The sequence below is a fragment of the Neisseria sp. genome (assembly GCF_030527965.1).
Classification (GTDB): domain Bacteria; phylum Pseudomonadota; class Gammaproteobacteria; order Burkholderiales; family Neisseriaceae; genus Neisseria.
The window spans coordinates 1-57671 of the sequence record NZ_JAUMZU010000006.1; the positions used below are offsets into that span (position 1 = coordinate 1).

Genomic DNA, 57671 nt, shown 5'->3' on the forward strand with positions numbered 1-57671 from the left:
AGCAACAGAACCAGCCGCAATACGCGCAAACCGCCCCTGCATTGGGTCTTTCTGATATGCCTGAAAAGGCACGGCAGCTTTGCCGAGAGTGTAAGGCGCATTTGGTTGATTTCTATAAAAAACATGATATCGCTTATAACGAAGCCGATGCGGATAAAACGGCGGCAGCAATCGGTGTTGCCGCTTATCGGGAACGCGTTCCTCATGTGCAATCGCTCCATATCAGGGAAGACGGTCTGCTTTCCGTAGGGCATTTAACACCTCAAGGTGTTTTGAGCTATGCTTCTTTAGATTCCGCCCAAGCGGCTGCAACGCCCATAGAAGAAAGTGTTGCTCAGTCGCGGCAGGCAGAGCAGGAATTGGCACAGAAGGCGCAGCAACGTGAAATGGCGCTGGCCGCATCACAATCGCACGGGAGAAGTATTTCTTAGATTGATGGAAAGCGTTGAAAAAGCCTGTCTGAATATTTTCAGACAGGCTTTTTGCTATTTGTAGCACGTTACAGCCCAATCAATGAGCTGATTTGCGGCCAGTAAAACAAACATGCGATGGCGCATACGGCTACGACAATGCCCGCTGCGTTGATGGCGCTGATTTTTTCTTTAAAGGCTACGGCACCGGTTAGGGTGCCTAATACAATCACGCCGATATTCATGCCGGCGTAAACCAGCGTCGGGCTGTCTTTCATGATCTGATGCGCACGAACATAGGTAAAAATATTGGCGAAATTGAGGCAGCCGAGTATCAAGCCGCCGAGAATGCCGGCCGCCGACCACTTGGTGCCTTTGGCAAACAGATAGCCGAACATCAGAATGCCGGCTAAACAAAACGCCACCAGCAGGTTGCCGGAAAACGCCGTGCCGCTTTTGGCGACTTCTTTAAACAGAATATCGATGACGCCGTAGCCCGCCCACACGCCGAGCGGCAAGCCGGCATTGCCTAATAGATTGCCGGATTTTTTGCCGCCGTCGGATTTCCACAGCAGGCAGAACAGGGCGGTAAATGCCAGTGCAATGCCGATGATGCGGTTTTGTGTCAGTTCTTCGTGGAAAATCAGGAACGCGGCGGTAATCGGCAGAAACAGTGAAAGCCGTTGCGCGGCATCGGATTTAACGATGCCGGCACGCTCCACCGAGCGCCCCATGATGAGGAATACCGAGGGCAGCAATACGCCTAAGGCAGCAAACAGCCACCAGGTCGGCAGAAAATGGCGCCATTGTGTTAGATCGGGTTGCAGGAAAATCATGCACAAGGCAATGGCAACCAGATAATTGACGGCTATTGCTTGAGCGATATCGATTTTTTTTGACCGTGCCATTTTGAGTAAAACGGATACGGCAACGCTGCAAAGGATGCTGCTGATAAGAAAGATCATAATATTTTGATTTTTTGATGAATAATATTAAACGCGTCGCCTTCTCGTGCAATATCTGTTTGGGAAACGGCGTTTGGGATGTGTATGGTCAAGCAGTATTTCAAAAGTATGAATTAAGCAAAGGCCGAGCCGATTTTGCTTATTCTATCACTCCAAGCATGTAAACCGGCTTTCTCTTTATCAGGGAAAGCCGGGCAAAAGCGGGTTATGAAATTCAGAACCAGCCTTCTGTGGGCACAGGCTTTTTCTCGTTGAATTTGATAAAGCCAACCACGATGCGATAGATAGACCAGATGTAGGCTGCCGCGAGGATGAGCCAGCCGATGAGGATAAATATGGTAATTGTGCCGATAATAGAACCGATAAGGGCAACCCAGAAGGTTTTAATCAAATATTGCAAATGGCTGTGATAGAAGGTGCCTGCAAAGTCGTCGCGTTTCGTGTAGGCGATAATCACGCCGACCAAACCGGTTACACCTATAAAAACCGATAAGGCATACAGTATATAAACGGCCAAGGTGTAGTTATACGCATTATCCGGCTCAACGACGGTTTGGGCACCGCCGGTTTCGTGTACTGCGTTTTGCTCCGGAAGTGCATCTGGTTCGTTCTCATGATTCGGTTGATTGATGTTTTCCATTATGAGTCTCCTTTAATGACTGCTGACAATGAATCGGGTTGAATCAATCATCGGTTGCAACGCGGACGGTGGCAGGTTTGAGGCTCTTCAAAGCATCGGGCGCAACCACCACCAGAAAGCCGCGTTTGCCGCCGTTGATATAGATTTCCGGCAAATCCCAGATGCTTTCTTCCACATAAACCGGAAGGGCGGTTTTGGTGCCGAAAGGGCTGGTGCCGCCAACTAAAAAGCCCGTCCACTTGTTGGCTTGCTTCGGATCGGCAGGTTCGATGTGTTTCATGCCGAGCAGGCGCGCCAGATTGCGGGTGGAGATGTGTTTGTCGCCATGCATCAATACAATCAGCCCTTGCTTGGCTTCGTTTTGCAATACGATGGTTTTGATTACCGCATGTTCGGCTACGCCGAGGCAGGCAGCCGAATGAGCGGTTCCTCCATGTTCGACATAATCGTAGAGCTTAGGTTCAAAAGTGATTTTGTGCTCGCGCAGAAATCGGATGGCGGGCGTAACGGGATAATCTGTTTTGGCCATGGTTGTCTGATTGCTGAAATATTTTCTAGGCATATGTTAACATATCCATCCGTTTAAAACCTGCTCTTGGAGAATGAAGATGACCGTTAAATATTTTGGCCAAACCGCGCGCCTGTCAGAAGCAACCGTAGCCAACGGTTTCGTGTTTTTAGCGGGCATGGTGCCCGAAAATACCGATGCCGGCGTTACCGAGCAAACCCGAAACGTGCTCGCGCAAATCGACCATTGGCTGGCTCAATGCGGTTCGGATAAAAATCATATTCTGGAAGCAACCATTTTTCTGCCGGATTTGGCTGATTATGATGCGATGAACGTGGCTTGGGATGCGTGGGTGAATCCTGAGCGTGCGCCTGCTCGTGCGTGTGTGCAGGCTAATTTGGCCAAGCCCGAATGGAAAGTGGAAATCAAGGTTTCGGCCGTTCAGATTCAAAGCTGAAACAGTGTCTGACATAAATAATGCCTGTCTGAAAGCTTTCAGACAGGCATTTCTGTTATTAAACAATTTGCCGTTACGGGATGATAACGGTAAAGATGTAAGCCGCAAGGTTGACCAGCAAAACAATGCCGTAAAGCATATTGGTGCGGCCTTGGTTGAGTGAAATCATCACGATAAACGTTGAGAGTGCCAACAGCAGCATCGATTTCAAATCCAAGCCAAGCAGTAAGTCGATGTTGTAAATCAGGCAAACGATAATCACGGCCGGTATGGTAAGACCGATACTGGCCAAAGCTGAACCCAATGCCAGATTGATGCTGGTTTGCAGGCGGTTGCGGCGGGCGGCGGTAACGGCAGCCAAGCCTTCGGGGAGCAGCACGACCGCTGCGATGATGACGCCGACCAGTGTTTCCGGTGCGCCCGCCGCGGCTACCAATCCTTCGATAACCGGAGACAACGCCTTTGCCAGTAACACCACAATGCCCAAGCAGATAATCAGAAAGGTTAAGCTGATGAGCGCCACTTTGGTTGAAGGCGGCTCGGCGTGTTGATGTTGGTCGTCGTCATCGGCGAGAAAATAATCGCGATGGCGTACCGTTTGCATCATGATAAACGAGCCGTAAAGCACCAGTGAGGCGATGGCAACAAACATCATCTGCGCGGGGTTGTAAGTCGGGCCGTCGGTACTGGAGGTGAAATTAGGCAGCACCAATGTGAGTGCCAGAATCGATATCAGCGTAACCAGAGCCGTGCTGACTGATTTTTTACCGAAAAACTGCTCGTGATGCTTCATGCCGCCAATCATCAGGCATAAGCCAAGAATGCCGTTTAGAATCAGCATGATTGCGGCAAAAACCGTATCGCGTGCCAACGAGGCTGCGTTGTCGCCGCCCGCAACCATCAGCGAAACAATCAGCGCCACTTCGATGATCGTAATCGCCAAAGCCAGAATAATCGTACCGAAAGGCTCGCCCACTTTATGCGCCACCACTTCCGCATGGTGTACCGCGGAGAGCACGCTGCCGATCAGCAATGCACCGCCGCCGATTTCCAGCCAAACATTGCCTTTAATGCCAATAAAATAAAGCCCCCATGCCAACAGCGGTAAGGCCATCGACCATAAGGGAAGGGGAGAGTGAGAATGTTGCGCCATAAAGTCAGTATCCGTTTGGGTTCCGGTTTGTCAAAGGGCTATGATTATATAAAATTTCTTATAAAAATCAATATTCTCATGAAAAAATATTCATGATGCCTGTCTGAAAGGGAAGTGTTTTCAGACAGGCATGTTTATTTTAGTGATATATTGCTTGTTTAATCTTTTCCCGAAATCAGAAAGCCCGCATCATGCAACCCGTATTAGCTGTTACTTCCGGCGAACCGGCCGGTATCGGCCCCGATATCTGCCTTGATCTTGCATCCGCCCGCCTGCCTTGCCCTGTGGTGGTTCTGGGCGACATCAATTTGTTGCAACAACGTGCTGCCGAGCTTGGGAAATCGGTTGTTCTGCGCCATTACGATCCTGCAACACCGCCCGAAAACGGTGTGCTGGATATGGTGCATATCCCTCTGAAAACCCCGTGCGAAACTGGAAAATTGAACGCGGCCAATTCGCCTTATGTGCTGGATTTACTCGATTATGCTTATGACGGCATACAAAGCGGCCACTATGCTGCTATGGTTACCGCCCCTTTGCACAAAGGCATTATCAATGATGCAGGCGGCCCGTTTTTCAGCGGGCACACTGAATATCTCGCCGATAAATCCGGCACGGAAAAAGTCGTTATGATGTTGGCGGGCGGCGGTTTGCGCGTTGCTTTGGCCACCACGCATTTGCCGTTGAAAGATGTTGCCGCCGCCATGAGCGTGCCGCTGATTCAAAGTATCGCCCGCATTCTGCATCATGATTTGCAGCAAAAATTCGGCATTACCGCGCCGCGCATTCTGGTGGCGGGGCTTAACCCCCATGCGGGAGAGGGTGGCCATTTGGGGTACGAAGAAATCGACATTATCATTCCCGCCTTGCAGATGCTGCAAAAAGAAGGCATAGACGTACGCGGCCCTTATCCTGCCGATACTCTGTTTCAGCCTTTCATGCTGGAAAACGCCGATGCCGTGCTTGCTATGTATCATGACCAAGGGTTGCCGGTCTTGAAATATGCGGGTTTCGGCAACAGCGTGAACATCACTCTGGGTTTGCCTTTTATCCGCACTTCTGTCGACCACGGTACGGCGCTTGAGCTGGCGGGCACAGGCAAAGCCCGTTCCGGCAGCTTGCTGGCTGCGGTGCAAACCGCTTATGAAATGGCGACCAGCAAACCGATGCATGGTTGACGAGCGGCTATGATGTTTAACAAGAAAATGCCTGTCTGAAAATCTTTTCAGACAGGCATTTCGTTTCAAACGATAGATTGGCTACACAGGCCGCTTTATTGAATAGGCGCGGGCGCCGCATCCATACCGCCGCCGTCAACCGGTGCGGCAGGCGCCGTACCGTCGATAACAGGCGCAGCAGGTGGCGCAGCAGGCGGAACCGCAGCACCGTTATCCGGCATGCCGCCGGCGGGCGGAACAGCAGAACCATTGTCCGGCATGGCGCCGTTTTGTGGCGCATTGCCTTCCGGTGCAGCCGGAATACCGGCATTTTCAGGGTGAAACTCGAATTTTACACTGTCGTCGCTTTTCGAGCTGCGAGGCATGTTGTCAGGTTGTGTTGCCTGCAGACCGGGGATGTCGGTTGGCGCGTTTTCTGCCGCAGGCGGTTCGGCAGAAGCCACTGTGCTGCCTAAAATGGCTACTGAAGCCAAAGTCATTAATACGCTTTTTTTCATAGTATTCCTTCCTATTCAAGATTTACACCTCCCGCCGCAAATTTACAGCGGGAGGCAAACCCCGATTCTCTCTGCTTGATTTCGGTTTTGTTTCGATTTGCCAATCACAAACAAAGCGGCTGCGGATTTGCGGCACGCTTTAAAACCATTTCGCATATAAAAAATAACAAACCTTCTTGAAAAATATTTTTCAGACAGGCTTTTGTTCGAGCCCGCGAGCGGATTTAAGTTTTTCAAGAATATTTAAACAATATAATTTTGCCGCAGCAAAGCGTTAGTGAGCGGCATTTCGTTTTGAGTTTTTTTACAAAACCGGCCAAATGATGATTGATTCGGAAATTATTTTAATTAGGCAACTATAAATATAATGATTGGGTAAATAAGTGATAAGAAAGGTTTTGCCGGTTTGTTGAGATTGAGTTTTATTTATCTATTTGAAATAAAAGAATAAAAATTCTATTTTTACATCTAAAAAAATAAAAACTATTTGCATTTGTAATGGAAGAGGAACATAATTCAGCATAATCTTAAAATACAGCTTAGAAATACCCCTATGTTAATTGCGTTACTTATCATGCTGCGCGAAGGCATTGAAGCGGCCTTAATCGTCGGCATCGTGGCTGGATTTTTAAAGCAATCCGGTTACAGTCATCTAATGCCTAAAGTCTGGATAGGCGTGATATTGGCTTCTTTACTCTGCTTGGCAACAGGCATTGCGATTCACAAAACCACCGGCGAAATTCCCCAAAAGCAGCAGGAGTTTGTGGTCGGCCTTATCGGGTTGATTGCAGTCGGGTTGCTTACCTATATGATTCTCTGGATGCAGAAAGCATCCCGCTCTATTAAACAACAATTGCAAAGTTCGGTGCAGTCGGCACTCAACCGGGGCGGTAATCAAGGCTGGGCCTTGGTTCTCATGGCTTTTCTGGCGGTTGTTCGCGAAGGCTTGGAGAGTGTGTTTTTCCTGATTGCCGTTTTCCAGCAAAGCCCGTCGCCCAATATGCCGATTGGTGCGGTGCTCGGTCTGTTGATTGCCATAGTAATCGGTTGGCTGATTTACCAAGGCGGCGTTCGGATTAATCTAGCCAAATTTTTCCGCTGGACCGGTATTTTCCTTATTTTTGTGGCCGCCGGGCTGTTTTCCGGCGCCTTCCGCGCTCTGCATGAAGCGGGCATATGGAATATCGGGCAGACTGTGGTTGCCGATTTCTCACATATATTGCATGAAGACAGCGTGCTCGGCGTTTTGCTAGGCGGTTTCTTCGGCTATACCGACCATCCGGTAACCAGCGATATAGTACTTTATTTCGTTTATTTGATTCCCGTTTTATTTGTATTTTTAAAAGGCAGCAAACCGGCTGCAAAACCATAATTGGAGGAAGAATGAAAAAATTGAATTTAACCGCCTTGTCCGTGTTGTTGGCCTTGGGCTTGAGCGCCTGCCAACCGCCTGAAGCAGAAAAACCTGCTGCTCCTGCCGCCGCTTCCAGTGCGTCGGGTGCATCCGGAGCATCGGCTGCTGCCGGTGCTAATGGTTCGGTAAACATCGGTGTGAGCGACACGGCTTGCGACCCGATGACTTTAACCGTGCCGAGCGGTCAAGTGGTGTTTAATATCAAAAACAACAGCAGCCGCAAGCTGGAATGGGAAATTCTTAAAGGCGTGATGGTGGTTGACGAACGCGAAAACATCGCTCCGGGCTTGGGCGATAAAATGACTGTTACCCTACTGCCCGGCGAATATGAAATGACTTGCGGCCTGCTGAACAATCCGCGCGGCAAGCTGACTGTAACCGACAGCGGCTTCAAACAAGCGGGCGGCGAAGCCGATATGGAAAAACTGGCTAAGCCGTTGGCCGATTACAAAGCTTATGTTCAGAAAGAAGCGAATGAGTTGGTTACCAAAACCACCGCATTCGTTGCTGCTGTAAAAGCGGGCGAAATAGACAAAGCCAAAGCGATGTTCGCCGATACCCGCACCCATTACGAACGTATCGAGCCGATTGCCGAACTTTTCAATGAGCTTGATCCTGCTATCGACTCGCGCGAAGATGACTTTAAAGCAGGGCCGAAAGACCAAGGCTTTATGGGCTTCCACCGTATTGAGCACGCTCTGTGGATTGATAAAACCACCAAAGGTTTGGAGCCTGTGGCCGACAAGCTGGAAAAAGACGTTAAATTACTCAAGCAAGAAATCGACGTTCTGACCTTCCCGCCGAGCAAAGTGGTTGGCGGCGCGGCGGCTCTGATTGAAGAAGTGGCCGGCAGCAAAATCAGCGGCGAAGAAGACCGTTACAGTCATACCGATTTGAGTGATTTCCAAGCCAACGTTGACGGCGCACAGAAAATCATCGAGCTGTTCCGCCCGATGATTGCAGAGAAAAACAAAGAGTTGCTGGATAAAACCGATGCCAACTTCAAGCAAGTCAACGATATTTTGGCAAAATATAAAAACGACAAAGGCTTTGAAACTTACGACAAACTTTCTGACGCCGACCGTAAAACCTTGCAAGCCCCGATTAATGCTTTGGCTGAAGATTTGGCCAAATTGCGCGGCATTCTTGGTTTGAACTAATGCCTGTCTGAAAAGGCGGCAAAGAGCAACGCGGGTTTTACCCGCGTTGCTTAGTTTAGTAGGTGTAAATAATTAAACCGGCTGATAATTCAGCACCGGAAATGAATGAATCATGATTACCCGTGGGTTTAATCATTGAAAATAAAAATACAAGAAATATCAGACAATCTAAACACACAGACAATAGCCTATCTGAAAACAGGAGTGTACTATGTCAGACCAAAACCAAATTCCGAGTCAAAGCAAACGCAATTTATTCAAAGCCGCTGCCGTAGCGGGTGCCGGTGTTGTTGTGGGCGGTTTGGGTGGTTTTAACCTAGGCAAAAAAGAAGAAAAAGCCGAAGTGGCCCACCACAGCAGCTTGCATTACGATTGTTATGGCACGCACCAGGCGGGCATCACCACACCGCATCAGAATTTCGGCATTATGTGTGCCTTCGATATCACCGCCACCACCCCTTCCCAACTGATTAATTTTTTCCGCACCCTGACCGCGCGCATCGAATTTTTAACGCAAGGCGGTGAGCTGCAAGACGATGATGACAAACTGCCTCCTTCGGGCAGCGGCATTCTGGGTAAAAAAGTGCCGCCCGACGGCCTGACCGTTACCGTGTCGGTGGGCAATAGCTTGTTTGACGACCGTTTCGGATTGAGTGAAAAAAAACCGAAACATCTGAAGGAAATGGAAGGCTTTCATAATGATAAGCTGGTTGCCGAGTGGTGCGATGGCGATATAAGCATTCAGATTTGCGCCTTGAGCCCTGAAACTTGTCAAAATGCCTTGCGCGATATTTTGAAAAATACCGCCCAATTTGCCGTGATTCGTTGGAGCGTAGACGGCTTCTTGCCGAAAACCGAGCCCGGTTCGGCTGCTCGCAATTTGCTTGGCTTTCACGACGGTACCGCCAATCCCAACGTGGCAGACGCTAAAACAGCCGATGCCGTTTTATGGACAGGTGTGGCGGAAAACAGCTTGGATGAGCCGGCATGGGCTAAAAACGGCAGCTATCAGGCGGTGCGGTTGATTCGCCATTTCGTCGAGTTTTGGGATAGAACGCCTTTGCAGGAGCAACAAACCATTTTCGGGCGGGAAAAATACAGCGGCGCACCTTTGGGTATGAAGAAAGAGCACGATACGCCGGATTACGCTAAAGACCCCGATGGAAAAATTATTCCTAAAGACAGCCATATGAGGGTGGCTGATCCGCGAACGCCCGATTTTATGAAAAAGCACCTGCTATATCGCCGCCCTTACGATTATTCGCGCGGCTTATCCAAAGCAGGGCAGCTTGATGTGGGCTTGATTTTTATTTGCTATCAAGCCAATCTGGACGACGGCTTTATCTTTGTGCAAAAACTGTTGGATTTTGAGCCCTTGGAGGAATACATCAGCCCGTTTGGCGGCGGTTATTTTTTCACGCTTCCCGGTGTTAAAAAAGGCGAATTCATCGGTCAAAGTTTGATGGCCGGTTAATTTTCAGTTCGATATGAAAAGCAGAATAGCGCGAGTTGGCATTGTTAATGCTGATTCGCGTTGTTTTTTGAATTCCGCAAGCCGAATCGGGTGTATATGGTATTTTACGGCTGGCAGCAGATAATCAATTTTAAAAACGGAAGATTATCCATACTACTTTAGTATTAGTAAAAGAAGCGGGTAAGCGCTGTATCGGCCTTATGCTATAACCGCGCAGCATTTGCAAAATGATAATCTGAAAGGATGCAGCATGAAATACCAAAAAATACTGACCGCATTGTTCCTTTCCGCCGCTATTCCTGCATCATTTGCGGCGGAAATCACCGTATCGGCGGCAGCCAGTTTGAGCGATGCGTTTAAAGACATTGCCGCACAATATGAAAAACAATATCCTGATGCCAAAGTTAAATTGAATACGGCTGCTTCCGGCGTATTGCTGCAGCAAGCTGCTAAGGGTGCACCGGTAGATGTTTTGGCTTTTGCCGACCAAAAAACCATGGATATGGCGGCGCAACAGGATTTGATTGTTCCGGCCAGCCATAAGAATTTTGCTTTGAATACACTGGTGGTGGTGGCGCCTATCGATAGTAAATTGTCGGTTAAAAGTTTGAAGGATTTGCAGCAGCCGGATATTAAACGCATTGCATCCGGCAATCCGGACAGCGTGCCGGCCGGTCGCTATGCGCAGAATGCTATGGAAAAAGCCGGCGTGTGGGCTCAGATTTCGCCGAAAATCGTCCGCACTCAAAATGTGCGTCAGTCATTGGATTATGTGGCTCGCAGCGAAGTTGAGGCCGGTTTCGTTTATAATACCGACGCTAAATTGCAAAAAGATAAAGTTAAAGTTTTATGGACCGTGCCGTTAGCGCAGCCGGTTACTTATCCGATTGCGGTGGCGAAAGACAGCCGGTCTCAGGTTGAGGCGAAGCGTTTTGCCGATTATGTGTTGTCGGGTAAAGGGCAGCAGGTGTTACAACGTTACGGTTTCAGCAAGCCCTAACGGGTGATGTTTTCAGACAGGCTTTTATGTTGATTGATGAAGAGAAGCCTGTCTGAAAAAAGGCGGCTCTGCGCAAAAGAGGTTTTGCTTCTGTAGATTTGCCGAACTCCGTCTTGCTATGCTGATTGACTTTCTCCTTGCCTGCTGCTCCGAATCGGACATTCTCTTATTTTCTCTATGCCTGTCTGAAAATCCTTGCTAATGACGGAATCTTTATTCACCATCCTCTACCTTTCTTTGAAAGTTGCCGGGCTAGCTACTTTTCTTAATGTGGTGTTAGGTACGGCGGCGGGATTCGCGTTGGCTCGTTTGAGGTTTTTCGGGCGTGATTTTCTGGATACGGTGTTAACGCTGCCGATGGTCATGCCGCCGACCGTGCTGGGCTATTATCTGCTGGTGCTGCTCGGTAGGAAAGGGCCGTTGGGCGGTTGGTTGCAGGCTCATTTCGGCATAACGTTGATTTTTACTTGGCAAGGCGCCGTGATTGCCGCGATGGTGGTGACGTTTCCACTGGTTTTCAAACCCGCGCGTGCGGCGTTTGAAAGTGTGGATTTGCAGTTTGAGCAGGCGGCTCGTACGCTTGGGTTAAGCGCAACGGCGGTGTTTTTTCGCGTCAGCCTGCCTTTGGCTTGGCGCGGCATTCTGGCCGGCGTGCTACTGGCATTTGCGCGTGCTTTGGGCGAATTCGGTGCCACGCTGATGGTGGCCGGCAGTATTCCGAATGAGACGCAGACTTTGTCGATTGCAGTATATGAAGCGGTGCAGGCAGGCAATGATACGCTGGCCAATAGCTTGGTCTTGCTGATTTCCGCAGTGTGCGTGTTGATTTTACTGGTGGTCGGCCGTTTAGGCGGGAATCGGAACGGGAAAATGTGATGCTGTTTGATTTTTCTTTGCAAAAACAGTTATCAGGTTTTAAGCTGGATGTGACATTGGCATCTCAGGCGCAGCGTATTGCCGTGGTGGGGCGTTCCGGTTCGGGTAAAACGCTGATGATGTCTATTCTGGCCGGTTTGCTGAGGGCGGATGCCGGGTATATCAAAATCCGAAACCAAGTCTGGTTGGATTCGACACATTACTTGCCGGCACAAAAGCGCCGTATCGGGCTGATGTTTCAAGATTATGCGTTGTTTCCGCATTTGACGGTGGCACAGAATATTGCCTTCGGATTAAACGGCGGGTTGCTGAATCCAAAGCAAAAACGGGCGCAAGCGCAGGTTGGCGAATGGCTGGAAAAAATGCAGCTTGTTGATGTTGCCGCCTATTATCCTGTGCAGATTTCCGGCGGGCAGAAACAGCGTACTGCTTTGGCTCGGGCGCTGGCCATTCGGCCGCAGCTTTTGCTGCTTGACGAGCCGTTTTCCGCGTTAGATACCGATTTGCGCGGCATAATGCGGCGTGAGGTGGCTGATTTGGTTCGGCAAGAAGGAGTTCCGCTTATGGTGATTACGCATGATGCGCCGGATGCGGAAGCTTTGGCCGATGAAATTTGGCGGATGGAAAACGGCATTTTGAGGCGCGACGGAGAATAAAAATGCCTGTCTGAATAGGTTTTAGACAGGCATTTTTGCGTTAAGCAAATGTTTTGCTTGGTTTACATACGGTTGCAGGAAGTGCTGACTGCGTTGCCGTAAGGATCTTTGAAGTCGAAGTGGCTTTCGCCACCTTTTTGGTGCCACTCAGCACCGGAACCGAACAGGCCGTTGCTGCCGGTATAAAGTTCGCCGGAAGCAGCGCGGGCACGTTTCAATACTGCGCGTTTGTTATCAAGCGAAAGTTCGATTTTGTCGTCGCCCAAGTTGCGCACTCGTACAGACAGGCCGTTTTCACAACTAAAGCGCTCTGCCGAACCGCCACGGTTGCCACGGTCGCCGGCATCATCCGGGCGGCTAGATTCTTGATGTTCATGTTCATGATGTGGAGGCATGTCCGGTGCGGCACAGGCGCCCAGAATCAGAAAAGCGGGGATAAGAAACAAAGTTTTGATTTTCATTTAAGTTCTCCAAAATACTTCCTCGTAGCGGGAAGAGTGGTGCTTATGCTATTGAGGTCTGCTTAGATAAGCAAGAGGGTTTAACGGAATTTACGCCAAATAGGCTTTTATTGTTGCTTAAACGGAAGTAAAGCAGGGTGGCATATAAAGCTTTTGTGTAAAAACGGTGTTCAGACAAGCGTTTCCGTATAATGCCTGTCTGAAAACAGAATGTACGGCCGAAAACCAGTGGTGGTTTTAGGGGATGTGGGTAAATATGCGGAAAAATCAAAAAGATTGGCTTGGCTCCGGCTGGATGGTGGTTGCGGCGGCTTTGTTTACGCTGATGAATTTGTGGGTTAAGCAAGCGGGGCTGCGGTATGGTTTCGGCACGGGCGAGTTGGTTTTCTGGCGTATGCTGTTTGCTGTGGTTGCGTTAGGGGTTTGGGGCGCGATACGTAGGAAAACGTTTGCAACGCCATACATCAAGGCGCATCTGAACCGCAGCATATCCGGCACGTTGGGCATGTTTTTTATTTTTTATGCCGTTGTAAACCTGCCGTTGGCAACCGGGGTTACTTTAAGTTATACCTCTTCGATTTTTTTGGCTCTACTGTCTTTTCTGGTTTTGAAGGAAAAAATTCCGGCTTATACGCAAATGATGTTGGTGCTGGGGTTTGTGGGCGTGGTAGTGTTGCTGAACCCTTCGTTTGCAAGCGGGCAGGCGTTTGCTGCGGTGGTCGGATTGCTTGGCGGGTTATTGGCAGGATGGGCTTATTTGCAGGTGCGCGAGCTTTCTTTGTTGGGCGAACCGTCGTGGCGGGTGGTGTTTTATCTTTCGCTGACCGGCACGGTAATGGGTGCGATATGGTCTGGTTTGACGGGTTGGCATCTACCTTCGGGCGAGGCTTGGTGGCATTTGTTGGGCATCGGTGCTTCGGCTATGGGCGCTCAATTGGCGATGACGCATGCTTATAAGGTCGGCCGAAAATTTACTGTGGCAGCATTGGCTTATTTGACCGTGGTGTTTTCCACCTTGGCGGGTATTTTTCTGTTGGGCGATAAAATCGGCTGGCAAGAATGGCTGGGTATGGTTATCATTGTGTCGAGCGGCTTGTTGAGTGTATTGAAAAAATAAGTTGTTTTGGGCAAAGCGATATTTCTTGCTTAAGATTAAAGAAAACCGGCTTGATAGGCATTGAAAAATATTCATAAAATCAAATTATGTATATCTGCTAATTCAATGTTTTTCATTGGAATTTTAATTTTCAGACAGGCATTCTGGTTTTATCACGATAAACAAGGAGAATATGATGATTTCAATCCATGAGCAAGATTACGGCTTGGATATTGCGCTTTTCAATGAGTTTACTTTGGAAGACTTTCGGAATTTTGAAGAGGCGGCGCTGGATATTGCGCAACGTGTGCACCGCCCTGATTTACTGTTGGATTTATCAATGCTGAAAGATTTTACGATTGATATGGCAGTGGAGCAGCTCAAATTTCTGCGCGGGCATGAGAATGAATTCGGGCGTATCGCCATTGTGGTGGACGATGTATGGATTAAACTGGGTGCGCATATTTCTAGCCTGCTAACCCGGCAACATCCGAAATATTTTGATGATGTTGCTTCGGCGCAAGCCTGGTTGAACGCGCGCGTTTGATAATTGGCACATAAACCATGCCTGCCTGAAACTGTTCAGACAGGCATGGTTGTTTTTTAGGCTGTTGCGAGATATTTGATAAAGCTTTTAATTGCTTCTGTGCTTTTGAATCTCAATGGCGCGGCCAACGCTGACGCCATAACCGTAAGTAGGATTTTTCTCTGTGCTGGGCAGGCGTTGGTTTATCTCGACTTGGGTCAGATAGTCGGCCAGGTTTTCCCGATCTTCCATACTGAGCGTGCTCAGAGCACCGGCATGTTTTTGAATGTCTTCTTTACAGTGAAGAACAATCTCTTTCGGATTGGTTTTCGTGAATAAAGCAAATAATTTACGCATTTTGTTTTCCGTATTTTTATTGGTTTGGTTAAGTTTATAGTGGATAAGCAGAGAATATTTATTCGTTTTAAATAAAAAGAGCTTTCCTAAATGTTTTTTAGTTATAAAGTAAGTTATAAAGATTATATAGATAATCGGTATTAAAAATCAACCAAACGGTGTTTTTGCTGTGATTGGTGTTGCAAAATGTTACGGCGTGCACATTTATGGATTGCGTTAACAAGGGAATGAAACAGAAAGAAAAGCGCTTACAATGACGTTGCCAAAAGATGTGGCCGGTGGCTGCGAAATAAGAGAACCTTTTATTTAAAACATGTAAAACCGACTAAAGCCTGTCTGAAATTTTTCAGACAGGCTTTATTACAGAGGTTTATGGTTAAACGCGATTAAACAACGATATTGACCAAGCGGCCGGGTACCACAATGATTTTTTTCGGCTCTTTGCCTTCCATAAATTTTTGTGCGCCGGCAGTTGCGACAGCAGCCGCTTCAACAGCGGCTTTGTCGGCATCGGCGGCAACGGTAATTTTGTCGCGCAGTTTGCCGTTGACTTGCACCATGATTTCCATTTCCGATTTAACCAACGCCGCTTCGTCTACTTTCGGCCAAGCTGCCTGCCATAAAGCGGTATCGGAGCGCAATTCGTTCCATAATGCTTCGCAGATATGCGGCACAATCGGCCACAATAATCTGATGACGGCTTCGAGCACTTCTTGCGCAACCGCATGACCTTTTTCATTGGCAATGTCGGTTTTATCATATTGGTTTAATAATTCCATTACGGCGGCAATGGCGGTGTTGAATTGCTGGCGGCGGCCGTAATCGTCGCTCACTTTGGCGATGGTGGTATGCAGTTTTCGACGCAGGTCTTGCAATTCTTTATTCAATTCGGCCGTATCGCCGCTGAAAGCAGCGGTTGTACCGTTTTTGCCCAAATAATCGTAAACCGTGCGCCACAGGCGGCGCAGAAAACGGTGGGCGCCTTCCACGCCGGCATCGCTCCATTCCAATGACTGTTCAAGTGGCGAGGCAAACATCATAAATAGGCGGGCGGTATCCGCACCATAAGTTTCAATCAATTCCTGCGGATCGACGCCGTTGTTTTTCGATTTCGACATTTTTTCCACGCCGCCGATGACAACGGGCTGGCCGTCGGCACGGAGCAGGGCGGCTGTCGGGCGGCCTTTGTCGTCGGTTTCCACATCCACTTCGGTGGGGTTGAACCAGTGCTTTTTGCCGTCATCCGATTCGCGATAGTAAGTGGATTGTAAAACCATGCCCTGAGTCAGCAGATTCCGGAAGGGCTCTTTCACGGCAACGATGCCTTCTTCGTGCATCAGCTTGGTAAAGAAGCGGGCGTACAGAAGATGCAAAATGGCGTGTTCGATGCCGCCGATGTATTGGTCGGCCGACTGCCAGTATTGCGCTGCTTTCGGTTCGACCATGCCTTTTTCGTATTGGGGCGACATATAACGGAACTGGTACCAGCTTGATTCCATGAAGGTATCCATGGTATCGGTTTCACGCTTGGCGGGTTTGCCGCAGTTGGGGCAAACGGTTTCGTAGAATTCGGGCATGCGGGCCAAGGGCGAACCTGCACCGTCGGGCACCACGTTTTCAGGTAGTACGACGGGTAAGTCTTGCTCCGGCACGGCGACGTCGCCGCAGCTCTCACAATGAATGACCGGAATCGGGCAGCCCCAGTAGCGTTGGCGTGAAATACCCCAGTCGCGCAGGCGGTATTGAGTGGTCGGCCCGCCGGCATCTAAGGCCTGCAGTTTGGCGGCGATGGCGTCGAAGGCTGTCTGAAAATCCATGCCGTCGAATTCGCCGCTGTTGATTAAACGGCCGTGCTCTTTATCGGCATACCAATCTTGCCATTTTTGCGCGTCGAATGTGTTATCGCTAACGCTGATGACTTGTTTTACCGGCAGCCGGTATTTGTTGGCAAATTCAAAATCGCGTTCGTCATGCGCGGGCACGGCCATCACGGCGCCGTCGCCATAGCCCCACAAAACATAGTTGGCAATCCATACTTCCAAGCGTTCGCCGTTCAGCGGGTTGACCACATAACGGCCTGTCGGCACGCCTTTTTTCTCCATCGTCGCCATATCGGCTTCCGCTACGCTGCCGGCTTTGCACTCGGCGATGAAGGCTTGCAGCTCGGGTTTGTTTTCCGCCGCGGCGGTAGCCAGCGGGTGCTCGGCGGCAACGGCAACGTAAGTGGCGCCCATCAGGGTATCGGGGCGGGTGGTGTAGACTTGAAGGTATTCGGCATCGTTGCCGGCAAGGCCTTGTTTGCTGCCTTCTGCCAAGGCGAAGCGCACTTGCATGCCGCGCGATTTGCCTATCCAGTTGCGCTGCATGGTTTTGACTTGTTCCGGCCAGGCCAGATCTTCCAAATCGTCGAGGAGCTGTTCGGCATAGTCGGTGATTTTGAAGTAATACATCGGAATTTCGCGTTTTTCAACCAATGCGCCGGAACGCCAGCCGCGCCCGTCGATGACTTGCTCGTTGGCAAGCACGGTTTGATCGACAGGATCCCAGTTGACCGTGCCGTTTTTGCGGTAAATCACACCTTTTTGGAAGAGTTTGGTAAAGAAGAGCTGCTCCCAGCGGTAGTATTCGGGAGTGCAGGTGGCCAATTCCCGTTCCCAGTCAAGGGCAAAGCCGAGCCTTTTGAGCTGCTGGCGCATGTAGGCGATGTTTTCGTAAGTCCATTTTGCCGGAGCGACTTTGCGGTCGATGGCGGCGTTTTCAGCGGGCATGCCGAAGGCGTCCCAGCCCATGGGCTGCAAAACGTTGAAGCCGTTGAGCAGTTTGAAACGGCTGCGCACGTCGCCGATGGTGTAATTGCGAACGTGCCCCATGTGCAGTTTGCCGCTGGGATAAGGGAACATGGAAAGGCAATAGTATTTTGGTTTGCTGGTGTCTTCGGATACGTTGAAAAGACGGTTTTCTTCCCACTTGGCTTGCGCCGCGGGCTCGATAAGGGAGGGATTGTAATGTTCTTGCATGGTTTTGTTCGGTATTCGGATGCAGGTAAAAATAGCTTGTGATTATACCCTTATTCCGGGCGGGCGTTGGGAAAACATGCCTGCTTGCAAATGGTTTGGCGCTGCTGCCCCAAATCGGGAAATTTGTGGCATAATCCGCCTGTATTTTCAGACAGGTATCCGCAGCAGGAATGCCTGTCTGGAAATATGGAAGCCGTTTGTCAGTATGTATGAGAGGCTTCCGCTATGTTTAACCCCATGCCGTATGCCTGTCTGAAACCCTAACCATATGCTTTGCGCTTGAAAAGCAGCGTATATGGTTAGTGTTTTAGCGGCTGCGGCGTTTTATAAGGAAAAACGATGTTTAACAAACATGTAAAATCTTTCCAATACGGTAATCAGACCGTTACCTTGGAAACCGGTGAAGTTGCCCGTCAAGCGGCGGCCGCAGTAAAAGTATCGATGGGCGATACCGTGGTGTTGGTTGCGGTTACCGCCAACAAAGAAGTGAAAGCAGGCCAAGACTTTTTCCCGCTGACCGTTGATTATCTCGAGCGCACTTACGCCGCAGGTAAAATTCCCGGCGGCTTCTTCAAGCGCGAAGGCAAACAGAGCGAAAAAGAAATTCTGACCAGCCGTTTGATAGACCGCCCCATCCGGCCTTTGTTCCCCGAAGGTTTCTATCATGACATCCAGATTGTTGCGATGGTGGTGTCGTTGGATCCGGAAATCGATTCCGATATTCCAGCCATGATCGGTGCGTCGGCTGCCTTGGTATTGAGCGGCGTGCCGTTTGCCGGGCCGATTGGTGCGGCGCGTGTGGGTTATGCCGACGGTCAATATCTGTTGAACCCGACCAAAACCCAGCTTGAAACTTCACTGATGGATTTGGTGGTGGCCGGCACGTCGAAAGCCGTGTTGATGGTGGAATCCGAAGCACAGGTTTTGCCGGAAGACGTAATGTTGGGCGCGGTTGTGTACGGTCATGAGCAAATGCAGGCCGTTATTACTGCGATTAACGAGTTTGCCGATGAAGTGAATCCAGAAATGTGGGATTGGCAGGCGCCGGCGGCCGATACCGAATTGGTGGCGAAAATCCGCGGCATTGCCGGAGGCACCATCGGCGAAGCGTTCAAAATCCGTCAGAAACAAGCGCGTACGGCCAAATTGGACGAAGCGTGGAGCGCCGTAAAAGAAGCCTTGATTACCGAAGAAACCGACACTTTGGCCGCCAACCAGATCAAAGGTATTTTCAAACAACTGGAAGCAGACGTGGTGCGCAGCCAGATTCTGGACGGGCAGCCCCGTATCGACGGCCGCGATACCCGCACCGTACGCCCCATCAATATTCAGACAGGCGTATTGCCACGCACCCACGGTTCGGCGCTGTTTACCCGCGGCGAAACTCAAGCGCTGGCAGTGGCAACACTGGGTACTTCGCGTGACGAGCAGATTATCGACGCGCTTTCCGGCGAATATACCGACCGCTTTATGCTGCACTACAATTTCCCGCCGTATTCCACCGGCGAAGTCGGCCGCATGGGTGCGCCCAAGCGCCGCGAAATCGGGCACGGCCGTTTGGCTAAACGCGCATTAATCGCCGTATTGCCCAAGCCGGAAGACTTCAGCTACACCATGCGCGTGGTTTCCGAGATTACCGAATCTAACGGTTCTTCTTCTATGGCTTCCGTTTGCGGCGGCTGCCTGAGCCTGCTTTCGGCCGGCGTGCCTTTGAAAGCACACGTTGCCGGTATTGCGATGGGCTTGATTCTGGAAGGCAATAAATTTGCCGTGCTGACCGATATTCTGGGTGATGAAGACCATCTGGGCGATATGGACTTTAAAGTAGCCGGTACCACAGACGGCGTTACCGCGCTGCAAATGGACATCAAAATCCAAGGCATCACTAAAGAAATCATGCAAATTGCGCTGGCTCAGGCCAAAGAAGCGCGTATGCATATTCTGGCGCAAATGAAAGAAGCGGTGGAAGGCCCGCAGGAGCTGTCGCAACACGCGCCGCGCCTGTTTACGATGAAAATCAATCCCGATAAAATCCGCGACATTATCGGCAAAGGCGGCGAAACTATTCGCGCCATTACTGCCGAAACCGGCACTGAAATCAATATCGAAGACGACGGAACCGTAACCATCGCCGCCGTTGACGGTGAAGCGGGCGAAGCAGCCAAACGCCGCATCGAAGAGATTACCGCCGAAGTGGAAGTGGGTAAAGTGTACGGCGGTACCGTTTTGAAAATCTTGGAAAACAATGTCGGCGCCATCGTATCGGTTATGCCCGGTAAAGACGGTTTGGTACACATCAGCCAGATTGCCCACGAGCGCGTGAATAACGTGACGGATTACTTGAAAGTGGGTCAGCAAGTTAATGTGAAAGCATTGGAAGTTGATGATCGCGGCCGGGTTCGCCTCTCAATCAAAGCCCTGCTGGAAGCGCCTCCCCGCGGCGAGCCGAGCGAGCCGAAAAACTAATATCTGCCGCCATGATGGTCGTTCGGCTTCGATATAACCGAGTCTGTTACCTTCAACATGTAGAATGCTGAAGGTAACAATATAAAGGGTTAATCCGAACGGCTACGGCTGGTTGATAAGCGCAATATTTGGGATTTAACTGAAAATGCCTGTCTGAAATGTTTCAGACAGGCATTTTTTTATTTTGCTTTGAGATAAGACTTTAAATCGCGCCAGATACCGGGCTCGAGTTTGCACAGGTAATACAAGATGCCGAGATTGCCGAGCGCAACCAGAAAATAGAGCAGGTTGATGCTATCGAAAAGCGCCAGTAAAACGGCGCTGGCAACGGCGGCTATGACCATAAACAGCCCGTTTAGGATATTGTTTGCAGCAATGGCGTGGGCGCGGAAATCGTCGCTGCTGGCGGTTTGCAGCCAAGTATACAGCGGAACGGAGAAAAAGCCGCCGAAAAAGCCGATGGCAGTCATGCAGCCCATAATGGGGAAAGAATTGTTTTGCGCGAGGAAATGGAAGATGCCGTTGAATTCGGTGTGGTGCGTGCCGTGGGTAAGCCAAACCAGAATCAGGCCGAATAGCGTCAAGCCGAGTGTTCCAAGCGCCACAAGGCCGAGATGCAGCCGCTCATGGCTGATGCGGGCGCACAATACGGAGCCGGCCGCAATACCGATGGAGAAAAGCGTGAGCATCAGGTTGAAAACGTTGTCGTTGCCGCCCAAATGAATTTGCGTAAAGGTCGGCAGTTGCGTTGTGTAAACGGCGCCGATCAACCAGAACCATGAGATGCCGATGATGGCGGTGTAGAGTTCACGCTGGGCGAAAGTGGTTTTGATCAGGTTTTTGGTGCTGCGGGCGATATTGGGGTCGATGCGGGCGGCGGGCTGTTTGGCCGGCACCGGCGGCATGAATGCGCTGGTTAAGGCGCCGGATACGGCAACCAGAATAATCAAAAACGAAACCACATAATGGTTGGTGCCTGCTACCAGCGTGCCAAGAATCTGGCCGAATAAAATGGCCAGGAAGGTGCCCGATTCGACCAAGCTGTTGCCCATAATCAGCTCTTTGTCGTTCAGATAGTCGGGCAATATGGCGTATTTGAGCGGGCCGAACAGGGTGGAGTGGGTGCCCATCAGAAACAGGCAGAAAAAAAGCAGAGGGGCGGATTGGATGAGAAAGCCGTAGGCGGCGCCAAGCATAATCGCGATTTCGAGTATTTTAATGATTTGGGCCAGCCGGGCTTTGTCGTATTTCGTGCTCAGCTCTCCTGAGAGGGAGGAAAACAGAAAGTAAGGCAGGATAAACAATAAGGCGCCGAGGTTTAGCATCTGGCTTGACGGGAGCCAATCGTTATGGCCCAAACCGTAGAAACTGATGGAAACAAATAAGGCGGTTTTAAATAAGTTGTCGTTGAAAGCACCGAAAAATTGCGTGCCGAACAAGGGCGCGAAGCGGCGCCCGGTGGCAAAATTAAGATGGTCTTTGATCATGTTGTTTTTCTTTTGAGTCTGTTGCGGTGGGCGCCTGTTTGGCGGATTCGTTGTCGGGATGGTAGGCGTCGTCGTCCATGATGATGCGGTGGGCGGGGCCTTCTAGGTCGTCGAACTGCCCGTTTTTGCCCGACCACCAGAAGAAATAGCCGATTAAAAATGCCAGCATAATACTGAGCGGTATGAGAATATAGAGGCTTTCCATAATTACATTGTTCCTGTCATGTCGCCTAATATCAGGGTTTGGCTGCCGACGGTTAGAAATTCGTTGCGAAGGCCGCCGACTCTTTCTGAATCGTGATACAGGCTGATGCGGTCTTTTTCTGTTTTCCAGTAGAAGGTTTGTGCTAAATCTTCAAACGGGCGAAGTGTTTTGAAGGCGGTTTGGTCTTGCGGCGGGGTTTCGCTTTGCAGCTTGATGATGAAGCGCCCGCTTTGAGGTTGGTTTGCTCCTTCTTCGTCGGGCAGCATAATCAGGAAACCCAAGTGTTCGCCTTGTTGGTTGTGAATGCTGAAATAGTGCATAAAATAAACAGATGCCTGTCTGAAAGCGATTGAAAACGAGAATGTAAACCTGTTTGTGCGAAGCTGCAAGGAGCGCTCAACATGAGCCGGCTGATAAGAGGCTTTGCGCTGATATGGAGCTGGTAAAAATTCTTATGTAAAATGTTTCTGTTCATTATCTCTTTTGTTATTAATTTGCTTGCATTCCGCTCGGAATCTGACAATGAAGGAAGACTATGTATTTTGTTCCGCTATCCAACCGCAGCGGTATGCTGCAAGTGTCTGACATTCATCAAATCTATTGGGAAGAATCCGGCAATCCTAAAGGCATACCGGTGATTTTTCTGCACGGCGGGCCCGGCGCGGGTGCATCGCCGTTGTGCCGCGGGTTTTTCGACCCGACGGCTTACCGCATTATCATCATCGACCAGCGCGGCAGCGGCCGTTCGCAGCCGTTTGCCGAAACGCGGGAAAACACCACTTGGGATTTGGTGGCCGATTTGGAAAAAGTGCGTAACATGCTCGGTATATCGAAATGGCTGGTATTCGGCGGCTCTTGGGGCAGCACTTTGGCGCTGGCTTATGCCGAAACCCATCCTGAATGCGTGCTCGGCTTGATTTTGCGTGGCGTTTTTCTCTGCCGTCAAAGCGAGATTGACTGGATAAACGAAGCGGGCGGCGTAAGTCGGATTTATCCTGCCCAGTGGCAAGATTATATCGCGCCGGTGGCGCCCGAGCGGCGCAACCGCTTGGTGCAGGCTTATCATGATTTGCTATTCAGCGAAGATCGCTCAGTTGCTTTGCGTGCGGCAAAAGCATGGGCCGATTGGGAAAGCTGGCTGATTCAGTTTGAACCTGAGCCGGTCGATGAGGATGCCGAGCATTCGCTGGCCATTGCTCGCATCGAAAACCATTATTTCACCCACCTCGGCTGGTTGGAAGGCGAACGCGCCATTTTGCGCAATATAGCGAGAATCCGCCATTTGCCGGCTATTATTGTACAAGGCCGCTATGACTTGTGTACGCCTATGCACAGTGCTTGGGCATTGCATCAAGCCTATCCCGAAGCCGATTTGCGTATTATCCAAGCCGGTCATTCTTCGTTTGACAAGCCGCTTGCAGCGGCGCTTGTGCAGGCGGCCGATGAATTTGCCGCCCGTTTGCAATATCGCGAAGGGCTGGATTATACGGATTGAAACTTTGCCATCGAGCTGCCCGAAAACCGGCGGATTCTGATAAGATGCCGCATATTTGAAACCATCTGATTATTCAGACAGGCATTGGGCTTATGCCATGCCTGTCTGAAAAACATTCTCGAGAAAGAAACCGAATCATGACCAAAAAACGCGTGCTGACGGGCGTTACCACCACCGGCATTCCTCATCTGGGCAATTATGTCGGCGCCATCAGGCCGGCCATTCGCGCCAGTCAAAGCGAAAACACCGAATCCTTTTTATTTCTGGCTGATTATCACGGCATCATTAAATGCCATGATCCCGAAATTATTCATCAATCCACCCAAGCGGTTGCCGCCACTTGGCTGGCCTGCGGCCTTGATCCGGAGCGCACAACCTTTTACCGGCAGAGCGATATTCCTGAAATTCTCGAATTAAACTGGATTCTTACCTGCATTACCGCTAAAGGTTTGATGAATCGGGCGCATGCCTATAAAGCCGCCGTGCAGGACAATCTTGAAAAAGGGCAGGAAGATCAAGACCACCAAATCGAAATGGGCCTGTATAGCTATCCGATTCTGATGAGCGCCGATATTCTGATGTTTAAAGCAAACGACGTACCGGTCGGTCGGGATCAAATCCAACACGTTGAAATGGCGCGCGATATTGCCGGTCGTTTCAACCATCGTTTCAAAGAATTGTTTGTGTTGCCCGAAGCCAAAATCGATGAAAACGTGGAAACGTTGGTCGGGCTGGACGGCCGCAAGATGAGCAAAAGCTATGGCAATACCATTCCCTTGTTTGAAAACGAGAAAAAGCTGCAAAAGGCAGTGAACAAAATCATTACCAATCTAAAAGAGCCGGGCGAGCCGAAAATGCCCGACGAAAGCCCGTTGTTTGAAATTTACAAAGCATTTGCCACGCCACAGGAAACCGCCGAATTTACCCGCATGCTGGCCGAAGGCTTGGCTTGGGGCGAGGCGAAGAAACAGTTGGCGGCCAAGCTTAATGAAGAATTGGCGCCTAAACGCGAGCGTTATCACGAGCTGACCGCTCATCCCGAGCGAATCGAAGACATTTTGCAGGCAGGTGCCGCGCGTGCGCGTCGCGAAGCCCGTGTCTTGCTGGATCAGGTGCGTGATGCGGTGGGGATTCGTGCGCTGAAGTAAGCATGTGAATCGGTTGCCGATTCATATTGCTAAAATGCCTGTCTGAAAACCGAATTTCATTTTCAGACAGGCATTAAGTTTGTCCGCTATAATACAACCCTTTCCATAGTCAAGCAGCAAAGCACAACCCATGAAACACATTCACATCATCGGCATCGGCGGCACTTTTATGGGCGGTCTGGCCGCCATTGCCAAAGAAGCCGGCTTCCATGTTACCGGCTGCGACGCCAAAATGTATCCACCCATGAGCACGCAACTTGAGGCGCTGGGCATCGGCGTGCACGAAGGGTTTGATGCGGCGCAGCTTGATCAGTTTCCCGCCGATGCCTATGTTATCGGCAATGTGGCGAAACGCGGAATGGCGGTGGTGGAGGCGATTTTAAATCGCGGCCTGCCTTATCTTTCCGGCCCGCAATGGCTGGCGGAAAACGTGTTGCAAGGTCGGTGGGTGCTCGGTGTGGCGGGTACGCACGGCAAAACCACCACCGCATCCATGCTGGCATGGGTGCTGGAGTACGCAGGGCTGGCGCCCGGCTTTTTGATTGGCGGCGTGCCGCAGAATTTCAGCGTCTCCGCCCGCCTGCCGCAGGCGCCGCGTCAGGAACCGCAGGGGCTGTCGCCGTTTTTCGTGATTGAAGCGGATGAATACGATACCGCATTTTTTGACAAACGTTCCAAATTCGTTCATTACCGCCCGCGCACTGCGGTATTAAACAATCTTGAATTCGACCATGCGGATATTTTCCCGGATTTGGCCGCCATTCAAACCCAGTTTCACCATTTGGTGCGCACCGTGCCGTCGGAAGGTCTGATTGTGTGCAACGGCACGGAGCAAAGTCTGCAGGATACGCTGGATAAAGGCTGCTGGACGCCAGTGGCGTTTTTCGGCAGCAACGAAGGCTGGCAAGTGGGCGAGGTAAGTGCCAACGGTGCGTTTGACGTATTGTCAAACGGCGAAAAAGCAGGGCATGTGGCGTGGGACATCATTGGCGAGCACAATCGGATGAATGCACTGGCGGTAATTGCTGCCGCCCGTCATGCCGGTGTGGATGTGGCCACGGCTTGTGCCGCGTTAAGTGAATTCAAAAGTGTGAAACGCCGCATGGAAATCAAAGGCGAAGCCAACGGCATTACGGTATACGATGATTTTGCCCACCACCCCACCGCGATTGCCACGACGGTAGCCGGCCTGCGTCAGAGAGTGGGTAACGCGCGCATTCTGGCGGTGTTGGAGCCGCGTTCCAATACGATGAAGCTCGGTACAATGAAGGCGGCTCTGCCGGCCAGTTTGCATGAAGCGGATGTGGTTTTTTGCTATGCCGGCGGCGTAGATTGGGATGTGGCCGAAGCATTGGCGCCTTTGGGCGATAAATTGCACGTTGGCAAAGACTTTGATGCTTTTGTTGCCGAAATTGTCGCGCAGGCGCGCAGCGGTGATCATATTTTGGTGATGAGTAACGGTGGTTTCGGCGGCATCCATGACAAGCTGTTGGCCAAGTTGAAATAAACGGCGCCGAATATTTTTTGTCTTGCAGCCTAGAAAGCTTATTCTGCCGTTTGTATGAGAGGAAAAGACAAAGGCCGTTATCAACCGCAGTGAGTTTTAAGTCAAAACAAAGCCTGTCTGAACATTTTCAGACAGGCTTTGTTTATGATGTTGCCGAGCAGTGCTGTTTGACCGGCTTTATTCTTGCCAGCGTTTAAACACCAATGAGGTGTTGACACCGCCGAAAGCAAAATTGTTGTTGACCACGTAATCGGTATGGATTTCGCGGGCTTCGCCGCGGATGTAGTCCACTTGGCCGCAGCGCGGATCAATATTGTCGAGATTAAGGGTAGGGGCAAACCAGCCGCTGTTCATCATCTCGATGGAAAACCAAGATTCCAGCGCGCCGCATGCGCCGAGCGTGTGGCCGAAATAGCTTTTCTGCGAGCTCATCGGAATGTGGCCGAACATGGCTTCGGTGGCCAGTGTTTCTGCGATGTCGCCTTTTTCGGTGGCCGTGCCGTGGCCGTTGACGTAGCCGACTTGCTGCGGAGTAATGCCGGCATCTTTCAGCGCCATTTCCATGCACCGATGCATCGTGTCTTTTTGCGGCTGGGTTACATGGCTGCCGTCGCTGTTGGCACCGTAACCGACGATTTCGGCGTAGATTTTCGCGCCGCGTGCCTTGGCGCATTCCAACTCTTCCAAGACCAGAATGCCGGCGCCTTCGCCGATAACCAAGCCGTCGCGATCGCTGTCATAAGGGCGGGGAGTCAGCTCAGGTTCGTTGTTGCGGCGGCTGGCGGCATACAGCGAATCGAAAACGTATACTTCAGACAGGCAGAATTCTTCGGCGCCGCCGCCCAGCATCATGTCGATTAAGCCGTGTTTGATGGCTTCGTAGGCATAGCCTATGCCTTGGCTGCCGGAAGAGCAGGCGCTGGAGGTGGGAATGATGCGGCCGGTTAGCCCGAAGAAAATGCCGATATTGGCCGGCACGGTATGCGGCATCATGCGCACATAGGTGTTGGCATTGAAATTGCGCGAATTGCCGTGCAGCAATAAATCGCCCATCACGCCGACATCAGGCGTGCTGCCCACCGACGAGCCGGCAGAAACGCCCATGCGCCCGTCTTTAATCCGTTCGTCGCCTAGCAAACCGGCATCAGAGAGTGCTCGTTCGGCGGCATCAACGGCCATTCGCGTGCCGCGCCCCATGCCGCGTAGTTGTTTGCGCGTCCAATGCTCTGGCGGCTGGTAGCCGTCAATCGGTGCGCCCAGCCGGCTTTCCAGCTCGGGGCATTGTACTGGCCAATTCATCTTCTGAACGGCATTTTTGCCGCGCATGAAGCCTGCTTTGATGCTGTTCCAGTCGCATCCGAAGGCGGTGATGCCGCCGATTCCTGTTATCACAACCCGTCTCAACACAAACCTCCGTTTACTGAAATCACTTGCCGTGTAATGTATGCCGCTTTTTCATCCATCAAAAACCTGACTGCATGCGCCACTTCTTCCGGCGAACCCATGCGGGCGGCGGGAATGGCTTTTAAAATTTCTTCCACCGGTACGTTTTCATCTACGATTTCGGTCTCAATCAGCCCCGGCGCCACGCAGTTGACGGTGATTTTCCGTTTGGCCAGCTCAACCGCCAATGCTTTGGCCGCGCCGATAATGCCGGCTTTCGATGCGCTGTAATTGACTTGGCCTCGGTTGCCCGTTAGGCCGGAAACCGAAGCCATGCAAACGATACGGCCTGCTTTGCGGCGCCGTATCATCGGCATAATCAGTGGATGCAATACGTTGTAAAAACCATCGAGATTGGTGCGCAGCACCTGATCCCAATCTTCGTCTTCAAATGCGGGAAAGGCGTTGTCGCGCGTTAGGCCGGCATTAAGCACGACGCCGTAATAGGCGCCGTTTTGATTGATGTCGGTGGTAATGATTTCGCGGCAGGCGGCGCGGTCGGATACGTCAAACTGCAATACGCGGGCATTTCGGCCTGTTTCGCGGATGGTTTCGGCAACGGCTTCGGCCTCATCCCGTCTGCTGCGGCAGTGAACGACGATATCGTAACCGTCTGCCGCCAGTGCCAGCGCGATGGCTTTGCCGATGCCGCGGTTGGAACCGGTGATTAGAATGGTTTCGCTCATGTGTTTTCCTCAAAATGGTTTTTGCTCTGGCTTCAATGCCTGTCTGAAAGGCGGAAGGGTTTTTCAGACGGGCATGGCTTCTTTATGCGGGCTGTATACGTTTAATGCCGCTTGAAGCAGCAGGCCGTCCGGCGGTAAAGCGTTTTTTTCCGGTTCCGGCGCGTCGGTCCAGCGTAGCGAGCAGTCGAATACGCCGAAACCGGAAGAATCGATGACCGATTCTTTCACTTCAATCAGAAGTGAAGTGTGTACGGGTATACGGTCGGCAAACAGATTGAGTTTGCGCGTGCCGAGCAGGAAGCCGAGTTGTATCGGTTTGCCGGCGTTGAAAGCGAGGCAGCCAGTCAGCGCGCCTATGCCTTGCGCTACGATTTCCATGCCCGCCATGCACGGCAGATAACCGTCTTTCAGCAGAATGTGTTGTTCGTCTACTTTGGCGGTGGCAACCAAATGGTGGGCGCTGTATTCGGTAACGCAATCGAGTAAAACCATGCGGCCGCTATGCGGCAGCAGCGGGGCGATGGCAGTAATGGGGCAGGTGAGCGGTGTGTTCATTCAATTTCCGATTTAGACAGGCAACGGGTTAAGCGCCAATTATATTGCATTGCTGTTTTTTGTTAATCCCTTGAGTTAAAATACAGCTCATTATGATTTGCCGAAAGCCTTTATGACTTCTCCCGTATCTTGCCGTTTTTCTTTTGATATCGCTGCATGGCAGGCCTCTTCCAGCCGTATGGGCGATGCGGACGCATGGCGGCAATGGGCTGCAGACGATTCGGTTTTGGCGCATTTGCCCGATTATAAACCCGAACTTACTTTTTTGCCTGCCATGCAGCGGCGGCGTTTGAGCAGAGCGGCGCGTTTGATGTGCGATGCGGCGTGGCCGTTGGCTGAACAATATCCCGGAAGCCCTTTGGTTTTCGCTTCGCACGACGGCGAGTTAAACCGCAGTTTCGAATTGTGGTTGGAGCTGATGAAAACAGATACCGTTTCGCCGACGTCGTTCGGCTTGTCGGTGCACAATGCCCAAGCCGGGCAGTGGTCGATGCTGCGCAAAGATATGAACGAGCACACGGCATTGGCGGTGGGCTGCGACGGCTTGGAAACGGCGCTGGCCGAGGCTTACGCATTATTATTCGAAGGCGCGGAGCATGTTTTGCTGGTGTTGGCGGATGATCCGTTGCTGGAAGAATATGCGGTGGTTGCCGAGCGTGCGCCGATGCCTTATGCGCTGGCCATGGTTATCCGTGCGGGTGAACAATATACTTTGTCGTTGCATGACATGGCCCAGGATAAAACCGAAAAAGCGCCGTATTGGGGCGCTTTGGAATGGATACGTTTCATGCTTTCAGACAGGCATGAACACCGTAGGGATTACGGCAATCGTTATTGGCTGTGGCGTAAAAATAGATGAAAAATAGTCATTATTACCGTCGTTTTTTTGCTACGCTTTTCGGTTTTATATTATTCGGCGTGGCAGGCGTGTTGTTTAAAATCGCCTTGTTGCCCTATACCCTGAAAAGCACAAAAAACGACATTCCGCGCCAGATAGCGGCCCGAAAATTAATCGGGCGCGTGTGGAAATGGTTTGTCGGCTATCTGGTATGGTCGGGCGTGTTGAGCATAAGGTTCAACGGCTTGGAAAAACTCGGCCGACCAGGGCAATTGGTGCTGGCGAATCACCCTTCCTTGCTGGATGTGGTGATTATGATTGCCTATGAGCCCAGAATGAATTGCCTTGTAAAACATGACTTGCTTAAAAATCCGACCATGAAAAGCCAGATTCTGGCCACAGGCTATATTCCGAACGACGAATCGATGGAAATGGTAGAAGAGCTGGAAGCGGTGTTTAAAAGCGGCCAGAGTTTGCTGATTTTCCCCGAAGGCACACGCACCGGTTGGGATGGCCAGATAAAATTGCATAGAGGCGCTGTCTCTGTCGGGTTGCGTAGTGCAGACATTATTACCCCCGTTTGTATCAAAATGAGCCCGCCTAATTTTAAAAAAGGCCAGCCTTGGTATAAAATTCCCCCCCGTACCATCCACTACGAAATTACCGTCGGCGAAGATATCGACCCGCAAGATTGGCTGGCCGAAAAGCCGTTACCCATTGCTGCCCGGCGGTTGAATGCTTATTTGCAAGATTATTTCATGCGAGAAACCCTATGACATTAGAAACACAAATCAAACAAATGATTATCGATAGCTTAGGCTTGGAAGACATCACTGCCGACGATATCGATACCGATGCCCCACTGTTCGGCGACGAAGGCTTAGGCCTGGATTCAGTAGATGCGCTGGAGCTGGGTTTGGCCGTGCAAAAAACGTTTGGCTTTCAGCTCGACGGCGAAAAAGACAACCTGCGCGAGCATTTTGCCAGTGTGAAAACCTTGGCCGACTTTATCCGCAGCCGCCAAGCTTAAAAGGAGCCTGTGATGACCGAACAAGAAATCCGTAAAATCCTGACCGATGCGTTAGTCAATTTATTTGAAATCGAACCCGAACGCATTAAGCCCGACAACAATCTTTACGAAGATCTGGAAATCGACAGCATCGATGCCATCGATTTAATCGACCACATTAAACGCGAAACCGGCCGCAAACTGAAAGCGGAAGATTTTCGCAACGTGCGCACGGTAGACGATGTGGTGCAAGCCGTATTGAATATCAAGCCGGAATAAATTCGGTTTGTGTTCTAGCGGCATAGTGGCAAAGCGGGCGTGGAAGCCCGCTGTTTTGCTATGTTGGAGCGGCAATCAAACAGATTTTCAGACAGGCTTTATTTAGATTTCATTATGTTAAAACACATCGGCTCCATTCTGCTGACCTTGCTGAGCATCGCTTATCCCTTGGTATGGTATTACGGCCGTAACGACGGCGCTTTTTTCTGGCTGGCGGCCGCTATGTGCGGCTTATGGCTGATTCGTGCGGCCATTCAGAAACCTCGCTCGCAGAAGGCTGTTTCGCTGCTGTTGGCGGCTTTTTTTGCCGTTGTGCTTCTTTTTAAGCGGCCCGATTCAATGTATTGGTATCCGGTTGCGGTTAATGTGCTGATGCTTGCCGTATTCGGCGCCAGTCTGTTTGCCGAGCAAACCGTTATCGAACGCCTCGCGCGCTTGCAGCATCCCGACTTGTCGCCGGCAGGCGTACGCCATACCCGCCGCGTTACCCAAATCTGGTGCGTTTTTTTTGTTTTCAATGCCGCTATGGCAGCAGGGCTGTTTTTAAGTGGCAAACACGATTGGTGGGCGCTTTATACCGGCGTGGTTTCCTATGTTTTGATGGGCGTGCTGTTTGCGGGAGAGTGGCTTTATCGGAAGATGGTGTTGAAGGTTTGAATGGTTGTTAGCTTACCAAGTCGATTTAAAAAAAATTAAGGGGAATAAGTTGGAATTTATCACTGGTGTTTTGAAAGGCATGTTCTTTTTCTGGGATCGGAAAAGCCTGAAAAAGAACTTCTTGGGTGAATTTGATCTCGCGGAAGAAGAGTTGGTTAAAATTCAGAATTTTCTTGATCAGATAGTTTTTGATGATCGGTTAAGCCATGAAGAACCAGATCAAAATAAGCAATATCAGCGTGCTCTGAAAAGACAAATCGAGCAGAAAAAAACGCCTTATTTAAAAGAATTATCTGTTGAAGAATTGGATTTTCTGCTTGCACGGCAGATTGATATCGACGGCATAATGGATGTTATTTTTGCTAAAAGCAGCTCTGCCCAAGGATTGGCAGCCATTCTATGGAATGCCGAAGAGAAAAGGTATGAGCAGCGGCGTTATCCTGTCGCAAATCCCCAAAATACAGGCCAAAAAATATTCAGAAAACTCGGCTTTGAGGCTCATCAGAAAGTAGGATTTGCCATATTGTTCATCATCTCATTCATAATATGGTTTTTTTATATTTGGGCGTGTGGGGTAAGCTATGAATTAGGTGGCGTAACAATATTTCCTATTGTGGTGTTTTTAGTTGTTATTTCTTTGGCGCCTGTTTGTGTTTGTTTACCGGATGGCATTCATGATGCCGGTGTGAGGCTTCAGCAAGAAAAATATCAGGCTATTTTTCGAAGCATAGAAAATAATGGTTCCGCAACCAATATAGATAATATAAACAATAATTATGATGAATCATCTCACTGAAGTCTTATCCGACTCTCTTTCACAAACCGATCTGATTGCGACTCATCCCGATTGGCCGCGCGCGGATTTTAACCGTGCGGTTTTTCATGTGTCAGCCTGCTTGAGCAAACAACAAGCGCAGACGGTTGCTCTGTGGTTTGAAGATGCGGCTTTGTTTGCTTGCGCGGTGTTGGCTGCGTGGCATGCGGGGGCGCGGGTTTTGCTGCCGCCTAATCTGGCGCGGGAGAATGTGGATTGGGGCGATACGGCGGATGCTTGGTTAACTGATGTGCCGGATGAGAAAGCGTTTGCAGCAATTTCAGACAGGCATCGTGTTTTGGATATTGGCGCTTTGCTGGAAAGTCTGCCTTCTGCAATGGAATCGGCTGGCGATTGGCGGATTCCGGCGCAGGCGGAAGCCTGTCTGAAAACGTCGGGTTCCAGCGGTGAGGCGCAGGTGGTGGTGAAAACAGCGGGGCAGATGCAGGCCGAAGCGCTGGCGTTGGCGGCGGCGCTGCCGTTTGGGCAGGATGCGCTCACGGTGGTGGGCAGCGTTAGCCCGCAGCATATGTATGGTTTTACATTTCGTTTTGCGCTGACGTTGACGATGGGCTGGACAATCTACCGCTCGCAAAACGCGTATCCCGAAACGTTGTTGGCGGCTGCGGCCGCATATCCGAAATCGGTGTGGATTGCCAGCCCGGCTTTGTTGAGCCGATTGGGCGAAGCGCGCAACTGGCACTCGGTTGGCGGCAAGGTGGCGGGCATTGTTTCGGCGGGCGGTGTGTTGCCTGAGAGCACCGCTGATTTGCTGGAGAAGTATGCGGTGAGGCCGTTTGAGGTTTACGGCAGCACGGAAACCGGTGTGATTGCGTCGCGTTGTTTTGAGCGTGAGTGGCGGCCTTTTGAGGTGGTCGAAATCGGGCAGGATGATGAGGGTGCATTGTGGGCGCAATCGCCTTGGACGGAGGGCCGTTTTCAAACGGCCGATATGGTTTTGCGGCAGGGAAACGGCTTTTCATTGCTCGGCCGGAAAGACCGCGTGATTAAATTTGAGGATAAACGGGTGTCGCTAAATCAAATCGAGCAGGATCTGCTTACGCACGAATGGGTTGCCGATGCTTATTGCGGCCAACATCCGCAGCACAGGCGCATTGCCGTGTGGGCGGCCTTGAGCGAAGCAGGTATCGCCGCTTTGCAGGAAAAAGGTCGTGCGGAAGTGGTGGCCGCGCTGAAGCAGCATTTGGCGGCAACACAGGATACGGTTGCTTTGCCGCGTTATTGGCGTTTCACGGATATGCTGCCGCGTAACGCGCAATCGAAAATCACCGCTGCTGATTTTCAACACGCTTTTGTCGAAGCGTTAACCGAGCCGGTATGGCGGCAATGCCTGTCTGAAAACCCAGAAATTCATCGTTTTGAGAGCCGTGTTCCTTTGGATTTGGTGTATTTCGGCGGGCATTTTGCCAATTTTCCGCTGGTGCCGGGTGTGGTCGAGCTGCAATGGGTAAGCGATTTAGCCGCCCGTTTCGATTGGGGAAGGCGCAGCATCGTTCGGGTGGAAAATTTGAAATATCAACAGTTTATGCGCCCGAATGATCAAGTGTTTGCCGAGTTGAAATACGATGCTGAAAAGGAAAAGCTGACGTTTAAGCTGCTGGGAACGGAAGCTGTGTTTGCTTCAGGCCGGATGGTGTTCGGTTGATTTGCAGCACTTTGAAAAATAAATAGCGTTGGATGAAGCATTAAAAATGCCTGTCTGAAAAATCGGTTTCAGACAGGCATTTTGCTATCGGCGGCTTATATCAAGATGGGAGCAATAATGAAGCCCAAGATAACCGCGAAGGTAATGGAGAGCAGACCGGGAATAAAAAAACCGTGGTTGAAAACGAATTTGCCGATTCGCGTGCTGCCGGTATCGTCCATTTGCACGGCGCCAAGCAAGGTCGGGTAGGTGGGCAATACGAATAAGGCCGATACCGCGGCAAAACTGGCAACCAGAATATAAACGTCTTTGGTGTTTTCCGGAGTGATACCCAAGGCCAGTATCACCGCAGGCATCAGCGCCTTGGCGGTGGCGGCTTGAGAATAAAGCAGCATGCTGGCGAAAAAGAGCGCTACGGCCAGCAGCCAAGGATAGGAAGATACCAGATTGGCAGCCGTGGCCTGAATGGCCTCGATGTGTGTTGAAACGAAAGTATCGCCCAGCCATGCAACACCTAAAACGCATACGCAGGCAGACATGCCGGATTTGAATGTCGGCATATCCAGAATCTTGTCGGTTTTCAGCTTGCAGGTCATCACGATAATGGCGGCGATGGCCATCATAAAGCTGATAATGGCACCGTCGCGCGGTAATACCGGTTTTTCAACCAAACCGGCTGCCGGCGAAATGGCGCAGGCATACAGGACGACCAATAAAACCCCGACGGCAAAAATCTGCACCGAACGTTTGGCTGTGGCGGGCAAGGCTTCCTGAGATTCTTCGGTTTGCGGCGGAGCAACCAAACCGGCAGCCAGGCGCTCTTGATAAATCGGGTCTTTGGATAAATCGAGCTTGCCGAATAAATTAACCAAAAGTGAGGCCAGCATGCAGGCAGCGTAAGTGCTGGAGAGCCAAATCAGCAGCAATTTGGGATAGCTGACGCCAAGCGGTTCGAGCAGGCCGCTCATAAATACAACGGCCGCGCTGACGGGCGAGGCGGTAATGGCAATTTGAGAAGACACAACGGCAAGGCTCAGCGGGGCAGAAGGCTTGATATTTTCGCCTTTGGCCACTTCGACGATAACCGGCATCATGGAAAATGCGGTGTGCCCGGTGCCGGCAAGAATGGTTAGGAAATAGGTGACGGTGGGTGCGAGGAAATTAATATTTTTAGGATTTTTGCGCAATATTCTTTCCGCAATGCGAACCATATAATCCAAACCGCCGGCCAGTTGCATGGCGGCAATGGCCGAAATAACCGACATGATGATGAGAATAACGTCAAACGGAATTTTTCCCGGGGTAATTTGCAAACCCAAAGCCAGCACGGCCACGCCCAATCCGCCGGTAAAACCGATGGCGATGCCCCCCAAACGTACGCCCAAAAAAATGGCGCCTAAAAGCACGATGAGCTGTAAAATCAAATGAATATCCATAATCTGCCTTGAAAAGGTTATTTAATAATATTTAATATCATATCACATAGTTATACAGAATACTGTGCAATAAAATGCCTGTCTGATGATTTCAGACAGGCATTATTACAATCAAACGCTTCGCAAGCCCGGATTATTTGGAATGAGTGGTGAGTTGGTCGAAGACACCGCCGTCGGCAAAATATTTTTTCATAATCTCATCCCACGGGCCGAATACATCGGTGGGGCGGAAGGTTTCCACCGGCGGGAAAACTTTTTCGTTGGCTGCCAGCACTTCCGCATTGGCCGGGCGCAGATACAGTTTGGCGCCCAATTCTTGCGCCGGTTTGCTCCATAAATCGTTCAGATATTCGGTGGCGGCTTCTGTGGTGCCTTTTTTGTTGGTAACGCTGCTTACCACCGCCACCGGGCTTTCCATCAATACCGAGTATTGCGGATATACGATTTCAAACTCTCCTGCACCGAATTGTTTGGCTGCCAGATTGGCTTCGTTTTCAAAGGTAACCAGCACGTCGCCGATGTTTCGTTGAACGAAAGTTGTGGTTGCCGCTCGGCCGCCGTTTTCAAAAACAGGAACGTTTTGCAAAAGTTTATCCATATATTCGCGTGCTTTGGCATCATTGTTGGCATTGGCTTTGAGAGCGTAGCCGTATGCGGCGAGGAAGGTGTAACGGCCGTTACCGGTGGTTTTCGGATTGGCGATAACCACTTTCAGATTGTCACGTGCCAAATCGGCCCAATCTTTGATGTGTTGCGGATTGCCTTTGCGTACCAGAAAAACCGTGATGCTGGTAAAAGGCACCGAGCTGTTGGGGAATTTCTGCTGCCAATCGGCAGAGACCAGCCCTTTTTTGACCAGTAGATTGATGTCGGAACTTTGGTTCATGGTAACCACATCCGCTTGCAAGCCGTTGGCTACCGCCAGAGCCTGCTTGCTCGAGCCACCGTGAGATTGCTGCACGTTGATGGTGGTACCGGCGTGTTTGTCTTGATAGGCCTTAACGAAAATCGGGTTGTAATCTTTATAAAAATCACGCGATACATCATAGGAAACGTTGAATAGTGTCAGATGATCGCCGCCAGACAAACCAGACGAAGCCGCTTGGTTTTCGGTTTTGGGCGAACAAGCCGCCAAAGTGGAAGCAGTAAGCAAAACAAGCAGAGATTTCAGATACATGATCGTATTCCTTAAAGAAATTTTGCTTATTGTAAAGAAATGGTAAGTTGAAAGGAAAGAACGAATGATTGTTTACTAATATCCGCCGGTTATAAGTTGTTTATGCCTGAAGCGCCGCAAGCGGCTTTGGTGCCCGTTAAGACAAGCATCTAAAAAAATGCTATGCTTTAACCTTTTACATTGCTCCCGATAATATGAAAAAGCTAATTGCCATCGGTGCTTCGGGCCTGGTTATCGCGCTTGCCGCCGTGTTCGGCGGTGCCCCTTATTTGCTTGGAAAGAAAGCCGAACAGGCGTTGGACGAGCAGCAGCAGATGCTTGCCAAGGCCAGCTTTCTGACTGTTGAATCCCATCAATACGAACGCGGTTGGTTTGGCGCCACAGAAACCACTGTGGTGCGGCTTAATCCGGCCTTGTTGAAAAATGCGCAGCAATATCTGCCGGATAATCTGAAAACGATTCTGAACGAGCCGGTGACTATTGTGAACCATGTCAAACACGGCCCGTTTGCCGATGGCTTCACGCCGGTAAGCGCCAAAGTGGAAACCGAGTTTAAATATCATCCGGAAACGGAAAAGGCGCTGAAACGTTTCTTCGGCGACCAGCGCCCGCTGACGCTGACCAATGTGATTCGTTTGGATGGCTCGGGCCAGCTGCAGGCCAGCGTTCCGGCATTCGATTATGAAGAGCTTTCCGGCATCAAACTGAATTGGAAAGGCTTGAGCGGCACCACGGAATACAGCTCCGGCTGGTCTGATTACCGCCACAGCTATCATGCGCCCGCCTTATTGGCCAAACTGGCCGACAAGGGCGATATCGGGTTGGAAAATTTGCAAATCGATACGCAAACTCAAGATGGCAAAAGCCAGCTTTCGTTGGGCAGCAGCAGCTTTAAAATCGACAAATTCGCCATCGAATGGAAAGAGGGCGTTGATTATCATGTTAAGCTGAATGAGTTAATCAATCTGGTTACTGATTTGCAGATAGGCGCATTTATCAATCCGACCGGCCAGATTGCACCTTCTAAAATTGCGGTTGATAAATTGCAGTTTGATACCAAAATGCAGGAAAACGGCGGTTGGATTAATAGCGAAGGTCGGTTCCGTTTTGCCAATTTGGCTTACGGCGAAGAGAAATACGGGCCGCTTGATATTGATGTGGCCGCGGAGCATTTGGATGCCAAGAGCCTGCTGGTACTGAAGAATAAAATGGCCGAGGCTACTTCGAAGGAAATGAGCGGCCAGCAAGTTCAGGATATGCTGATTCAGGCGGCGAAAACCGATGCGGTGGGCCTGTTTACCAATAATCCGGTGATTAAAGTGCGCACGTTTGACTTGCAGATGCCGCAAGGCAAGGTGCAATCGAGCGGTGAATTGAGCTTTAGCGGATTGGTTGCGGCCGACTTAAACGATTTTAACTCGCTGGTTAAGAAAACCCGCGCTGATTTTAAAATTCAGGTGCCGCAAAAATTGTTGGAAAACTTGGCAATCCACCAAGCGCGCAATGTGTTCAGTGTTAACCCGGAGGATGCCGCCGAGGGGAAAGCCAGCTTGGATGATATCAATGAAACGCTGCGCCTGATGGTGGAAAACACCATTATTTCGATGAATCGGGAAGGTTATATTAAGGTAAACAACGGCGATATCAGCACACAGGCGGCTTTAAAAGACGGCCATCTTCTGCTCAATGGCAAACAGCTGCAAAGCGAACCGGATGACATGGATTTGGAAGGCATCGGCGATGCCGCCGCTTCCGAAGCGTCTGCTCCTAAGCCGTAACTTCTGATTAACCGATTTACCATTAAGAAAGCCTGTCTGAAAATTTTCAGACAGGCTTTTTCATTATCAGGCCGAAGATTTGCCTACGGCATATCCAGCGATTCTACATGCCAGATTTTTTCCGCATATTCCATGACCGTGCGGTCGGATGAGAAATAACCCATGTTGACGATGTTTTCGATCACGCTGGTTGTCCAAGCTTCCTGATCGCGGTATTTTTCGTCGACTCGGTTTTGCGTATCGACATAGCTGCGGAAATCGGCAAAGGCTTGGTAATGGTCGTGGTATTCCATCGATTGCAGCAATTGGCGGTAACGGCTGGTGTCGTTAACCGAGAATTTGCCGCTGCTGATCTGGTCGACCACTTGGCGGAGGTCGGCATCTTTCTGGTAATACTCGAACGGCTGGTAGCCGTTGCGGCGCAAGGCTTCTACCTGCTCGACGGTATTGCCGAAAATGAAGATGTTGTCGTTGCCGACGTGTTCGAGGATTTCCACGTTGGCGCCGTCAAGCGTGCCCAGGGTAAGCGCGCCGTTCAGGGCAAACTTCATATTGCTGGTGCCAGAGGCTTCGGTGCCGGCCAATGAAATCTGCTCGGAAATGTCGGCCGCCGGAATAATCAGCTCGGCCAAGCTGACGCTGTAGTTGGGGATGAAAACAACTTTCAGGCGGCCTTTGATGCGCTCGTCGTTGTTGACCACATTGGCCACGTCGTTAATCAGATGGATGGTTTCTTTGGCCGCAACATAGGAAGAGGCCGCTTTACCCGCCAGAATGAACACGCGCGGCACCCAATCTTTTTCCGGCTGTTCCAGTATCCGGTTGTAGCGCGCCACGATTTGCAGCAAGTTCATAATCTGGCGTTTGTATTCGTGTATCCGTTTGATTTGCACGTCGAACAAGGCGTTCGGATCGACATCGATTTCAAGGTTTTTGCGGATGTAGTCGGCCAGTTTGGTTTTGTTGGCGAGCTTGATGTCGCGCAATGCCTGTCTGAATTCGGGGTTGGCGGCTTCGGATTTGAGCGTTTCGATTTGAGCCAAATCTTTGCGCCAGCCCGTGCCGATGTAGCGGTCGAACAGAGCGGCCAGGTGCGGGTTGGCAACGCCAATCCAGCGGCGCGGGGTGATGCCGTTGGTTACGTTGCAGAAGCGGTCGGGGTAGATTTTGGCAAAGTCGGCGAAAATGGAATTGACCATCAGTTCGGAGTGAATGGCGGCGACACCGTTGACTTTGTGCGAACCGACCACGCACAGCCACGCCATGCGCACTTTGCGGCCGTTTTCTTCATCAATCAGAGAGACGCGGCGGATGAAGTTGTTATCGGTGGAAACATAGGTTTTGACGTATTCGAGGAAGTTTTCGTTAATTTGGAAAATGATTTGCAGATGGCGTGGCAGCACTTTGCTCATCATATCCACCGGCCACGTTTCCAAGGCTTCGCTCATCAAGGTGTGGTTGGTATAGGAGAAAATGCGGGTAACGGTATCCCATGCTCTTTTCCACGTGTAGTCTTCTTCGTCGATTAAGATGCGCATCAGCTCGGGAATCGCCAGCGTCGGGTGGGTGTCGTTTAAGTGGATGGCCACTTTTTCCGCCAGATTGTCGAGGCTGCCGTGCACATATTTGTGGCGGTAGATGATGTCTTGCAACGAGGCGGAAACCAGAAAATATTCCTGAATCAGGCGCAGTTCGCGGCCGCGCTCGGTGGAATCGTTGGGATAGAGCACGCGGGAAACGGTTTCGGAGACCGAGCGTTTTTCGATGGCGCCCGAATAATCGCCGCGGTTGAAGTTGTCGAGGTCGAATATATCTCCGGCGTGCGCGCTCCACAGGCGCAGGGTACCGGCCGCATCGGTATCGTAGCCGGGGATGATGTAGTCATAGGCCAATGCGGTGATGGTGTCGGTGTTGGCCCATACGCATTTGCTGCCTTCAAAATGGATATGGCCGCCGATGTGCACGGCATAGCGTTTCGACGGGCGGATGATTTCCCACGGCGCGCCTTTTTCCAGCCACGCATCGGGGCGCTCAACTTGCATGCCGTCTTTGATTTTCTGGCGGAACATGCCGTATTCGTAGCGAATACCGTAGCCCATGCCGGGCAGAGCCAAGGTGGCGATGGAATCCATAAAGCAGGCGGCCAAGCGGCCTAAGCCGCCGTTGCCCAAACCGGGGTCGACTTCTTTTTCGATGATGTCTTCCAGATTGTGCCCCAGCTCGGTAACGGCCTGTTTGACGATATCGTATACGCCTTCGGAAAGAATGGCGTTGGATAGGGTTCGCCCGATGAGAAATTCCATCGATAGATAATAAACACGGCGCGCTTTGTCGCTGCGTTCTTTGCGGGCGGTGAAAATCCAGCCTTCGGTAACCAAATCGCGCACGGCGAGCAAAACGGCGTTGAGCCAATCGCGGTCGGTTGCTTCCTGCGGGTCGCGCCCGATTAGGAAAATCAGTTTGTAAACAATGATTTTTTTGAAGGATTTAACCGATACTTGCGGTTTGTCGTATAAAAATTCGGTGGCGAAATCTTGAGAGGTCATCTGCTTTGCTCCCTAAGTTTTATTAAGAAATAATGAGTTTCCGTATAATATCTATTATACATAAATGCGGCATATATTGCTTGATAACAAGGTGTTATCGTAAGAAAGCCGAAATGCCGGTCTGTTATGTTCAGACAGGCATTTGCCTAATCCGAACGGGCGTCGGCTCGGTTTAAAACAAGCTCTGGTAGAGCCCATCGTAGCGCTCCGCTGAAACGTCCCAACTGAAATCTTGCCGCATGGCGTTGGCGCGAACTTGCGCCCAATCGCTCGGTTTTCGCCAGAGGGCGAAGGCTTCGTCGATTGCCCAACGCAGGCCGGATACGTCGGCATCTTGAAAGACAAAGCCGGTGGCGGTGTGGTTTTTGATGTGTTCCGCATCGGCGTGCACCACGGTATCGGCAAGGCCGCCAGTGTGGCGTACCAGAGGAAGCGTGCCGTATTTCAGGCCGTAGAGCTGGGTAAGGCCGCAAGGCTCGAAACGGCTGGGCACGAGGATGACGTCGCCGCCGGCAATAATCAGATGAGATAGGGCTTCGCTATAGCCGATTTTAACGCCGATGTGCTGCGGGTATTGTGTGGCAAGATGGCTGAGCCAAGTTTCGAAATGCGGCGCGCCGGAGCCGAGAATAACGAGCTGCCCGCCTTTTTCTACGATATGGGCGGCATTTTCCAGCAGCAAATCGACGCCTTTTTGTTCGGTCAGCCGCGTTACCATGATAAAGAGCGGCGCGTCGGGGTTGGCCGGTAGGTTGAATGCATTTTGCAGGGCGGTTTTGTTTATCTGCTTGCCTTTTACGGCATCGATTTGGTAATTGGCCGGAATGTCGGCGTCGCTAGCCGGATTCCAGATGGCATCGTCGACGCCGTTCAGAATGCCGGAGAGCCTGCCTTGATGCTGCAAGGTTTGCAGCAGGCCTTGCAGGCCGTAGGCATATTCGGGTGTGGTGATTTCGCGGGCGTAGGTCGGGCTGACGGCGGTGACCGCGTCGGCATAGTAAAGGCCGGCTTTCAGATAGGAAAGTTGCCCGTGCAATTCCAGCCCTTCGGTAGAGAACATGGCGGGCGGCAGATCGATTTCCGCCAGATGGTGTGCGGAAAAGAGGCCGGGATAGGCGAGGTTGTGTATGGTGAATACGGATTTGGCGGGTCGGCCTTTGGCGGCGAGGTAGGCGGGTGCCAAACCGGCATGCCAGTCGTGGGCATGTACGATTTCGGCTCTCCACCAGCCGTCAAGGCCGACGGCCAATTCCGCCCCTGCCCAACCCAGCAGGGCGAAGCGTTTGTAGTTGTCGGCATAATCTTGATAGGCCGCGTTGTGGTAAGGGTTGCCTTCGCGTGCGAACAGGTGCGGTGCGTCAATCAGATAGATGCCTAAGCCTTTGAAGTTGCCGTAACGCAGTATGACGTGGCCGGCGAAATTGTCGAATTCGGCCACAATATCGGTATACGGGATTGCCGTGCTGATGGCGGGATAAGCGGGCAATACGACGCGAACGTCGATGCCCGCACGCTGCTGCGCGAAGGGCAGGGCGCCCATCACATCGGCCAGTCCGCCGGTTTTGAGCAGAGGATAAAGCTCGGAGCAAACGTGTAAAACTTTCATGCAAAATGCTTTCTTTTATATGAGGTTGCGGCATCAATGCCTGTCTGAAAACAGAGTGAACGGGTTTCAGACAGGCATGGTACGTTTGCCGTTCTGTTTGGGGTAAAAATGGGTGTGCTTAATCTAAATGCGTTTCCGATGCCGGTTCGTCGCCGTTCAGTTTTTTGAGCATTCCCGCCGTTACCAAGACCACGCCGCCGGGGCTGAGGCGGAAGCGTTTGCGGTCGAGCTTCAAGTCTACGCCTATTTGCATGCCGTCGGGAATAATCGACTGGCGGTCGATGATGCAGCGGCGCAAAACGCAGTTTTTGCCGATTTCCACCTGCGGCAGGATGACGCTGTGGTCGATAACGGTGCCTTCGTCGACGTGGATGCAGTCGAATAATACCGAATGGCTGATGGAGGCGTCTGTAATCACGCAACCGCCGGCCACCAGCGAATTGTCGAGCGCTTGGGCGTTGTGCAGTTTTTTGTAGAAAAACTTGGAAGGGTAGGTTTGGCTGGGGTTGCCGCGTATCGGCCACGAGCGGTCGTAAATATCCAGCGCCGGATTTTCGGAAACCAAGTCGATGTTGGATTGCCAGTAACTGTCGAGCGTGCCTACGTCGCGCCAGTAAATCACGCCTTCGCTGTTGCGGCCGGTGCAGGAGCGTTCGAACGGATGGGCATACAGCACGCCGTCGTGCAACGCGCGCGGAATGATGTCTTTGCCGAAATCGTTGGATGTGTTGGGCGCGCCGATTTCTTCGTTCAGCACTTTGTAAAGGTAATTGGCATCAAAAACGTAAATGCCCATCGAGGCGAGCGACGAGTTCGGTTTGCCGATCATGGCGGGCGGGTCGGCCGGTTTTTCGACGAAAGATTTCACTTTCAGATTTTCGTTTACCGCCATCACGCCGAATTCGTGCGCTTTTTCCCGTTCGACTTCGATGCTGCCGACGGTGCAAAGCGCCCCGCTGGAAACATGGTCGAGCAACATCTGGCCATAGTCCATTTTATAAATATGGTCGCCTGCCAGAATCAGAATGTATTTGGGGCGGTAGTGTTCGCGGATGATGGCCATGTTTTGATACACGGAATCGGCCGTGCCGCGATACCAAGTGTTGTCGTCGATTTGCTGGCGTGCCGGCAGCATGTCGACGAACTCGCCGCGCTCGGCCGGCAGAAAAGACCAGCCGGTTTGCAAGTGGCGCAGCAGCGAATGGGCGGCGTATTGGGTAATCACGCCGATGCGCAACAGGTTGGAGTTGATGCAGTTGGACAGGGCGAAGTCGATGATGCGCCGATTGCCGCCGAAGTAGAGCGCCGGCTTGGCACGGCGGTCGGTTAGCTCGTAAAGGCGCGAACCGCGCCCGCCCGCCAGTATCAATACCAGCGTTTCTTTGGCCAGATCATGCTTGTTGGGCAGTTTGGGTAAATTTCCGTTCATGAAGCAGCTCCTTTGTAGAATGTAGAAATAACAACGGGTAGGCGTGTGCTGATGTTGTTTTTGCGGCTTTGGTTGGCCGTCTGGGTGTGCTTTTTTTATGTTTTATGAGGGAAATACGGTTTTCTTAGTTGTTCGGTTTTTTAATTCTCCTTGTGCTTGATGTGTTCTAACAGGTGGAAATCAACGCCGTTGACGGTCAAATGCCTGTCTGAAAGCAGTGCGTCGTCGGCGCCGAAGCGGGTTTGCCATTGGCCTTCGGGCAGTTGGAAAGTTTGGGCTTCGGCTTTGTCATTGACGAGCAGTAGCCAGCGGCCGTCAAGCAAAACCTGCATGGCTCGGCTTTGGCGGTTGTGCCAACCGGCTTCGTTGAGCGCGATTCCGTCAGCCGAGAGCCATTGCACATTATCGGCATGCCACCATTGATCGTTGGTCAGGCTGGCAATCTGCCGACGCAGGGCGATGAGTCGGCAAGTTGCCTGAAGCAGGGCGGTATCGGCTTGCGCCCATTTAAGCCATGCGGTTTCGTTGTCTTGGCAGTAGGCGTTGTTGTTGCCGTATTGGCTGTTGCTGAATTCGTCGCCTGCCAGCAGCATGGGTGTGCCGTTGGAGAGCAACAGGCTGGCGAGCAAAGCGAGGAGGCTGGCGAAGCGGGCGGCTTGGATTTCGGGGGAAAGGTTGGCCATGCCTTCGGTGCCGTGGTTGTAGCTGTGGTTTTCATTGCGGCCGTCGCGGTTGTGTTCGCCGTTGGCTTCGTTGTGTTTTTGGTTGTAGGCGGCCAGATCGTGCAGGGTAAAGCCGTCGTGGGCGGTGATGAAATTGATGCTGTTGTGCGGCCGTTTGCCTTCGTGTTGGTAGAAGTCGGAAGAGCCGGCCAGGCGTTCGGCAAAGGCGCCGATTTCTCCGCTTTTCCATAGCCAGAAGCGGCACATGTCGTCGCGGAAGTGGTCGTTCCATTCGGCAAACGCGGGCGGAAAGCGGCCGACTTGGTAGCCGCCCGGGCCGATATCCCAAGGCTCGGCAATGAATTTGCAGTGTTGCAGGGCCGGTTCGGCGGCGATGTCGGCAAAAAGCTGTGCTTGCGGATTAAATTCGGGTGTTTCGCGGCCAAGCACTGTGCCTAAGTCGAAACGGAAGCCGTCGATATGGCAGCTTGAGGCCCAGTAGGCAAGGCAGTCGACCACCCAGCGTCGGCCGGCGGCGCTGGCGAGGTTGAGCATATTGCCGCAGCCCGTCCAATTCAAGTATGTGCCGTTTTCCTGCCAGTAATAGGTGGCATCGTCGATGCCGCGCTGGCTGTAGGTGGGAAGGTGGCGCTCCAGCTCTGCCGTGTGGTTGAACACCATATCCAGAATCACTTCGATTCCGGCGGCATGCAGGGCTTTTACCGCTTGTTTGAATTCGGCTAGCGGCGTGAGCCCGAGTTGGTTGGAAGCGTATGCGGGTTCGACGGCAAACATGGCCAGCGGGTTGTAGCCCCAATAGTTGTGAAGGCCGCGTGCTTGCAGGGCGGGCTCGTCGAGATGGTAGCAGACGGGCAGCAGCTCGACGGCGGTAATGCCGAGATTTTTCAGATAGGCAATAACGGTCGGGTGGGCAAGTGCGGCGTAGCTGCCGCGCAGGTTTTCGGGCAGATCGGGGTGCAATCGGCTGAAACCTTTGACGTGCATTTCGTAAATGATGGTGTCGGCCCATGCTGTTTGCAGCAGTTGGTCGTCGCCCCAATCGAAGGTTTCGTCGGTTACCACTGCTTTGGGCGCCAGATGGGCATTGTTGCGCGAATCGTAGATGGAAAACCAAGCCGTTTGATCTTCGCTGCGGCAATCGGGCTTGCCTTCTACGGTTTTGGCATAGGGGTCGAGCATCAGTTTTTGCGGGTTGAACATGGCGCCTGCACCGTGTACGCGGTAGCCGTAGCGGGTGCCTGCGCGGATGCCGTTGAGCCATATATGCCAGATGCCTTCGGTGTGGTGCGGTACGGCAATGCGCGTTTCGCCGCCGTGCTCGTCAAACAGGCAGAGCTCGACTGCTTCGGCATGTTCGGAAAACAGGGCGAAGTTGGTGCCGTTGTCGGTTAGAGTGGCGCCGAGCGGCAGCGGCGTTCCGGGGCGGGTTTCTAGCTTCATAGCGTTATCTTTTCAGACAGGCATTAGTGTTTTCGGCGGCGGTGTTTTTCAGACAGGCATTGTTTGGGTGGCTTAATGCCTGTCTGAAAAACCATCGAATCAGCCTTGCCATTTCAAATAAACGGTTGCCAAGGGCGGTATGGTTACGTCGATCGATTGGGCTTTGCCGTGCGAGGGAACGGATTCGCTGTGAATGCTGCCGGCGTTGCCTGTGTTGCTGCCGTTGTAGAAAGCGGAATCGGTGTTCAAAATTTCGGCGTAACAGCCTGCACGGTTGACGCCGATGCGGTAGTGTTCGCGCGCAACGGGGGTGAAATTGCTGATTACGAGAACGCTGCCGCCCTCGGCGCTGCGCCGCTCAAAGGCAAATACGGAGTTTTCGCAATCATCTGCCACCAGCCATTCGAAGCCTTCCGGCCGCGTGTCGAGCTCGTATAGGGCGGGCTCGGCTTGGTATGTACGGTTGAGGTCTTTCACCAGATTCTGTATGCCGCTGTGCCAGAGCCCGCCGTGCTGCGTTTCCAGTAAAAACCAATCAAGGCTTTCCTGATAATTCCATTCGCGGCCTTGGGCGAATTCGTTGCCCATAAACAGCAGCTTTTTGCCGGGGAAGCCCCACATATAGCCGTAATAGGCGCGCAGATTGGCAAACTTCTGCCAAGCATCGCCGGGCATTTTGGCAATGAGAGAACCTTTGCCGTGCACCACTTCGTCGTGTGAGAGCGGCAAAACGAAGTTTTCGCTGTATTGATACATCATGGCAAAAGTCATTTTGTTGTGTTCGTAGCGGCGGTAAATCGGGTCTTTCTGCATGTAGGCGAGCGTGTCGTTCATCCAGCCCATATTCCATTTGTAATGAAAACCCAGCCCGCCGTTTTCCGGAGGTAGGGTAACGCCGGCAAAAGCGGTTGATTCTTCGGCGATGGAAACGGCGCCCTGCATTTCGGTACCGATGATGTAGTTGGTGTGTTTGAGAAATTCGATCGCTTCGAGATTTTCGCGGCCGCCGTATTGGTTGGGAACCCACTGGCCTTCGCCGCGGCTGTAGTCGCGGTAAAGCATGGAGGCCACGGCATCGACCCGCAGGCCGTCGACGCCGTAGCGTTCGAGCCAGTAAAGTGCGTTGCCGGAAAGATAGTTTTTCACTTCGTTGCGGCCGTAGTTGTAAATCAGCGTGTTCCAGTCTTGGTGGTAGCCTTCGCGTGGGTCGGCGTGCTCGTAAAGATGGGTGCCGTCAAACATGGCGAGGCCGTGCGAGTCGGCGGGGAAATGGCCGGGCACCCAGTCGAGCAGAATGTTGATGCCCGCTGCGTGGGCGGTTTCGACGAAGTGACGGAAGCCTTCGGGAGGGCCGAAACGGCTGGTCGGTGCATACAGCCCGAGCGGTTGGTAACCCCATGAGCCGTCATAGGGAAATTCGGTAATCGGCAGCAATTCGATATGGGTAAAGCCCATGTCTTTCACATAAGGAACCAATTCCGCGGCGATTTGCCGGTAATCCAGCCAGAAATTGTTTTCGGTGTTGCGCCGCCACGAACCTAAGTGGACTTCATAAATGGAAACCGGCCGGTCGGCTTGGTTGGCGCGGGCACGCTGCGCCGTCATCGGCATTTTTTCCGGCAGCTGGCTGATTTGAGAGGCGGTTTCGGGGCGAAGCTGTGCAGCGAAGGCGAACGGATCGGCTTTCAGATGCAGGTTGCCGTTGCTGTCGAGCAGCTCGAATTTGTAAAGCTGGCCGTTTTGCGCATCGGGCACAAACAATTCCCACAAGCCATCTTTCGAGTGAAAGCGCATCGGATGGCGGCGGCCGTCCCAATGGTTGAATTCGCCCACAACGGAAACGCGTTGCGCGTTCGGCGCCCAGAGTCGGAAGTTCACGCCTTTTACGCCGTCACATTCGGCGGCGTGCGCACCCAGTTGCTCGTAAGGCCTTAAATGGGCGCCCTCGGCCAGCAGCCAGTGATCCCATTCGCCGATCATGCTGGGGAAGCGGTAAGGGTCTTCCAGCTGTTGCGGCCAGCCTTCTTTCCATTGCACTTCAAGCCGGTGGGCAAACGGATTTTTCAGCCGCGGTAAAACCGATGCGAAAAATCCGCGCGAATCGGCACGTGCCAATTCGGCAACTTTGCGGCCGGTTTTTGTGTTGTATGCGAATACTTGTTCTGCATCGGGCATCAAGACGCGTAATTCCAAACCGTTTTCGGTGCGGTGCATGCCCAAAACGGAAAAGGGATCGGTGTGCCGGCCTTCGAAAAGGCGGTCGATGTCAGCTTGAGGGACTAAAGATTTCATGTTTGTTTCTGCCTTTGTTTCTCTTTTGAGGTTGGTTAGGCCTGTCTGAAAAAGAGCGGGTGGCTTTTTCAGACAGGCTTTTTATTTATTGTTAGTGTTTTCGCTGTGCATGCCGGATGCGGAAAATATTATGCTGCGGCGCCGTTGTTTTGACGCGTTTGCCCGACTTCTTTCAGTGTTTTCAAAATATGCTCGTCGTCAAACAAGGTTTCCAGCGGCACGGGCATTTTGCGGCGCCAGTTGGGGTATTCGACGGAAGTGCCGGGCAGGTTGAACGGTTGTTCCATATCCAGCAGGTTTTCCAGTTGCACGCCGACGAGCTTGCTTCGGCATGCCGCCAGATAACGGTGGATGGCGCGGTTTAAACCGTCGTGCATGGCCATGCTGAGTGCGTCGCCTTCATACTCGGGCGGCAGGAAACCGTCTCGGTGCAGGACATCGAGCAGGGCTTGTTTTTCGTGCAGGCGCCGGTCGTAGAGCGGTTTCAGGCGGTTGTGATCCAAGATGCCCAAGTCGGCGAAAAGCCGCAGATCGTTGCAATGCCAATAACTTTTCAACGAGGGCAAATCGTGGGTGCCGATGGTGGCGAAGGCTTCCGGCGGGAAATCCTGCGGCGGGGGAAAGCGGTTGCCAGCGCAGGCAAAATAAAGCACGCAATAAGATAAAATGCGGTATTGGTTGAGTTTGCTGCGCACTTCATTGGGCACGGTGCCCAAATCTTCGCCGATAACGAGGCAGCGGTTGCGGTGGCTTTCAACCGTTAGCGCTGCCATCATGGCGTCAAACGGGTAATACACGTAAAGGCCGTCTGAAGAATGTTGGTTTTGCGGAATCAGCCACAGGCGGAACAAGCCCATCACATGGTCGATGCGGATAACGCCGAAATACTGCATGTTGGCGCGCAATATCTCGATAAACGGGCGCAGACCGCGCTTGACCAAGCGATGTGGGTGCCACGGCGGCAGGTTCCAGTTTTGGCCGACCGGCCCCAGCGGATCGGGCGGGGCGCCTATGGATTCTGCGGTGCAGTAGAGTGCGCGGTCGCCCCATACGTCGGCGCTGCCGCGGGAGCTGCTGACTGCCAGATCGCCGTAAAGCCCGAGCTTCATGCCGGTTTTGCCGCACAGTGTGCGGATGTCTGCAAGTTGTTGGGCCGCCAGCCATTGCAACCAAGCGTAAAAACGCACCGGCCGGGCATGTTGTTCGAGAAGCTGTTGACGTTGCCTGTCTGAAAGCGTTTGCCATTCTTGGCGCCAGCCCAGCCAGCCTATGCGCGTTTCCGGCTCGTTGTCGCTTGAATGGGCTTGTGCGTCGAGTGCGTCAAACAAAGCATGGTTGAGCAAGGCATTGCCGTGTTGTTTTAAAAACGCTTCGAATTCGGCGCGCCGTTGTGTTGTTTTGCGGGCGCGGCTGGTTTCGAAAAAGGCGAAGGTCTTTTCCAATGCGGCCAGTTTCAAGCGGCATACGGCGGCGTAGTCGACCCATTCCGTTTGGCGCAGGGCGGAAACTTCTTGCTGCGTTTCACTGTTTTGCCACCAGTTTTGCACTGCTTTGCTGCTGAACTCAGGTATCGCTTCAATATCGAGATAGATGAAATTCAGCCAGCGGCGTGAAGACGCGCTGTAAGGGCTTGCCCATTCGGGCACAGCGGGATAAAGCGCGTGCAGCGGATTGAGCCCGATAAAATCGGCGCCAGCATGCGTGGCTTGTTCAACGAGGCAGCGCAAATCGCCGAAATCGCCGATGCCCCAGTTACGCGCGGAACGCAGGCTGTAAAGCTGTATGTTGAGCCCCCATGCTTGATGGGTTTGCAGGGCATCGGGGCGATAGGCGGCGGTGGGGGAAACAATCAGGAACAGGTGGTAAGTTTGTGAGGAGGCGGTTAAGGTGAGCGTGTAATAGCCGTAGGGAAGCGGGTCGAGCGCTAGGGTTGGCGCGGCGCTGTGGCCTTGTGCCAGCATACGGCCGTTTTCGTCGGCGAGTGCGTAATCGAGGGGCGAGTTTGGCGGAAGCGAGGTTTTGTCTGTGCGGCAGAGGATATTTTGGCCTTCATAAGCAACCAGTATGTCGTCGAATTCGGCTTCGGCATGAGCATCTGGGAGAGAATGCCTGTCTGAAACGGTTGTTTGAAACAGGCGCACAAAATATTCCACCGATTCGGGTTTGGCCTGAATCAGATTGCCATCGATGTCATAATGAGATAAAGCAATGCCAAGTGCGGCAGCTTCCTGTTTCAGCGCTTCGGAAAGGTCCATTTTAGGCGCTCCGTGGGGAATCGGGTTGCTTGGGAAAGGTAGCTGGCTTTATAAATCAATAATTTATACTATACAGTATTCAATGACGGAAAGATACAGAGAGCAGATTTTATTTGAGATGAAACATATTTTTCAGACAGGCTTCGGAGGTTATGCTTGTCTGAAAACATTTTTTATCTGCGTTTTAATACAAGGGCTGCCTCCGGTTGAGACCGAAGGCAGCCCTTATGATTCTACTGCTAAGAGGCTATGCCAAGCCCATAAAGCGTTCGATTTCCTCAAGTGAAATATCGGGCGTGGCGCCGTGGTGGGCGGCAACGAGAGCGCCTAGTGCGCAAGCGAAGGCTAGGGCGGCTTGCGGTTCGGTTTGGGTAAGCAGCTTGTAGGTCAGCCCGGCGAGGAAACTGTCGCCCGAACCGACGGTATCGGCTACTTTCACGCGATAACCGGCATGATGGTAAAACTTGCCGTCTTCATAATACACGGCGCCGTGCCCGCCCAAGGTAACGCAAATCTGGCGGCTGTCGGTCAAATCCGATAGGAATCGGATGTTTTGCTCTATCGAATGTAGCTTGGAGCCGTAAATTTCAGACAAATCATATAATTCGTCGTCATTGAGCTTGAGCAGGTCGGCCTGTTTCATCATTTCCAACAGGCGGTCGGGCTCGTAGTGCGGCGGGCGCAGGTTTACGTCGAAAATGCGGAAGCGCGCCTGTTTAACCAGCTCTTCAAGCGTTTGGCGGGAAACCGCATCACGCGTGCTCAGGCTGCCGTAAATGAAGGCATCGGATTCGGCCACCCGTTGGAGCGCGGCACTTTCCACTTCAATTTTATCCCATGCGCAAGGGTAAACAATGTCGTAAGAGGCAACACCGTAGGCGTCCAGCGAAACTTTAACCAAGCTGGTGGCTTGCCGCGCATCAGTTTGCAGCAAAGACGTATCGACGTTTTTGCTTTTTATCTGGCGCAATAATTCTTCGCCGTCGGCATCGTTGCCCTTGCGGCTGATGATGGCCGTGTCGGCGCCGAGCGCCTGCAGCCGCACCAATACGTTGAGCGGCGCGCCGCCCAATACTTTTCCGTCGGGCAAATCATCCCATAATACTTCGCCGAAACTGGTGATTTTCATGATGCGTCTTCCTTAATGAGCGATTGAGACAATTCTTCCAGCGGCACGCCTTTGGTTTCCGGCATCATAAACATCACGAATAAAAGTTGCAGCACCATCATGAAGGTAAAGCAAACGAATACCCAAGAGGCGCCGATGCTGTCAAACAAGAAGGGAATGGCAGCGGGAATGGCGGCCGCGAGCACCCAGTGGGTGGAGCTGCCGAGCGATTGGCCTTGCGCGCGCAGATGGCTGGGGAAAATTTCCGAAATGAATACCCAAATCACCGTGCCTTGACCTATGGCGTGGGCGGCGATAAACAAGAAGAAAAACAGCGGTACGGCCATGCCTTTCCACTCGAGGAAAAACGCCAGCGATACCAAACCCAATGAAACGATATAGCCGAAAGAGCCGATATACATCAATTGGCGGCGGCCGAACTTGTCAATCAAAGACAAACCGACGAAAGTGAAAATCAGGTTAACGACACCGATGCCCACGCTGCTCAACATCGCTGCATTTTGTTCCAAGCCGGCGATGGCAAAAATACGGGGCGCGTAATAAAGAAACGCATTGATGCCGGAAACTTGGTTGAAAAAGGCAATCAGAAAGGCCAGTAGCACCGGCAGACGGTATTTTTTCAGCCACAGGCTTTCTTTTTTATGTTGGTTGTCGGCTTGGGCGGCGGCGGTCAGCTCGGTGAGGTCTGCTTCAGGGTTGACCTGTTGCAACACAGCGCGGGCTTCTTCATAGCGGCCTTTCATCATCAGCCAGCGCGGCGACATCGGAATGGTAAACACCATCAGGGTATAGATGGCGGCGGGCACCACTTGGATGCCGAGCATCCAGCGCCAAGTGTTTTCACCCAAATCCAGATTGGAAAACAGGAAGTTGGAAAGATAAGCCATCAGAATGCCGAAAACGATGTTGAATTGATACATCGCCACCAAGCGGCCGCGTTTTTCCGGCGGTGCAATTTCGGAAACGTAAGCCGGCGCAGCGATGGTAGAGGCGCCGACACCCAGCCCGCCGACAAAACGGAAGATGGCAAACAACCACGGGTCGGAAACCAAGGCCGAGCCGAGTGCGCCGATAACATATAAAACACCGATAACAATCAGAGTTTTTTTCCGGCCGATGGCATCGGTGGGAATGCTGCCAAATAGGGCGCCGAGCACCGTTCCCCATAGCGCCGACGACATCACGACTACGCCGTGAAACAGGCTGGAGCTGTGCCATAATTGTTGCAAGGATTGGTCGGCACCCGAAATCACAACGGTATCGAAGCCAAACAGAAAGCCTGCCAGCGCGACCGTAATCGACCATAAAAGAAGTTTGGATTGGTTCATAACATTTTCCTTGGAAAAATGGAAACGAGGTAAATCTTTAAATTTCAAATAAAGATACGGGCAAACCGCTATAGCGGGTTTGCCGGAGTGTGTCGGTGTGCGAATGCGGTCGGCCACGTTGGCGGCTGTTTATTATGTGAATGCCTTAGGCTAAAACCAGATTGGTGGTATTGGTGGGGCGATATCGGGAATCATCCCGAAGTATTGGAGGGCGGAGAAACCATAAAGTTTCTTTAAGCGTAAAGATTAATTGCGATTGGGGAAGTATTGTTTTGATTAGGTAAAGCTTTTTCAGGCAGGCATTGGGTCGCTATGGCGAAGGGGCGGCGTGATGAAATCGACTGATGGTGCTGAAAAATAAGACGGCTGAGTTGGGCGCATCAAACAAAAAGCCTGTCTGAAAATGTTCAGACAGGCTTTTTATCATACGCTGCCGCTTCGGCGGTAATGAACGAAGTCGTAACGGATACCCTGCGCGCTTTCATGCTTTTGCCGCTCGCTTTCCTGCCAGATGTCGGTGTTTATCGCGGGGAAAAAGGCATCGCCGTTGACGCTGAGGCCGACTTCGGTAATCCGTAAGTCAGTGGCGAAGGGCATGGCTTCGGTGTAAATCTGTGCGCCGCCGATAATCGCGATTTCCGCTGCATCGCCGCATAAAGCGAGCGCTTCCGCCAAGCTGCCCGTGATTTCAGCGCCGTCGGCGGCATAATCGGCTTGCCGTGTAATCACGATGTTTCGCCGGCCGGGCAGGGGTTTTTTGGGCAGAGATTCCCAAGTTTTCCGCCCCATAACAATCGGTTTGCCGCTGGTGTAGCTTTTGAAAAATGCGAAATCTTCGGGAATATGCCAAGGCATGGTATTACGGATGCCGATGCAGCCGTTTTCGGCCACGGCGGCGATGAGGGTAATCTGTTGCATGAGGGCTTCTCGAAAGGGAAAGTAAAAAGACGGCCGTATTGTAACCCATGCCTGTCTGAAAAAGCTTTTTTGGTTTTTCAGACAGACTGCCAAGGCTTTTCCGTTATAATCCGGCTGTTATTTCCATCCATCGTTTTTCTCATGAAACTCAATCCCCAACAGCTGCAGGCGGTTCAATACCTTGGCGGCCCTTTATTGGTTTTGGCCGGCGCAGGCAGCGGTAAAACCGGTGTGATTACGCAAAAAATCAAACATTTGATTGTAAACGTCGGCTATGCGCCGCATACGGTGGCGGCGATTACGTTTACCAATAAAGCGGCCAAGGAAATGCAGGAGCGGGTGGGAAAAATGCTGGCGAAAACGCAAACGCGCGGGCTGACTATCTGCACTTTCCACTCTCTCGGCATGCGCATCTTGCGCGAAGATGCGGTGCATGCGGGTTATAAAAAAAACTTTTCCATTCTCGACGGCACCGACAGCGCCAAAATCATCAACGAGCTCTTGGGCAGCACCGGCAAGGAAGCGGTGTTTAAAGCGCAGCATCAGATTTCTTTGTGGAAAAACGATTTGAAAACGCCGGAAACCGTCTTGCAACATGCCGATAATGACTGGGACAGGCAAATGGCCGCCGTTTATGCCAGCTATCAAGACACGTTGATCCATTATCAAGCGGTGGATTTCGACGACTTAATCCGCCTACCCGCCGTTTTGTTGCAAGAAAACAGCGAAATACGCCACAAATGGCAGCGGCGCCTGCGCTATCTGCTGGTCGACGAATGCCAAGACACCAACGCCTGCCAATACACCTTGATGAAATTGCTTACCGGCGCCGAAGGCATGTTTACCGCCGTGGGCGACGACGACCAATCCATCTATGCCTGGCGCGGCGCGAATATGGAAAACCTGCGCCGGATGCAGGCGGATTACCCGCAGATGAAAGTGATCAAGCTGGAGCAGAATTACCGCTCGACCGCGCGGATTCTGAAAGTGGCCAACAAAGTGATTGAAAACAATCCTAAATTGTTTAAAAAAACCTTGTGGTCGCAATTCGGAATGGGGGAGCATGTCAAAGTTGTGGCTTGCCAGCATGAGCAGCATGAAGCCGAATGGGTGGTCAGCCAGATTGTGAAACAAAAGCTGGTGGGCGGCGAAAAAACCCGTTACGCCGATTTTGCCGTGCTTTACCGCGGCAATCATCAGGCGCGCCTGTTTGAAGAGGCTTTGCGCAGTTCGCGCGTGCCATACCAGCTTTCCGGCGGACAGAGTTTTTTCGATAAGGCGGAGATTAAAGACGTGCTCGCCTATATCCGCCTGCTGGCCAACCCGAATGACGATCCGGCCTTCCTGCGCGCGATTACCACGCCCAAGCGCGGCATCGGCGACGTTACACTCGGCAAACTCAACACCTATGCGCGAGAGCACGGTTGCAGCCTGTATGAAGCAGCGCTAAGCCCCGAAGCCCAATCCGCCTTGGGCACGGCCAATCGCGAGCACGTGCAGCAATTCATGCTGCTGATGGAAAACTATCGAGCGCGGGCCGAGGCCGACGAAGCGGGCGAGTTGGTCAACAATCTGCTGGCCGATATCGCTTACGAAGCCCATCTGCTCAACAGCGAAGAAGGGAAAACCGGCGAAATCAAGTGGCGCAACGTCGGCGATCTGGTGGCTTGGCTGGCGAAAAAAGGCGAACAAGACGGTAAAAACATCATTGAAATCGCGCAAACCATTGCTTTGATGACGCTGCTGGAAGGCAAAAACGAAGAAGAGGTCGATGCGGTAAAACTTTCCACTCTGCATGCCTCGAAAGGCTTGGAATATCCGTATGTGTTTTTGGTCGGTTGCGAAGAAGGTTTGCTGCCGCATGCCGATAGTATCGAAGAGAGCAATGTCGAGGAAGAGCGGCGGCTGATGTATGTGGGCATTACGCGCGCCAAACGGCAGCTTACGTTAACCCATTGCGTTAAACGCAAGCGTCAGGGCGCTTGGCAGTTTCCCGAGCCGAGCCGCTTTATCGAGGAAATGCCGCAGGAAGATTTGAAGATTCTCGGGCGTAAAGGCGGCGAGCCGATAGTCAGCAAAGAAGAGGGTAAACAATATTTTGCGACTTGGCATACAATATTGGATGCCGCCGCCAAGTCGCAAAATAAAGGCTGATATTGCCGATAAACCTAATAATGCCTGTCTGAATGCTTTTCAGACAGGCATTATTGATTGCGGCTGAACGTATTTACTTGGCAAACCGAATGTTAGGCCGCGTTTTCTTTCGTGTTTTCAGTAGAAAGCTATCAAACGGATTGCGATACGCGCTAAAATAAACAGTTTTCAAAATTTTCAGACAGGCATCAAAATGAGTGAATATAACGATAACGACACCATCCGCATTCGCGGCGCACGCACCCACAATCTGAAAAACATCGATCTTGATATTCCCCGCCACAAGCTGGTGGTGGTAACCGGCTTGTCGGGCAGCGGTAAATCTTCGCTGGCGTTTGACACCTTATATGCCGAAGGGCAGCGGCGTTATGTGGAAAGCCTTTCCGCCTATGCGCGCCAGTTTTTGCAGATGATGGATAAGCCCGATGTCGATTTAATCGAAGGCCTGTCGCCCGCTATTTCCATCGAGCAGAAATCCACCAGCCACAACCCGCGCTCCACCGTCGGCACGGTTACCGAAATTCACGATTATCTGCGTCTGTTATACGCCCGCGTCGGCACACCATATTGCCCCGAGCACGATTTGCCTTTGTCCAGCCAAACCGTATCGCAGATGGTTGATCATGTATTAAGCCTGCCTGAAGATTCTCGCGTGATGATTCTGGCGCCGGCCGTGCGCGAGCGTAAAGGCGAGTTCGTTGATTTTTTTGCCGACTTGCAAGTGCAAGGCTTCGCACGGGTGCGGGTTGACGGCGAAGTCTATCAGCTCGACGAAGTGCCAAAGCTGGAAAAAAACATCAAACACAATATCGACGTGGTGATTGACCGCGTTAAAGTCAAAGCCGATATGAAACAGCGCTTGGCCGAGAGTTTTGAAACCGCCCTGCGCCATGGCGGCGAGCGTGCGTTGGCTTTGGAAATGGATAACGGCAAAGAGCATTGGTTTTCCGCCAAATTCGCCTGCCCCGTATGCTCATACAGCCTGCCCGAACTCGAACCGCGCCTGTTTTCGTTTAACAACCCGATGGGTTCCTGCCCCACTTGCGACGGCTTGGGCAGCATGAATTTTTTCGACCCCGAGCGCGTGGTTATGCACCCAGAATTATCCTTGGCCGCCGGTGCCATCAAAGGCTGGGATAAGCGCAACCAATTCTATTTTCAAATGATTCAATCGCTGGCCGACCATTACGGCTTCGATGTCAACACCCCGTTTGAAAGCCTGCCTGAAAAAGTGCAAAAAATCGTTTTGCACGGTTCGGGTAAAGAAGTGATTGATTTCCGCTACCTTTCCGAACGCGGCACCTCATTCAACCGCAGCCACGCTTTTGAAGGCATTATCCCCAATCTGGAGCGCCGCTATCGCGAAACCGATTCCGCCACCGTGCGTGAAGAATTGGCGC

49 protein-coding genes and 2 pseudogenes (1 of these 51 running past the window's edge) are annotated in these 57671 nt (G+C 51.8%); 26 read left to right on the forward strand and 25 right to left on the reverse strand.

Translation table 11 applies throughout. From position 1 onward, the window contains the following. Positions 1-431 (forward strand): annotated as a pseudogene (locus Q4A84_RS03715) (hypothetical protein); the annotation flags it as partial. Positions 432-499: 68 nt separating this feature from the next. Here Q4A84_RS03715 and Q4A84_RS03720 read toward each other — a convergent pair. Further along, entirely contained in the window at positions 500-1375 is an 876-nt protein-coding gene (locus Q4A84_RS03720) for a DMT family transporter (protein WP_303087587.1), read from the reverse strand. 17 nt (positions 1376-1392) lie between these two features. Between Q4A84_RS03720 and Q4A84_RS03725 the strand changes: the two genes are divergently transcribed. Then, positions 1393-1539: a hypothetical protein gene (locus Q4A84_RS03725; RefSeq protein WP_303087588.1), complete on the forward strand. Its 147-nt coding sequence runs from the start codon at positions 1393-1395 to the stop codon at positions 1537-1539. Positions 1540-1589: 50 nt separating this feature from the next. Here the strand turns inward: Q4A84_RS03725 and Q4A84_RS03730 are convergent, their stop codons facing one another. Further along, the gene (locus Q4A84_RS03730; RefSeq protein ID WP_303087589.1) at positions 1590-2015 is read right to left on the reverse strand and encodes a hypothetical protein; all 426 of its coding nucleotides are present in this window, start codon (positions 2013-2015) and stop codon (positions 1590-1592) included. 43 nt (positions 2016-2058) lie between these two features. Next, positions 2059-2544: a Cys-tRNA(Pro) deacylase gene (gene ybaK, locus Q4A84_RS03735; protein ID WP_303087590.1), complete on the reverse strand. Its 486-nt coding sequence runs from the start codon at positions 2542-2544 to the stop codon at positions 2059-2061. 79 nt (positions 2545-2623) lie between these two features. Between ybaK and Q4A84_RS03740 the strand changes: the two genes are divergently transcribed. Then, on the forward strand, positions 2624-2980 hold the full coding sequence (locus Q4A84_RS03740) for a RidA family protein (RefSeq protein ID WP_303087591.1): 357 nt from the start codon (positions 2624-2626) through the stop codon (positions 2978-2980). A gap of 73 nt (positions 2981-3053) precedes the next feature. Here the strand turns inward: Q4A84_RS03740 and Q4A84_RS03745 are convergent, their stop codons facing one another. Further along, positions 3054-4133 carry a calcium:proton antiporter gene (locus Q4A84_RS03745; protein WP_303087592.1) on the reverse strand — a complete coding sequence of 360 codons (1080 nt, stop codon included), beginning with the start codon at positions 4131-4133 and terminating at the stop codon, positions 3054-3056. 188 nt (positions 4134-4321) lie between these two features. On the opposite strand from Q4A84_RS03745, the gene pdxA reads away from it, so the two are divergent. Then, complete coding sequence (gene pdxA, locus Q4A84_RS03750) at positions 4322-5311, forward strand: 4-hydroxythreonine-4-phosphate dehydrogenase PdxA (RefSeq protein WP_303087678.1); 990 nt, start codon at positions 4322-4324, stop codon at positions 5309-5311. Positions 5312-5406: 95 nt separating this feature from the next. Here pdxA and Q4A84_RS03755 read toward each other — a convergent pair whose 3' ends face one another. Then, on the reverse strand, positions 5407-5808 hold the full coding sequence (locus Q4A84_RS03755) for a hypothetical protein (RefSeq protein WP_303087593.1): 402 nt from the start codon (positions 5806-5808) through the stop codon (positions 5407-5409). Positions 5809-6361: 553 nt separating this feature from the next. On the opposite strand from Q4A84_RS03755, the gene efeU reads away from it, so the two are divergent. The 6 genes from efeU (at position 6362) to Q4A84_RS03785 (ending at position 12388) form a co-directional block, all read left to right on the forward strand. Then, on the forward strand, positions 6362-7180 hold the full coding sequence (gene efeU, locus Q4A84_RS03760; RefSeq protein ID WP_303087594.1) for an iron uptake transporter permease EfeU: 819 nt from the start codon (positions 6362-6364) through the stop codon (positions 7178-7180). A gap of 11 nt (positions 7181-7191) precedes the next feature. Continuing rightward, positions 7192-8382 carry an iron uptake system protein EfeO gene (efeO, locus tag Q4A84_RS03765; RefSeq protein WP_303087595.1) on the forward strand — a complete coding sequence of 397 codons (1191 nt, stop codon included), beginning with the start codon at positions 7192-7194 and terminating at the stop codon, positions 8380-8382. Positions 8383-8593: 211 nt separating this feature from the next. Then, positions 8594-9856, forward strand: a complete 1263-nt coding sequence (gene efeB / locus Q4A84_RS03770) for an iron uptake transporter deferrochelatase/peroxidase subunit (RefSeq protein WP_303087596.1) — start codon at positions 8594-8596, stop codon at positions 9854-9856. Between the two features lie 250 nt (positions 9857-10106). Next, entirely contained in the window at positions 10107-10856 is a 750-nt protein-coding gene (gene modA, locus Q4A84_RS03775) for a molybdate ABC transporter substrate-binding protein (RefSeq protein ID WP_303087597.1), read from the forward strand. A 201-nt stretch (positions 10857-11057) separates the two neighbouring features. After that, positions 11058-11732 carry a molybdate ABC transporter permease subunit gene (gene modB / locus Q4A84_RS03780; protein ID WP_303087598.1) on the forward strand — a complete coding sequence of 225 codons (675 nt, stop codon included), beginning with the start codon at positions 11058-11060 and terminating at the stop codon, positions 11730-11732. After that, complete coding sequence (locus Q4A84_RS03785; protein WP_303087599.1) at positions 11732-12388, forward strand: sulfate/molybdate ABC transporter ATP-binding protein; 657 nt, start codon at positions 11732-11734, stop codon at positions 12386-12388. Before modB ends, Q4A84_RS03785 begins: the two co-directional genes overlap by 1 nt. Before the next feature lie 62 nt (positions 12389-12450). On the opposite strand, the gene Q4A84_RS03790 is transcribed toward Q4A84_RS03785, so the two are convergent. After that, positions 12451-12849 carry an MliC family protein gene (locus Q4A84_RS03790; protein WP_303087600.1) on the reverse strand — a complete coding sequence of 133 codons (399 nt, stop codon included), beginning with the start codon at positions 12847-12849 and terminating at the stop codon, positions 12451-12453. Positions 12850-13105: 256 nt separating this feature from the next. Here Q4A84_RS03790 and Q4A84_RS03795 point away from each other — a divergent pair, with 256 nt between their 5' ends. Both Q4A84_RS03795 and Q4A84_RS03800 read left to right on the forward strand, forming a co-directional pair. Further along, positions 13106-13966 carry a DMT family transporter gene (locus tag Q4A84_RS03795; RefSeq protein WP_303087601.1) on the forward strand — a complete coding sequence of 287 codons (861 nt, stop codon included), beginning with the start codon at positions 13106-13108 and terminating at the stop codon, positions 13964-13966. 175 nt (positions 13967-14141) lie between these two features. Further along, complete coding sequence (locus tag Q4A84_RS03800; RefSeq protein ID WP_303087602.1) at positions 14142-14492, forward strand: STAS/SEC14 domain-containing protein; 351 nt, start codon at positions 14142-14144, stop codon at positions 14490-14492. 87 nt (positions 14493-14579) lie between these two features. Here the strand turns inward: Q4A84_RS03800 and Q4A84_RS03805 are convergent, their stop codons facing one another. Continuing rightward, positions 14580-14828, reverse strand: a complete 249-nt coding sequence (locus Q4A84_RS03805; RefSeq protein WP_303087603.1) for a hypothetical protein — start codon at positions 14826-14828, stop codon at positions 14580-14582. Positions 14829-15214: 386 nt separating this feature from the next. Next, positions 15215-17845 (reverse strand): leucine--tRNA ligase, encoded by a 2631-nt coding sequence (gene leuS / locus Q4A84_RS03810; protein WP_303087604.1) that lies wholly within the window; start codon positions 17843-17845, stop codon positions 15215-15217. A gap of 339 nt (positions 17846-18184) precedes the next feature. On the opposite strand from leuS, the gene pnp reads away from it, so the two are divergent. Continuing rightward, a complete protein-coding gene (gene pnp / locus Q4A84_RS03815; RefSeq protein ID WP_303087605.1) occupies positions 18185-20311 on the forward strand; it encodes a polyribonucleotide nucleotidyltransferase in 2127 nt (708 codons plus the stop codon). 179 nt (positions 20312-20490) lie between these two features. Here pnp and Q4A84_RS03820 read toward each other — a convergent pair whose 3' ends face one another. Genes Q4A84_RS03820 through Q4A84_RS03830 form a run of 3 tightly spaced genes read right to left on the reverse strand, consistent with a single transcriptional unit; the run spans position 20491 to position 22323 of the window. Beyond that, complete coding sequence (locus tag Q4A84_RS03820; RefSeq protein WP_303087606.1) at positions 20491-21798, reverse strand: MFS transporter; 1308 nt, start codon at positions 21796-21798, stop codon at positions 20491-20493. Then, positions 21779-22003, reverse strand: a complete 225-nt coding sequence (gene ccoS / locus Q4A84_RS03825) for a cbb3-type cytochrome oxidase assembly protein CcoS (protein ID WP_303087607.1) — start codon at positions 22001-22003, stop codon at positions 21779-21781. The genes Q4A84_RS03820 and ccoS overlap by 20 nt, the downstream gene beginning before the upstream one ends. Positions 22004-22005: 2 nt before the next feature. Beyond that, positions 22006-22323, reverse strand: coding sequence for a hypothetical protein (locus Q4A84_RS03830; protein WP_303087608.1), 318 nt, complete (start codon positions 22321-22323; stop codon positions 22006-22008). 215 nt (positions 22324-22538) lie between these two features. On the opposite strand from Q4A84_RS03830, the gene pip reads away from it, so the two are divergent. The 3 genes from pip (at position 22539) to mpl (ending at position 26153) form a co-directional block, all read left to right on the forward strand. Then, complete coding sequence (gene pip, locus Q4A84_RS03835; protein WP_303087609.1) at positions 22539-23498, forward strand: prolyl aminopeptidase; 960 nt, start codon at positions 22539-22541, stop codon at positions 23496-23498. A 137-nt stretch (positions 23499-23635) separates the two neighbouring features. Then, entirely contained in the window at positions 23636-24646 is a 1011-nt protein-coding gene (trpS, locus tag Q4A84_RS03840) for a tryptophan--tRNA ligase (protein WP_303087610.1), read from the forward strand. Positions 24647-24776: 130 nt separating this feature from the next. After that, complete coding sequence (gene mpl, locus Q4A84_RS03845) at positions 24777-26153, forward strand: UDP-N-acetylmuramate:L-alanyl-gamma-D-glutamyl-meso-diaminopimelate ligase (protein ID WP_303087611.1); 1377 nt, start codon at positions 24777-24779, stop codon at positions 26151-26153. Positions 26154-26330: 177 nt separating this feature from the next. Here mpl and Q4A84_RS03850 read toward each other — a convergent pair whose 3' ends face one another. From Q4A84_RS03850 to Q4A84_RS03860, 3 genes are all read right to left on the reverse strand, one after another. Further along, positions 26331-27560 carry a beta-ketoacyl-ACP synthase gene (locus Q4A84_RS03850; protein ID WP_303087612.1) on the reverse strand — a complete coding sequence of 410 codons (1230 nt, stop codon included), beginning with the start codon at positions 27558-27560 and terminating at the stop codon, positions 26331-26333. Then, a complete protein-coding gene (fabG, locus tag Q4A84_RS03855) occupies positions 27554-28282 on the reverse strand; it encodes a 3-oxoacyl-ACP reductase FabG (RefSeq protein ID WP_303087613.1) in 729 nt (242 codons plus the stop codon). Before fabG ends, Q4A84_RS03850 begins: the two co-directional genes overlap by 7 nt. A gap of 63 nt (positions 28283-28345) precedes the next feature. After that, on the reverse strand, positions 28346-28837 hold the full coding sequence (locus Q4A84_RS03860) for a thioester dehydrase (RefSeq protein ID WP_303087614.1): 492 nt from the start codon (positions 28835-28837) through the stop codon (positions 28346-28348). Between the two features lie 112 nt (positions 28838-28949). On the opposite strand from Q4A84_RS03860, the gene Q4A84_RS03865 reads away from it, so the two are divergent. From Q4A84_RS03865 to Q4A84_RS03895, 7 genes are all read left to right on the forward strand, one after another. Then, the gene (locus Q4A84_RS03865; RefSeq protein WP_303087615.1) at positions 28950-29696 is read left to right on the forward strand and encodes a beta-ketoacyl synthase chain length factor; all 747 of its coding nucleotides are present in this window, start codon (positions 28950-28952) and stop codon (positions 29694-29696) included. Then, on the forward strand, positions 29693-30451 hold the full coding sequence (locus Q4A84_RS03870) for a 1-acyl-sn-glycerol-3-phosphate acyltransferase (RefSeq protein ID WP_303087616.1): 759 nt from the start codon (positions 29693-29695) through the stop codon (positions 30449-30451). The genes Q4A84_RS03865 and Q4A84_RS03870 overlap by 4 nt, the downstream gene beginning before the upstream one ends. Continuing rightward, positions 30448-30705, forward strand: coding sequence for a phosphopantetheine-binding protein (locus Q4A84_RS03875; RefSeq protein ID WP_303087617.1), 258 nt, complete (start codon positions 30448-30450; stop codon positions 30703-30705). Before Q4A84_RS03870 ends, Q4A84_RS03875 begins: the two co-directional genes overlap by 4 nt. 12 nt (positions 30706-30717) lie before the next feature. Then, on the forward strand, positions 30718-30963 hold the full coding sequence (locus Q4A84_RS03880; protein ID WP_303087618.1) for an acyl carrier protein: 246 nt from the start codon (positions 30718-30720) through the stop codon (positions 30961-30963). A 114-nt stretch (positions 30964-31077) separates the two neighbouring features. Continuing rightward, positions 31078-31620 (forward strand): hypothetical protein, encoded by a 543-nt coding sequence (locus Q4A84_RS03885; RefSeq protein WP_303087619.1) that lies wholly within the window; start codon positions 31078-31080, stop codon positions 31618-31620. A 4-nt stretch (positions 31621-31624) separates the two neighbouring features. After that, a complete protein-coding gene (locus Q4A84_RS03890) occupies positions 31625-32416 on the forward strand; it encodes a hypothetical protein (RefSeq protein ID WP_303087620.1) in 792 nt (263 codons plus the stop codon). Continuing rightward, complete coding sequence (locus tag Q4A84_RS03895) at positions 32400-34100, forward strand: AMP-binding protein (protein WP_303087679.1); 1701 nt, start codon at positions 32400-32402, stop codon at positions 34098-34100. The genes Q4A84_RS03890 and Q4A84_RS03895 overlap by 17 nt, the downstream gene beginning before the upstream one ends. Positions 34101-34195: 95 nt before the next feature. On the opposite strand, the gene Q4A84_RS03900 is transcribed toward Q4A84_RS03895, so the two are convergent. Together Q4A84_RS03900 and Q4A84_RS03905 are read right to left on the reverse strand one after the other, a co-directional pair. Beyond that, a complete protein-coding gene (locus Q4A84_RS03900) occupies positions 34196-35536 on the reverse strand; it encodes an anaerobic C4-dicarboxylate transporter (RefSeq protein ID WP_303087621.1) in 1341 nt (446 codons plus the stop codon). A gap of 133 nt (positions 35537-35669) precedes the next feature. Continuing rightward, on the reverse strand, positions 35670-36713 hold the full coding sequence (locus Q4A84_RS03905) for a sulfate ABC transporter substrate-binding protein (protein ID WP_303087622.1): 1044 nt from the start codon (positions 36711-36713) through the stop codon (positions 35670-35672). A 194-nt stretch (positions 36714-36907) separates the two neighbouring features. On the opposite strand from Q4A84_RS03905, the gene Q4A84_RS03910 reads away from it, so the two are divergent. Next, positions 36908-38491, forward strand: a complete 1584-nt coding sequence (locus Q4A84_RS03910; protein ID WP_303087623.1) for a YdgA family protein — start codon at positions 36908-36910, stop codon at positions 38489-38491. Positions 38492-38574: 83 nt separating this feature from the next. Here Q4A84_RS03910 and Q4A84_RS03915 read toward each other — a convergent pair whose 3' ends face one another. The 9 genes and pseudogenes from Q4A84_RS03915 to Q4A84_RS03955 form a co-directional block, all read right to left on the reverse strand. Further along, a complete protein-coding gene (locus Q4A84_RS03915; protein ID WP_303087624.1) occupies positions 38575-41037 on the reverse strand; it encodes a glycogen/starch/alpha-glucan phosphorylase in 2463 nt (820 codons plus the stop codon). A gap of 172 nt (positions 41038-41209) precedes the next feature. Next, positions 41210-42643, reverse strand: a complete 1434-nt coding sequence (glgA, locus tag Q4A84_RS03920) for a glycogen synthase GlgA (RefSeq protein ID WP_303087625.1) — start codon at positions 42641-42643, stop codon at positions 41210-41212. A 118-nt stretch (positions 42644-42761) separates the two neighbouring features. Next, on the reverse strand, positions 42762-44072 hold the full coding sequence (glgC, locus tag Q4A84_RS03925; protein ID WP_303087626.1) for a glucose-1-phosphate adenylyltransferase: 1311 nt from the start codon (positions 44070-44072) through the stop codon (positions 42762-42764). 140 nt (positions 44073-44212) lie between these two features. Beyond that, a complete protein-coding gene (glgX, locus tag Q4A84_RS03930; protein ID WP_303087627.1) occupies positions 44213-46195 on the reverse strand; it encodes a glycogen debranching protein GlgX in 1983 nt (660 codons plus the stop codon). Positions 46196-46294: 99 nt separating this feature from the next. Then, positions 46295-48460: pseudogene (gene glgB, locus Q4A84_RS03935) on the reverse strand (1,4-alpha-glucan branching protein GlgB); the annotation flags it as partial. A 155-nt stretch (positions 48461-48615) separates the two neighbouring features. Next, entirely contained in the window at positions 48616-50742 is a 2127-nt protein-coding gene (gene malQ, locus Q4A84_RS03940) for a 4-alpha-glucanotransferase (RefSeq protein ID WP_303087629.1), read from the reverse strand. Between the two features lie 247 nt (positions 50743-50989). Beyond that, positions 50990-51871 carry a carbohydrate kinase gene (locus Q4A84_RS03945; protein ID WP_303087630.1) on the reverse strand — a complete coding sequence of 294 codons (882 nt, stop codon included), beginning with the start codon at positions 51869-51871 and terminating at the stop codon, positions 50990-50992. Continuing rightward, positions 51868-53199, reverse strand: coding sequence for a sugar porter family MFS transporter (locus tag Q4A84_RS03950; protein ID WP_303087631.1), 1332 nt, complete (start codon positions 53197-53199; stop codon positions 51868-51870). The genes Q4A84_RS03945 and Q4A84_RS03950 overlap by 4 nt, the downstream gene beginning before the upstream one ends. A gap of 423 nt (positions 53200-53622) precedes the next feature. Next, positions 53623-54117 (reverse strand): dihydrofolate reductase, encoded by a 495-nt coding sequence (locus Q4A84_RS03955; protein ID WP_303087632.1) that lies wholly within the window; start codon positions 54115-54117, stop codon positions 53623-53625. A gap of 141 nt (positions 54118-54258) precedes the next feature. Between Q4A84_RS03955 and rep the strand changes: the two genes are divergently transcribed. Both rep and uvrA read left to right on the forward strand, forming a co-directional pair. Beyond that, positions 54259-56271: a DNA helicase Rep gene (rep, locus tag Q4A84_RS03960; RefSeq protein ID WP_303087633.1), complete on the forward strand. Its 2013-nt coding sequence runs from the start codon at positions 54259-54261 to the stop codon at positions 56269-56271. Positions 56272-56464: 193 nt separating this feature from the next. Beyond that, positions 56465-57671 carry the beginning of an excinuclease ABC subunit UvrA gene (uvrA, locus tag Q4A84_RS03965; RefSeq protein ID WP_303087634.1) on the forward strand. 1625 nt of this gene lie beyond the right edge of the window, so the window shows 1207 of its 2832 coding nt (coding positions 1-1207); its start codon is at positions 56465-56467; the stop codon falls past the right edge of the window.

What these genes read in the sequence shown, in the direction of transcription:
- fabG (WP_303087613.1), bottom strand. Translation starts at nt 28,282, where the DNA reads ATGAGCGAAACCATTCTAATCACCGGTTCCAACCGCGGCATCGGCAAA.
- Q4A84_RS03915 (WP_303087624.1), bottom strand. Translation starts at nt 41,037, where the DNA reads ATGACCTCTCAAGATTTCGCCACCGAATTTTTATACGACAAACCGCAA.
- ccoS (WP_303087607.1), bottom strand. Translation starts at nt 22,003, where the DNA reads ATGGAAAGCCTCTATATTCTCATACCGCTCAGTATTATGCTGGCATTT.
- pip (WP_303087609.1), top strand. Translation starts at nt 22,539, where the DNA reads ATGTATTTTGTTCCGCTATCCAACCGCAGCGGTATGCTGCAAGTGTCT.
- Q4A84_RS03870 (WP_303087616.1), top strand. Translation starts at nt 29,693, where the DNA reads ATGAAAAATAGTCATTATTACCGTCGTTTTTTTGCTACGCTTTTCGGT.
- Q4A84_RS03945 (WP_303087630.1), bottom strand. Translation starts at nt 51,871, where the DNA reads ATGAAAATCACCAGTTTCGGCGAAGTATTATGGGATGATTTGCCCGAC.
- Q4A84_RS03955 (WP_303087632.1), bottom strand. Translation starts at nt 54,117, where the DNA reads ATGCAACAGATTACCCTCATCGCCGCCGTGGCCGAAAACGGCTGCATC.
- efeU (WP_303087594.1), top strand. Translation starts at nt 6,362, where the DNA reads ATGTTAATTGCGTTACTTATCATGCTGCGCGAAGGCATTGAAGCGGCC.
- efeB (WP_303087596.1), top strand. Translation starts at nt 8,594, where the DNA reads ATGTCAGACCAAAACCAAATTCCGAGTCAAAGCAAACGCAATTTATTC.
- Q4A84_RS03900 (WP_303087621.1), bottom strand. Translation starts at nt 35,536, where the DNA reads ATGGATATTCATTTGATTTTACAGCTCATCGTGCTTTTAGGCGCCATT.
- glgC (WP_303087626.1), bottom strand. Translation starts at nt 44,072, where the DNA reads ATGAACGGAAATTTACCCAAACTGCCCAACAAGCATGATCTGGCCAAA.
- Q4A84_RS03805 (WP_303087603.1), bottom strand. Translation starts at nt 14,828, where the DNA reads ATGCGTAAATTATTTGCTTTATTCACGAAAACCAATCCGAAAGAGATT.
- Q4A84_RS03745 (WP_303087592.1), bottom strand. Translation starts at nt 4,133, where the DNA reads ATGGCGCAACATTCTCACTCTCCCCTTCCCTTATGGTCGATGGCCTTA.
- modB (WP_303087598.1), top strand. Translation starts at nt 11,058, where the DNA reads ATGACGGAATCTTTATTCACCATCCTCTACCTTTCTTTGAAAGTTGCC.
- Q4A84_RS03885 (WP_303087619.1), top strand. Translation starts at nt 31,078, where the DNA reads ATGTTAAAACACATCGGCTCCATTCTGCTGACCTTGCTGAGCATCGCT.
- Q4A84_RS03755 (WP_303087593.1), bottom strand. Translation starts at nt 5,808, where the DNA reads ATGAAAAAAAGCGTATTAATGACTTTGGCTTCAGTAGCCATTTTAGGC.
- modA (WP_303087597.1), top strand. Translation starts at nt 10,107, where the DNA reads ATGAAATACCAAAAAATACTGACCGCATTGTTCCTTTCCGCCGCTATT.
- malQ (WP_303087629.1), bottom strand. Translation starts at nt 50,742, where the DNA reads ATGGACCTTTCCGAAGCGCTGAAACAGGAAGCTGCCGCACTTGGCATT.
- Q4A84_RS03740 (WP_303087591.1), top strand. Translation starts at nt 2,624, where the DNA reads ATGACCGTTAAATATTTTGGCCAAACCGCGCGCCTGTCAGAAGCAACC.
- pnp (WP_303087605.1), top strand. Translation starts at nt 18,185, where the DNA reads ATGTTTAACAAACATGTAAAATCTTTCCAATACGGTAATCAGACCGTT.
- Q4A84_RS03895 (WP_303087679.1), top strand. Translation starts at nt 32,400, where the DNA reads ATGAATCATCTCACTGAAGTCTTATCCGACTCTCTTTCACAAACCGAT.
- Q4A84_RS03795 (WP_303087601.1), top strand. Translation starts at nt 13,106, where the DNA reads ATGCGGAAAAATCAAAAAGATTGGCTTGGCTCCGGCTGGATGGTGGTT.
- Q4A84_RS03880 (WP_303087618.1), top strand. Translation starts at nt 30,718, where the DNA reads ATGACCGAACAAGAAATCCGTAAAATCCTGACCGATGCGTTAGTCAAT.
- Q4A84_RS03830 (WP_303087608.1), bottom strand. Translation starts at nt 22,323, where the DNA reads ATGCACTATTTCAGCATTCACAACCAACAAGGCGAACACTTGGGTTTC.
- Q4A84_RS03875 (WP_303087617.1), top strand. Translation starts at nt 30,448, where the DNA reads ATGACATTAGAAACACAAATCAAACAAATGATTATCGATAGCTTAGGC.
- Q4A84_RS03730 (WP_303087589.1), bottom strand. Translation starts at nt 2,015, where the DNA reads ATGGAAAACATCAATCAACCGAATCATGAGAACGAACCAGATGCACTT.
- mpl (WP_303087611.1), top strand. Translation starts at nt 24,777, where the DNA reads ATGAAACACATTCACATCATCGGCATCGGCGGCACTTTTATGGGCGGT.
- Q4A84_RS03860 (WP_303087614.1), bottom strand. Translation starts at nt 28,837, where the DNA reads ATGAACACACCGCTCACCTGCCCCATTACTGCCATCGCCCCGCTGCTG.
- Q4A84_RS03950 (WP_303087631.1), bottom strand. Translation starts at nt 53,199, where the DNA reads ATGAACCAATCCAAACTTCTTTTATGGTCGATTACGGTCGCGCTGGCA.
- glgX (WP_303087627.1), bottom strand. Translation starts at nt 46,195, where the DNA reads ATGAAGCTAGAAACCCGCCCCGGAACGCCGCTGCCGCTCGGCGCCACT.
- Q4A84_RS03725 (WP_303087588.1), top strand. Translation starts at nt 1,393, where the DNA reads ATGAATAATATTAAACGCGTCGCCTTCTCGTGCAATATCTGTTTGGGA.
- leuS (WP_303087604.1), bottom strand. Translation starts at nt 17,845, where the DNA reads ATGCAAGAACATTACAATCCCTCCCTTATCGAGCCCGCGGCGCAAGCC.
- ybaK (WP_303087590.1), bottom strand. Translation starts at nt 2,544, where the DNA reads ATGGCCAAAACAGATTATCCCGTTACGCCCGCCATCCGATTTCTGCGC.
- Q4A84_RS03720 (WP_303087587.1), bottom strand. Translation starts at nt 1,375, where the DNA reads ATGATCTTTCTTATCAGCAGCATCCTTTGCAGCGTTGCCGTATCCGTT.
- Q4A84_RS03905 (WP_303087622.1), bottom strand. Translation starts at nt 36,713, where the DNA reads ATGTATCTGAAATCTCTGCTTGTTTTGCTTACTGCTTCCACTTTGGCG.
- trpS (WP_303087610.1), top strand. Translation starts at nt 23,636, where the DNA reads ATGACCAAAAAACGCGTGCTGACGGGCGTTACCACCACCGGCATTCCT.
- Q4A84_RS03790 (WP_303087600.1), bottom strand. Translation starts at nt 12,849, where the DNA reads ATGAAAATCAAAACTTTGTTTCTTATCCCCGCTTTTCTGATTCTGGGC.
- glgA (WP_303087625.1), bottom strand. Translation starts at nt 42,643, where the DNA reads ATGAAAGTTTTACACGTTTGCTCCGAGCTTTATCCTCTGCTCAAAACC.
- Q4A84_RS03820 (WP_303087606.1), bottom strand. Translation starts at nt 21,798, where the DNA reads ATGATCAAAGACCATCTTAATTTTGCCACCGGGCGCCGCTTCGCGCCC.
- rep (WP_303087633.1), top strand. Translation starts at nt 54,259, where the DNA reads ATGAAACTCAATCCCCAACAGCTGCAGGCGGTTCAATACCTTGGCGGC.
- efeO (WP_303087595.1), top strand. Translation starts at nt 7,192, where the DNA reads ATGAAAAAATTGAATTTAACCGCCTTGTCCGTGTTGTTGGCCTTGGGC.
- Q4A84_RS03865 (WP_303087615.1), top strand. Translation starts at nt 28,950, where the DNA reads ATGACTTCTCCCGTATCTTGCCGTTTTTCTTTTGATATCGCTGCATGG.
- Q4A84_RS03800 (WP_303087602.1), top strand. Translation starts at nt 14,142, where the DNA reads ATGATTTCAATCCATGAGCAAGATTACGGCTTGGATATTGCGCTTTTC.
- Q4A84_RS03910 (WP_303087623.1), top strand. Translation starts at nt 36,908, where the DNA reads ATGAAAAAGCTAATTGCCATCGGTGCTTCGGGCCTGGTTATCGCGCTT.
- Q4A84_RS03785 (WP_303087599.1), top strand. Translation starts at nt 11,732, where the DNA reads ATGCTGTTTGATTTTTCTTTGCAAAAACAGTTATCAGGTTTTAAGCTG.